The sequence below is a fragment of the Marinobacterium ramblicola genome (assembly GCF_019084545.1).
GTDB lineage: Bacteria > Pseudomonadota > Gammaproteobacteria > Pseudomonadales > Balneatricaceae > Marinobacterium_D > Marinobacterium_D ramblicola.
On sequence record NZ_JAHREP010000004.1, the window covers coordinates 171261 to 228931 of the forward strand.

57 protein-coding genes and 1 tRNA gene (2 of these 58 cut by a window edge) are annotated in these 57671 nt (G+C 61.0%); 41 read left to right on the top strand and 17 right to left on the bottom strand.

What is annotated here, in order from left to right; all coding sequences use genetic code 11:
- From lptB to yjgA, 8 genes are all read left to right on the top strand, one after another.
- Nucleotides 1–630 carry the 3' portion of an LPS export ABC transporter ATP-binding protein gene (gene lptB / locus KQ940_RS04455; RefSeq protein WP_217412121.1) on the top strand. 96 nt of this gene lie to the left of the window's left edge, so 630 of the gene's 726 nt are visible here — the last part of the coding sequence; its start codon lies off the left edge, out of view; its stop codon occupies nt 628–630.
- Nucleotides 631–676: 46 nt separating this feature from the next.
- Nucleotides 677–2194, top strand: coding sequence for an RNA polymerase factor sigma-54 (locus KQ940_RS04460; RefSeq protein ID WP_217412123.1), 1518 nt, complete (start codon nt 677–679; stop codon nt 2192–2194).
- Between the two features lie 51 nt (nt 2195–2245).
- Nucleotides 2246–2536 (top strand): ribosome hibernation promoting factor, encoded by a 291-nt coding sequence (hpf, locus tag KQ940_RS04465; protein ID WP_036189264.1) that lies wholly within the window; start codon nt 2246–2248, stop codon nt 2534–2536.
- 25 nt (nt 2537–2561) lie between these two features.
- Complete coding sequence (locus KQ940_RS04470; RefSeq protein ID WP_217412125.1) at nt 2562–3029, top strand: PTS sugar transporter subunit IIA; 468 nt, start codon at nt 2562–2564, stop codon at nt 3027–3029.
- Nucleotides 3029–3886, top strand: coding sequence for an RNase adapter RapZ (gene rapZ, locus KQ940_RS04475; protein ID WP_217412127.1), 858 nt, complete (start codon nt 3029–3031; stop codon nt 3884–3886). Before KQ940_RS04470 ends, rapZ begins: the two co-directional genes overlap by 1 nt.
- 30 nt (nt 3887–3916) lie before the next feature.
- Nucleotides 3917–4186 (top strand): HPr family phosphocarrier protein, encoded by a 270-nt coding sequence (locus KQ940_RS04480; RefSeq protein WP_217412129.1) that lies wholly within the window; start codon nt 3917–3919, stop codon nt 4184–4186.
- A 69-nt stretch (nt 4187–4255) separates the two neighbouring features.
- Nucleotides 4256–5608: a magnesium transporter gene (mgtE, locus tag KQ940_RS04485; RefSeq protein ID WP_217412131.1), complete on the top strand. Its 1353-nt coding sequence runs from the start codon at nt 4256–4258 to the stop codon at nt 5606–5608.
- A gap of 4 nt (nt 5609–5612) precedes the next feature.
- Nucleotides 5613–6137 carry a ribosome biogenesis factor YjgA gene (yjgA, locus tag KQ940_RS04490; RefSeq protein WP_217412133.1) on the top strand — a complete coding sequence of 175 codons (525 nt, stop codon included), beginning with the start codon at nt 5613–5615 and terminating at the stop codon, nt 6135–6137.
- A 41-nt stretch (nt 6138–6178) separates the two neighbouring features.
- On the opposite strand, the gene KQ940_RS04495 is transcribed toward yjgA, so the two are convergent.
- The 7 genes from KQ940_RS04495 to KQ940_RS04525 form a co-directional block, all read right to left on the bottom strand.
- A complete protein-coding gene (locus KQ940_RS04495) occupies nt 6179–7042 on the bottom strand; it encodes a carbon-nitrogen hydrolase family protein (protein ID WP_217412135.1) in 864 nt (287 codons plus the stop codon).
- Complete coding sequence (locus KQ940_RS04500) at nt 7039–10887, bottom strand: YhdP family protein (RefSeq protein ID WP_217412137.1); 3849 nt, start codon at nt 10885–10887, stop codon at nt 7039–7041. Before KQ940_RS04500 ends, KQ940_RS04495 begins: the two co-directional genes overlap by 4 nt.
- A 14-nt stretch (nt 10888–10901) precedes the next feature.
- Nucleotides 10902–12374 (bottom strand): ribonuclease G, encoded by a 1473-nt coding sequence (gene rng / locus KQ940_RS04505; protein ID WP_217412139.1) that lies wholly within the window; start codon nt 12372–12374, stop codon nt 10902–10904.
- Nucleotides 12375–12389: 15 nt separating this feature from the next.
- Entirely contained in the window at nt 12390–12986 is a 597-nt protein-coding gene (locus tag KQ940_RS04510; protein WP_217412141.1) for a Maf family protein, read from the bottom strand.
- A gap of 14 nt (nt 12987–13000) precedes the next feature.
- Nucleotides 13001–13489 (bottom strand): rod shape-determining protein MreD, encoded by a 489-nt coding sequence (gene mreD / locus KQ940_RS04515; RefSeq protein WP_217412143.1) that lies wholly within the window; start codon nt 13487–13489, stop codon nt 13001–13003.
- Nucleotides 13482–14336, bottom strand: a complete 855-nt coding sequence (gene mreC, locus KQ940_RS04520) for a rod shape-determining protein MreC (RefSeq protein WP_343222614.1) — start codon at nt 14334–14336, stop codon at nt 13482–13484. The genes mreD and mreC overlap by 8 nt, the downstream gene beginning before the upstream one ends.
- Before the next feature lie 66 nt (nt 14337–14402).
- Complete coding sequence (locus KQ940_RS04525) at nt 14403–15440, bottom strand: rod shape-determining protein (protein ID WP_188745692.1); 1038 nt, start codon at nt 15438–15440, stop codon at nt 14403–14405.
- Nucleotides 15441–15626: 186 nt separating this feature from the next.
- On the opposite strand from KQ940_RS04525, the gene gatC reads away from it, so the two are divergent.
- The 7 genes from gatC to nhaR all read left to right on the top strand — a co-directional run bounded on the left by gatC (nt 15627) and on the right by nhaR (nt 21665).
- Nucleotides 15627–15914: an Asp-tRNA(Asn)/Glu-tRNA(Gln) amidotransferase subunit GatC gene (gatC, locus tag KQ940_RS04530; RefSeq protein WP_217412147.1), complete on the top strand. Its 288-nt coding sequence runs from the start codon at nt 15627–15629 to the stop codon at nt 15912–15914.
- A 30-nt stretch (nt 15915–15944) separates the two neighbouring features.
- The gene (gene gatA, locus KQ940_RS04535; protein WP_217412149.1) at nt 15945–17396 is read left to right on the top strand and encodes an Asp-tRNA(Asn)/Glu-tRNA(Gln) amidotransferase subunit GatA; all 1452 of its coding nucleotides are present in this window, start codon (nt 15945–15947) and stop codon (nt 17394–17396) included.
- A gap of 13 nt (nt 17397–17409) precedes the next feature.
- A complete protein-coding gene (gatB, locus tag KQ940_RS04540; RefSeq protein ID WP_217412151.1) occupies nt 17410–18864 on the top strand; it encodes an Asp-tRNA(Asn)/Glu-tRNA(Gln) amidotransferase subunit GatB in 1455 nt (484 codons plus the stop codon).
- A 326-nt stretch (nt 18865–19190) separates the two neighbouring features.
- Complete coding sequence (locus KQ940_RS04545; RefSeq protein ID WP_217412153.1) at nt 19191–19385, top strand: (2Fe-2S)-binding protein; 195 nt, start codon at nt 19191–19193, stop codon at nt 19383–19385.
- 104 nt (nt 19386–19489) lie between these two features.
- Nucleotides 19490–19963, top strand: a complete 474-nt coding sequence (gene bfr, locus KQ940_RS04550) for a bacterioferritin (RefSeq protein WP_217412155.1) — start codon at nt 19490–19492, stop codon at nt 19961–19963.
- Nucleotides 19964–19966: 3 nt separating this feature from the next.
- A complete protein-coding gene (gene bfr / locus KQ940_RS04555) occupies nt 19967–20434 on the top strand; it encodes a bacterioferritin (protein ID WP_217412157.1) in 468 nt (155 codons plus the stop codon).
- A 322-nt stretch (nt 20435–20756) separates the two neighbouring features.
- Complete coding sequence (nhaR, locus tag KQ940_RS04560; RefSeq protein ID WP_246589712.1) at nt 20757–21665, top strand: transcriptional activator NhaR; 909 nt, start codon at nt 20757–20759, stop codon at nt 21663–21665.
- Here nhaR and KQ940_RS04565 read toward each other — a convergent pair.
- Together KQ940_RS04565 and rpe are read right to left on the bottom strand one after the other, a co-directional pair.
- On the bottom strand, nt 21648–22331 hold the full coding sequence (locus KQ940_RS04565; RefSeq protein WP_343222612.1) for a phosphoglycolate phosphatase: 684 nt from the start codon (nt 22329–22331) through the stop codon (nt 21648–21650). The genes nhaR and KQ940_RS04565 overlap by 18 nt on opposite strands.
- Nucleotides 22328–23002, bottom strand: coding sequence for a ribulose-phosphate 3-epimerase (gene rpe / locus KQ940_RS04570; RefSeq protein ID WP_217412159.1), 675 nt, complete (start codon nt 23000–23002; stop codon nt 22328–22330). The genes KQ940_RS04565 and rpe overlap by 4 nt, the downstream gene beginning before the upstream one ends.
- Before the next feature lie 126 nt (nt 23003–23128).
- On the opposite strand from rpe, the gene KQ940_RS04575 reads away from it, so the two are divergent.
- On the top strand, nt 23129–24190 hold the full coding sequence (locus tag KQ940_RS04575; protein ID WP_217412161.1) for a DUF3530 family protein: 1062 nt from the start codon (nt 23129–23131) through the stop codon (nt 24188–24190).
- On the opposite strand, the gene djlA is transcribed toward KQ940_RS04575, so the two are convergent.
- Genes djlA through KQ940_RS04590 form a run of 3 tightly spaced genes read right to left on the bottom strand, consistent with a single transcriptional unit; the run spans nt 24191 to nt 26745 of the window.
- Nucleotides 24191–25018, bottom strand: coding sequence for a co-chaperone DjlA (djlA, locus tag KQ940_RS04580; RefSeq protein WP_217412163.1), 828 nt, complete (start codon nt 25016–25018; stop codon nt 24191–24193).
- A 2-nt stretch (nt 25019–25020) separates the two neighbouring features.
- Nucleotides 25021–25707: an N-acetylmuramate alpha-1-phosphate uridylyltransferase MurU gene (gene murU, locus KQ940_RS04585; RefSeq protein ID WP_217412165.1), complete on the bottom strand. Its 687-nt coding sequence runs from the start codon at nt 25705–25707 to the stop codon at nt 25021–25023.
- A gap of 3 nt (nt 25708–25710) precedes the next feature.
- Nucleotides 25711–26745, bottom strand: a complete 1035-nt coding sequence (locus tag KQ940_RS04590; RefSeq protein ID WP_217412167.1) for an aminoglycoside phosphotransferase family protein — start codon at nt 26743–26745, stop codon at nt 25711–25713.
- Between the two features lie 202 nt (nt 26746–26947).
- Here KQ940_RS04590 and KQ940_RS04595 point away from each other — a divergent pair, with 202 nt between their 5' ends.
- From KQ940_RS04595 to apaG, 5 genes are read left to right on the top strand one after another with little or no spacing between them, the layout of a single operon-like run.
- Nucleotides 26948–29695, top strand: a complete 2748-nt coding sequence (locus KQ940_RS04595; protein WP_217412170.1) for an LPS-assembly protein LptD — start codon at nt 26948–26950, stop codon at nt 29693–29695.
- The gene (locus KQ940_RS04600) at nt 29682–30974 is read left to right on the top strand and encodes a peptidylprolyl isomerase (RefSeq protein WP_217412172.1); all 1293 of its coding nucleotides are present in this window, start codon (nt 29682–29684) and stop codon (nt 30972–30974) included. Before KQ940_RS04595 ends, KQ940_RS04600 begins: the two co-directional genes overlap by 14 nt.
- 2 nt (nt 30975–30976) lie before the next feature.
- Nucleotides 30977–31981: a 4-hydroxythreonine-4-phosphate dehydrogenase PdxA gene (gene pdxA, locus KQ940_RS04605; RefSeq protein ID WP_217412174.1), complete on the top strand. Its 1005-nt coding sequence runs from the start codon at nt 30977–30979 to the stop codon at nt 31979–31981.
- Nucleotides 31981–32796, top strand: coding sequence for a 16S rRNA (adenine(1518)-N(6)/adenine(1519)-N(6))-dimethyltransferase RsmA (rsmA, locus tag KQ940_RS04610; RefSeq protein ID WP_217412176.1), 816 nt, complete (start codon nt 31981–31983; stop codon nt 32794–32796). The genes pdxA and rsmA overlap by 1 nt, the downstream gene beginning before the upstream one ends.
- 6 nt (nt 32797–32802) lie before the next feature.
- Nucleotides 32803–33189, top strand: coding sequence for a Co2+/Mg2+ efflux protein ApaG (apaG, locus tag KQ940_RS04615; RefSeq protein WP_217412178.1), 387 nt, complete (start codon nt 32803–32805; stop codon nt 33187–33189).
- Between the two features lie 35 nt (nt 33190–33224).
- Here the strand turns inward: apaG and KQ940_RS04620 are convergent, their stop codons facing one another.
- The gene (locus tag KQ940_RS04620; RefSeq protein WP_217412180.1) at nt 33225–34094 is read right to left on the bottom strand and encodes a DUF72 domain-containing protein; all 870 of its coding nucleotides are present in this window, start codon (nt 34092–34094) and stop codon (nt 33225–33227) included.
- Between the two features lie 201 nt (nt 34095–34295).
- Here KQ940_RS04620 and KQ940_RS04625 point away from each other — a divergent pair.
- From KQ940_RS04625 to KQ940_RS04635, 3 genes are all read left to right on the top strand, one after another.
- Nucleotides 34296–34372: transfer RNA gene (locus KQ940_RS04625), tRNA-Met, on the top strand.
- A gap of 350 nt (nt 34373–34722) precedes the next feature.
- Nucleotides 34723–35466: an AzlC family ABC transporter permease gene (locus KQ940_RS04630; RefSeq protein ID WP_217412182.1), complete on the top strand. Its 744-nt coding sequence runs from the start codon at nt 34723–34725 to the stop codon at nt 35464–35466.
- Nucleotides 35463–35786, top strand: coding sequence for an AzlD domain-containing protein (locus KQ940_RS04635; RefSeq protein ID WP_217412184.1), 324 nt, complete (start codon nt 35463–35465; stop codon nt 35784–35786). Before KQ940_RS04630 ends, KQ940_RS04635 begins: the two co-directional genes overlap by 4 nt.
- A 119-nt stretch (nt 35787–35905) precedes the next feature.
- Here the strand turns inward: KQ940_RS04635 and paaY are convergent, their stop codons facing one another.
- Nucleotides 35906–36499 (bottom strand): phenylacetic acid degradation protein PaaY, encoded by a 594-nt coding sequence (paaY, locus tag KQ940_RS04640; protein WP_217412186.1) that lies wholly within the window; start codon nt 36497–36499, stop codon nt 35906–35908.
- A gap of 4 nt (nt 36500–36503) precedes the next feature.
- A complete protein-coding gene (paaN, locus tag KQ940_RS04645; RefSeq protein WP_217412188.1) occupies nt 36504–38192 on the bottom strand; it encodes a phenylacetic acid degradation protein PaaN in 1689 nt (562 codons plus the stop codon).
- A gap of 473 nt (nt 38193–38665) precedes the next feature.
- On the opposite strand from paaN, the gene paaF reads away from it, so the two are divergent.
- The 17 genes from paaF (at nt 38666) to KQ940_RS04730 (ending at nt 55937) form a co-directional block, all read left to right on the top strand.
- Nucleotides 38666–39439, top strand: a complete 774-nt coding sequence (gene paaF / locus KQ940_RS04650; protein ID WP_217412190.1) for a 2,3-dehydroadipyl-CoA hydratase PaaF — start codon at nt 38666–38668, stop codon at nt 39437–39439.
- Between the two features lie 60 nt (nt 39440–39499).
- Nucleotides 39500–40291, top strand: a complete 792-nt coding sequence (gene paaG, locus KQ940_RS04655; protein WP_217412192.1) for a 2-(1,2-epoxy-1,2-dihydrophenyl)acetyl-CoA isomerase PaaG — start codon at nt 39500–39502, stop codon at nt 40289–40291.
- Nucleotides 40292–40302: 11 nt separating this feature from the next.
- Entirely contained in the window at nt 40303–41826 is a 1524-nt protein-coding gene (gene paaH, locus KQ940_RS04660) for a 3-hydroxyacyl-CoA dehydrogenase PaaH (RefSeq protein ID WP_217412194.1), read from the top strand.
- Nucleotides 41819–42283: a hydroxyphenylacetyl-CoA thioesterase PaaI gene (paaI, locus tag KQ940_RS04665; RefSeq protein WP_217412196.1), complete on the top strand. Its 465-nt coding sequence runs from the start codon at nt 41819–41821 to the stop codon at nt 42281–42283. The genes paaH and paaI overlap by 8 nt, the downstream gene beginning before the upstream one ends.
- A gap of 15 nt (nt 42284–42298) precedes the next feature.
- Nucleotides 42299–43501 carry a 3-oxoadipyl-CoA thiolase gene (gene pcaF, locus KQ940_RS04670; RefSeq protein WP_217412198.1) on the top strand — a complete coding sequence of 401 codons (1203 nt, stop codon included), beginning with the start codon at nt 42299–42301 and terminating at the stop codon, nt 43499–43501.
- An 83-nt stretch (nt 43502–43584) separates the two neighbouring features.
- Nucleotides 43585–44895, top strand: a complete 1311-nt coding sequence (gene paaK / locus KQ940_RS04675) for a phenylacetate--CoA ligase PaaK (protein WP_217412201.1) — start codon at nt 43585–43587, stop codon at nt 44893–44895.
- 146 nt (nt 44896–45041) lie between these two features.
- Complete coding sequence (gene paaA / locus KQ940_RS04680) at nt 45042–46034, top strand: 1,2-phenylacetyl-CoA epoxidase subunit PaaA (RefSeq protein ID WP_217412203.1); 993 nt, start codon at nt 45042–45044, stop codon at nt 46032–46034.
- A 15-nt stretch (nt 46035–46049) separates the two neighbouring features.
- Nucleotides 46050–46331 (top strand): 1,2-phenylacetyl-CoA epoxidase subunit PaaB, encoded by a 282-nt coding sequence (gene paaB / locus KQ940_RS04685; RefSeq protein ID WP_217412205.1) that lies wholly within the window; start codon nt 46050–46052, stop codon nt 46329–46331.
- Between the two features lie 13 nt (nt 46332–46344).
- Nucleotides 46345–47124, top strand: coding sequence for a 1,2-phenylacetyl-CoA epoxidase subunit PaaC (gene paaC, locus KQ940_RS04690; RefSeq protein WP_217412207.1), 780 nt, complete (start codon nt 46345–46347; stop codon nt 47122–47124).
- A gap of 39 nt (nt 47125–47163) precedes the next feature.
- Nucleotides 47164–47742, top strand: a complete 579-nt coding sequence (gene paaD / locus KQ940_RS04695) for a 1,2-phenylacetyl-CoA epoxidase subunit PaaD (protein WP_217412209.1) — start codon at nt 47164–47166, stop codon at nt 47740–47742.
- A 54-nt stretch (nt 47743–47796) separates the two neighbouring features.
- Nucleotides 47797–48870 (top strand): 1,2-phenylacetyl-CoA epoxidase subunit PaaE, encoded by a 1074-nt coding sequence (paaE, locus tag KQ940_RS04700; protein WP_217412211.1) that lies wholly within the window; start codon nt 47797–47799, stop codon nt 48868–48870.
- Between the two features lie 19 nt (nt 48871–48889).
- On the top strand, nt 48890–50935 hold the full coding sequence (paaZ, locus tag KQ940_RS04705) for a phenylacetic acid degradation bifunctional protein PaaZ (protein WP_217412213.1): 2046 nt from the start codon (nt 48890–48892) through the stop codon (nt 50933–50935).
- A 308-nt stretch (nt 50936–51243) separates the two neighbouring features.
- Nucleotides 51244–52281 carry a TRAP transporter substrate-binding protein gene (locus tag KQ940_RS04710; RefSeq protein WP_217412216.1) on the top strand — a complete coding sequence of 346 codons (1038 nt, stop codon included), beginning with the start codon at nt 51244–51246 and terminating at the stop codon, nt 52279–52281.
- Between the two features lie 11 nt (nt 52282–52292).
- Nucleotides 52293–52814: a TRAP transporter small permease gene (locus KQ940_RS04715; protein WP_217412218.1), complete on the top strand. Its 522-nt coding sequence runs from the start codon at nt 52293–52295 to the stop codon at nt 52812–52814.
- Between the two features lie 63 nt (nt 52815–52877).
- Complete coding sequence (locus KQ940_RS04720) at nt 52878–54206, top strand: TRAP transporter large permease (protein ID WP_217412220.1); 1329 nt, start codon at nt 52878–52880, stop codon at nt 54204–54206.
- Between the two features lie 165 nt (nt 54207–54371).
- Nucleotides 54372–55304, top strand: a complete 933-nt coding sequence (paaX, locus tag KQ940_RS04725) for a phenylacetic acid degradation operon negative regulatory protein PaaX (RefSeq protein WP_217412222.1) — start codon at nt 54372–54374, stop codon at nt 55302–55304.
- A gap of 120 nt (nt 55305–55424) precedes the next feature.
- Nucleotides 55425–55937 carry a Crp/Fnr family transcriptional regulator gene (locus KQ940_RS04730; protein ID WP_217412224.1) on the top strand — a complete coding sequence of 171 codons (513 nt, stop codon included), beginning with the start codon at nt 55425–55427 and terminating at the stop codon, nt 55935–55937.
- Here the strand turns inward: KQ940_RS04730 and KQ940_RS04735 are convergent.
- Together KQ940_RS04735 and KQ940_RS04740 are read right to left on the bottom strand one after the other, a co-directional pair.
- Nucleotides 55934–57103 (bottom strand): M20 aminoacylase family protein, encoded by a 1170-nt coding sequence (locus KQ940_RS04735; protein WP_246589713.1) that lies wholly within the window; start codon nt 57101–57103, stop codon nt 55934–55936. The genes KQ940_RS04730 and KQ940_RS04735 overlap by 4 nt on opposite strands.
- A gap of 93 nt (nt 57104–57196) precedes the next feature.
- The coding region annotated (locus KQ940_RS04740; protein ID WP_217412226.1) for an AMP-binding enzyme crosses the window boundary (this coding region is incomplete at its 5' end): on the bottom strand, nt 57197–57671 show 475 of its 810 nt. Its footprint extends 335 nt past the window's final position.

Below are 57671 nucleotides of genomic sequence, written 5' to 3' on the forward strand. Positions count from 1 at the left end.
GGCCTTCTCGGCCCCAATGGCGCGGGAAAAACCACCTGTTTCTACATGATCGTCGGCCTGATCAAGGCCGATCACGGCCAGATTCGCATAAACGACGACGATATTACCCGCCTGGCCATGCATGGCCGGGCTCGGCGTGGAATAGGGTATCTTCCGCAAGAGGCATCGATCTTTCGCAAGCTCAGCGTGCATGACAACCTGATGGCGATTCTGGAAACCCGCAAGGACCTGACAAAACAGCAGCGGGAACAGCGGGTTCACGAGTTGCTGGAAGAGTTCCACATTACCCACCTGGCCCACAACCTCGGTATGTCACTGTCCGGGGGCGAGCGACGCCGGGTGGAGATCGCCAGAGCTCTGGCGACAGAACCCGCCTTTATCCTGCTTGACGAGCCTTTTGCCGGTGTCGATCCGATCTCGGTAGGCGATATCAAGCAGACGGTGCGTCACCTGCAGAGCAGAGGCATAGGCGTTTTGATCACGGACCATAATGTTCGTGAAACGCTGGATATCTGCCAACGCGCCTATATTGTTAGTGATGGAGGCATACTGGCTCAGGGAGAGCCCGAAGAGATACTGGCCAACCAGCAGGTGCGGCGGGCTTATCTCGGCGAACAGTTCAAACTTTGAACTTGATCGCCACAACATCCGATCCACGTAATGGCATATCGCGTATATGAAGCAATCCTTACAGCTAAAAATCGGTCAGCAACTCACCATGACGCCCCAGCTGCAGCAGGCGATCCGTCTGTTACAGCTATCGACACTGGATCTGCAGCAGGAGATCCAGCAGGCACTGGAGAGTAACCCGCTGCTCGAAGTCAGCGAAGAGGATACAGATCTTCCCGGCGATGACGGCGATCAAAACGCCGCTCAGGAGCCACCGCGCAGCAACGATGAGACCACTGAAAGCGCCGAAAGCGCTGCAGAGGAGGCATCGTACGAGGACAGCGCAGAGGACAGCTGGAGCGACGATATTCCCTCTGAACTGACCACCGACAGCTCCTGGGACGACACCTTTCAGAGCGCAGCGAGTAGCGGTTCCACGTCCCGGGATGACGATTGGGAGCCGGGCGACAACGACACCCGCGATGAGACACTGCAGGACCACCTGCTCTGGCAACTCAACCTGACACCGATGAGTGACAGCGACCGACTGGTCGCCGAATCCATTATCGACGGAATCGAGCCCGACGGTTACCTGACGATCAGCACCGAGGAGCTGCTTGAGCAGTTCTGCCAGCAATACCCCGAGGAGTTCGCCGACAGCGAACTGGACGAGATCGAGGCGGTGTTGCACCGGGTGCAGCAGTTCGACCCGCCAGGGGTTGCCGCGCGCGATCTGAGCGAGTGCCTGGCGATCCAGCTACGCCAGCTGCCGACCGACACACCCTGGATCAGTGAAGCACTCAAGCTGGTCGAGGATCACCTGCAGCTGCTCGGCAACCATGACTACAAGACCCTGCTGCGTCGCATGCGCGTCAAAGAGGAAGCGCTGCAGGAGATCATCCGTCTGATCCAGACACTGAACCCCAAACCGGGCGCCATGATCACCTCCAGCCAGTCTGAGTATGTGATACCGGATGTGGTAGTCACCAAACTCAAGGATGAGTGGGTGGTCAACCTGAACCCCGACGCAGCACCACGCCTGCGGATCAATACCCAGTATGCCGATCTGATCCGCCGCGCCGACAACAGCGCCGACAACAGCTTCCTGAAGAACCATCTGCAGGAGGCACGCTGGTTCCTGAAAAGCCTGCTCAGTCGCAACGAAACACTGCTCAAGGTGGCCACCGAGATCGTCGGTCGCCAATCGGAATTTCTTGAACAGGGCGAAGAGGCGATGAAACCGATGGTGCTGCATGACATCGCCGAAGCCGTCGGGATGCATGAGTCGACCATCTCGCGCGTCACCACACAGAAGTACATGCACACGCCGCGTGGCATCTTCGAGCTGAAGTACTTCTTCTCGAGCCATGTCAGCACTTCGGATGGCGGCGCCGCGTCTTCAACCGCCATTCGTGCCCTGATCAAAAAGCTGGTTTCGGCCGAGAATCCGGCCAAACCGTTAAGCGACAACAAGATCGCTCAGCTTCTGGATGAACAAGGAATCAACGTCGCCCGGCGCACCATCGCCAAATATCGTGAAGCGTTGGCGATTCCGCCTTCTAATGAGCGCAAGCGTCTGGTTTAATTGAAGTGGAGAAGCACGATTCAAAAGCGTGCAACGACGAGGAGAAAACGTATGCAGATCAACATTACTGGCCATCATGTCGAACTGACTGAAGCGCTTAACGACTATGTCCGCTCCAAGTTTGACAAGCTTGAGCGCCATTTTGACAACATCACCAATGCCCAGGTGACCCTCAGCGTTGAGAAGCAGCGTCAACAAGCTGAAGCCGACGTACACATCGCCGGTGGACAGATCTTTGCCACCCATGAGCACGATGACATGTATGCCGCGATCGATGGACTGATCGACAAGCTTGATCGCCAGATCATCAAACACAAGGAAAAGATGAAAGCACACAAATAAAACCTGGAAGCTCCTGTCAAACACAATGAACTTGACCGAACTGCTGAACGAATCGTGCACCCTCTGTCACGCCGATATCGTCAGTAAGAAACGAGCTCTGGAACTGGCCAGCGACACCCTCGCTGGCCAGTCCGGCACTCCCGCCGCCGAACAGATCTTCAGCGGCCTGCTCAACCGCGAACGCCTTGGCAGCACCGGTATCGGTGATGGCGTTGCAATCCCCCACTGTCGTCTACCGGACTGCCAGCAGGCTATGGCACTGCTGATGACACTGGCCACCCCAATCGACTTCGACGCGATCGATAACCGTCCCGTCGACCTGCTCTGCGTACTGCTGGTACCGGAGGATGGTGCCGAAGAACATCTGCAGACCCTGGCCGGCCTGGCTGAACTGTTCAGCCAGAGCGAGGTTCGGGAGCAGCTGCGCGCCTGCGAACAGTCACCGCAACTGTTCCAGACCATTCAGCAACTGGCTGGCGCACAGAGGGCCTGATGAAACTGGTCGTGATCAGCGGCCGCTCCGGCTCAGGCAAGAGTACCGCACTGCAGGCACTGGAGGATGTCGGCTTCTACTGCATCGACAACCTCCCTGCGCGCCTGCTGCCCGAGCTGATCGAACAGATGCTTGGCGACCCCGAACACCCCGAACAGTTAGCGGTAAGCATCGACGCGCGCAATCTGGTCAGCAACCTGCACGCCTTTCCCGACATCATCGCCGCCCTGTCGGCACGCGTCGATCTCAGCTGCGAAATCCTCTATCTGGATGCCGCCGAACCGACGCTGATCAAGCGCTACAGCGCCACCCGACGCAAGCACCCGCTGTCGGATAGCCAAGCCGGCCTGCAGGAAGCGATCGCCTACGAACGCATTCTGCTTGAAGGGATCGCGAGCCTCGCCGATATCCGCGTCGACACCACCCGACTGAGCCTCTACGAACTGCGCGATACGATCAAACTGCGTATCGCCCAGCGCAGCGAGCAGACCCTGTCGCTGCAGTTCGAATCCTTTGGTTTCAAGCACGGCGTACCGCTGGATGTGGACTTCACCTTCGATGTCAGGATGCTGCCCAACCCCTATTGGGTACCGGAGCTGCGCCAGTTTACCGGCCGCGAAGCCGAGGTGATCGAGTTTCTGCGGCGATCCCCGGAGGTCGACGAGATGATCGCCGATATTCGCGACTTTCTGGAGCGCTGGATCCCGCACTTCCAGCGCAATAATCGGAGCTACGTCACCATCGGTATCGGCTGTACCGGCGGGCAGCACCGCTCGGTCTATATCGCCGAGCAATTGGCTGGTCATTTCAGCCAACTTATGGATAATGTCCATGTTCGCCACCGTGAACTGACCTGATCCCCTCCTCGCTCGCCCCCAAGGAAGCCGATGATCGAGAAGCAGCTGACAATAATCAATAAACTCGGCCTGCATGCACGGGCCGCGGCAAAGTTGATCAACACCACCGGCCACTACTCCAGCGAGATCAAAATCGACAAGCAGGGGCGAGTCGTCGATGGCAAGAGCATCATGGCGGTGATGATGCTGGCTGCCTCCAAAGGCACGGATCTGATCTTCCGTATCAGCGGAGACGACGAAGAGGAAGCGATGGCCGCCATCGAAACCCTGATCAACAACCGCTTCGACGAGCCGGAATAAGACGGGCATCTCGATCTCGCCGCTATACTTTTCATCATACCCGGCCACCTCCTACTCGAGTGATCGCGCATGAGTTCTCAGCAGGATAAACAAAGCCGACTCGACATGCTTGGCAGTGCGCTCGACAAGCGCGAGCTGCGCCAGCTCAGGTATATGTTGAACAAGGGCCTGAGACCCGTTGAAGCGGCCAAGCTGCTGGAGAAATCCCCCCCCAAAGAGCGCGAGCTGCTGTGGAACCTGCTCAACCAGGAGAACGAGGGCAAGATCCTTCAACATCTCGGCGATGATGTCCAGACCGCCATTCTCAGCCGCATGGATGCCAACGAGCTGCTGGTGGTGACCGAGGGCCTGGATTCGGACGACATGGCCGACATCCTGCAGCAGCTGCCCGAGACGGTGATGAAAGAGCTGCTGCGGATCATGGACAAGCAGAACCGCAAGCGGGTCGAAAAGCTGCTCTCCTACCCGGAAGACACGGCCGGCGGCCTGATGAACACCGATGCCGTTACGGTGCGACCGGACATCAACGTCGAAACCGTGTTGCGCTATCTGCGCCGGCATACCGAGCTACCCCAATCCACCGACAGCCTGTTCGTGGTCAGCCGCAAAGACTCCTTTATCGGCATTTTGCCGCTGAGCCGACTGCTGACCTCAGACCCCCTGGTGATGGTGCGCGAGATCATGCAGACCGACCTGGCGCCAATACCGGCGGACCAGCCGGCCCAGGAGGTCGCGCGCCTGTTCGAAGATCAGGACCTGGTCTCGGCGCCTGTGGTGGATGAGCATGGCAAGCTGCTCGGCCGTGTCACCATCGATGATGTGGTGGACGTGATCCGCGAGGACGCCGACCACTCGCTGATGAGCATGGCCGGTCTCGATGAGGACGAGGACACCTTCGCCCCGGCGATACGTACCACCCGCCGACGGGCGGTCTGGCTGGGGATCAACCTGATCACCGCCTTTATCGCCTCGGCGGTGATCGGCCTGTTTGAAGATACGCTGGAGCAGGTGGTCGCGCTGGCGGTGCTGATGCCGATCGTCGCCTCGATGGGCGGGATCGCCGGCAGCCAGACGCTGACCCTGGTGATCCGCGGTCAGGCGCTTGGGCAGATAGAACGCAGCAATATCGGCTGGCTGTTCAATCGTGAGCTGATCTCGGGCGCCCTGAACGGTACACTATGGGCGCTGATCGTGGCCGCCGTTGCCGTGGTCTGGTTCAACGACCTGACGGTTGGCATCGTAATCGCGCTGGCGATCGTCATCAATCTGCTGGCCGGTGCCATGGCCGGCACTCTGCTGCCGATGATCCTGAAAAGCGCCGGCATCGATCCGGCACTGGCGGGCAGCGTACTGCTGACGACCATTACCGACGTGGTCGGCTTTTTTGCATTCCTGGGTCTGGCGACCCTGTTTTACGGTTAATACGATGAGTGAATTTGAGCACGACACGGGACTGGATCCCGACGAGGAGCTGGGCCCCAGCCGCAGCCAGATCAAGCGGGATATGGAAGCGCTGCAGGAGCTGGGCAAGCGCATCACTGAGCTGAACCCGGATCAGCAGGCACAGGTGCCGATGGATGAGCGCCTGGCCAACGCCGTCGCCGAGATGCGCCGCCTCAGCTCGCATGGCGCTCGCAAACGTCATCTTCAGTTCATCGGCAAGCTGATGCGCACCGCCGATGCCGAGGCGATTCGCGCCGTTATCGAGCGCTTCGATTCGGCGTCAGCCGCGCACAACCAGCACTTTCATGCGCTGGAGCGCTGGCGCGAGCGCTTGATCGACGGGGGTAATGAAGAGCTGCAGAGTTATATCGACGAGCATCCGAGCGCCGATATACAACACCTGCGCCAACTGGTGCGTAACGCCCAGAAGGAGCGCAAGGACGGCAAGTCCCCGGCACATGCCCGTAAGCTGTTCCGTTACCTGCGCGAGGTCAGTGAGCAGGCTTAACGCCTGCTCATGTTCAGGGTGATCGGCTGCAATCCAGAGGTTTACAGCCAGCGATCGCGCCGATGCTGCCACACCGGCATCTCGGCACGCAGACGCTTGATCTTGCCCAGATCCACTTCAGCGACCACCACACCCTCTCCCTGATCCTTGCAGCCAAGCACCTCGCCCCAGGGATCCACGATCATCGAGTGCCCCCAGGTCTGCCGTTTGGGACTGTGCACGCCGCCCTGGCCCGCACCAAGACAGTAACACTGCGTCTCGATCGCCCGCGCCCGTAGCAGCACCTCCCAATGCGCTTCTCCGGTAACCCTGGTGAAGGCCGCCGGCACCAGCAGGATATCAGCGCCGAGGTCGCGCAGGCGTTGATAGTGTCCGGGAAAACGCAGGTCGTAACAGATACTCAGTCCGAGACACCCGACCGGTGAGTCAACCACCACCACCTCGTCGCCACCCGGCTCAAACCGCTCGGATTCGCGGTAACTCGACAGCGCATCGCCAACGTCGACATCGAACAGGTGACGTTTGTCATAGCTGGCGACGATCTTACCCTCCTGGTCGACCACCAGCAGCCGGCTGCGCACCCTGCCATCATCGATTCTGGAACCATCGGGCCTCAGCAGCGCCGGCGAGCTACCGGCTACCAGCCAGATGCCGTGCTCACGGGCCTGGGCAGCCAACCAAGCGGACAGACGCCGATCCCGCAGCTCCTCTTCGGCCAGCTCCCGAATCTGACCACTCTCGATCAAGGCAAAGTTTTCCGGCAGCACCGCCACTCTGGCACCCTGTGCCGCCGCGCTGGCGATAAGCCGCGCCGCCTGATCCAGATTGCCGGCCACATCCTTGCTTGAAACCATCTGTATCGCGGCGATCTTGCCGCCTTGCTCTGCAACACTCGAACCGGTCATTGTGACTCCTGCTTGCTCTGTGCATTGGAGGTCTGCAGCTCCACCTGAGGTTCGCTCCAGTCTCCGGAGATGCGGTATTTCAACGTAGTGACCCGCTCCAGCTTGTCCCCAATCAGCTTGTCGATCAGGAATACGGCACCCGCGACCTGAGGGGCACCCAGCAACACCGCGGCAAACGGGACGTTACTGGCCAACGGCAGCACCACCTCCATCTCCTTGTCCACAGTCTCGTCGATCAGGTTCAGAGAGCCCGTCGCTTTCAGGTTGGCCGATGGCCCCTCCATCAACAGCGGCTCCAGCGTGGACGCGACCCCGTTGGCGATTCGGTAGTGTCCCTCGAGACGATCGAATGCAACCCCCTTCTGAAACAGATCGGAGAAGTCGAGTTTCAACCGGCGCCCAAGGGTGTTGAAATTGAGGATGCCGAATACCCGGAGCAGGTTGGCGCTATTACCCGATTCGATCAGCCGACCATTCTTGAACCTGAACTGCAACGCGCCATTCAGATTGGCGGCTTTAATCGACCAGGGCGCGCCCGACCACTCAAGCTGCAGGTTCGAACTCAACTCCTCGCTTTCGATCGCCTTCTCCATCTGCCACTGTTCGAGCTGACGTCCGATATCCTTGCCCTGGATCTTCAGCGTCAACCCGGTATGGGGGTGTGAGCCGCCCAACCAGTTGAGTTCACCCTTGATATTGAGCTGTGCGAGCTGGGCCTCGATATTCTGCACCCGCAGGCGCTCTCCATCCGGACGCACATTGGCCTTCCAACGCCCCCAGTCCCGCCCACGGAAGATAAGCTTGGCGATCTCGATATCGGCGGCCTGCAGCGACTCTGGGCTTAACAACGGACTTTCCGCGCTCGCCTCGATGCTACCCTTCTCGGCGCTGTCCCCGGACCCTGACTTAGCGTCTACGGGTTGCCCTACCGACAGCCGCGACAGCTTGACCCCGATCGGCAGATCGGCATCGGGAATCCGCAGATTCCCCGCAATCTCCTCGCCCTCCAGATGTACCCCCCAACCGTCGGTCTCAGGCGTCACGATCGCGTGCAGATCGTTGAGCGTGTTGCCGCCGACCAGCACCCGGTCTATCCACAGATCGACCTCCTGCAGTGGCTGGGTTGATGCCGCCACTCCCGGCACGTCTTCCTGAGTAGAGGCCGACACCAGCCGATCCAGCAGCGTCATCAGCTCACCGACCTCCAGTTGCGCTACCGAGCCATCGACATACAGCCCCCCATTCGGTCTCAACGCGGGAGCACCTTCGCCCAAGTGCAGGGTGCCGCGCAGGCTCGGATGGGCAAGATCGAAACGGCCCCCGAGTGCCTGGCGATAGTTGAAATCGAGCTGCTGGGCATCCAGCGCCAGCGTCAGTTTCAGCTCGCCTGGCTGGTCAGCGGAAAGACGCAGCGGCGAGGGCAGATCCACCGCCACCCCTTGCAGATCGGAATACAACTCCAGCCCGCTGGCGCAGTCAGCCTGACCAGTGCAGAGCGTAAGCGCTGCCGAATAGCCCAGGATTCCGTTCATCAGACTCAGCTGATCGATCCCGCTCCAGCGTTGCGCCGCCTCGATCGGCAGTTGCCCCTGCATATCGACCCGCGTAACCCCCTTGGCGGTGGCGATCTGTCCCGTGATCGGCTGATCGAAAATCCTGCCCCCCAGCTTGCCGCTGGAGAGGCCGCCGGCGGTTGTATAGCCCAGGCTGCCGCTGAGTTGAGACAGGCTCAAGCGCGCCGCCTGCGATTCGAGCTTGCCATCGCTCAGCCGCCCTTTGGCGACAACATTCAGTTTGGCGCCGGCATCACTCTGTACCGGAATATCCAGGCGCAGCTCGGTTTGCATGGTGCCCCCGAAATGCCAGTCGCCCAGCGCATCGCCGACCGATTGCAAGGGTTTCGAGCGCAGCACCTGCTCGATGTCATCTGCCGGCCCGTCGAGTTGTGCCATCACCGACAGCCTGGGCTCGTGCAACGGCTTGTACGCCCAGCCCGAGGTGATCGTTGAATCCAACAGCTGCGCATGACGGATATCGACCCGCAGATCGCCGTTGTGGATATAGAGGAAAAAGTCCGCGTCATCGATACTGGGCCAGTCAGGGTCATATTTCAGCTGAGCCTGATCGATATCGAAGAACAGCTGCACCACCGGAGGGTGCCTCGGCTCGATACTGCGGGTGCCGCCATGCAGCACCAGCCCAGCCTGGCGAATATGCCCGGCCTGAATCGCATCGCCCAGCCAGCGATACAACCCCTCGCCCACCTCGTGCCCGGGCGTGAAGCTTTGTGCGCGGGTCGCATCCGCATCGGTGATTCCGATCTGCAATGTGAGCTCCGTCTGCAGCTCTCTATCATAGGGAATTTCGATGCTGAAGCGCCCCGCCGCGCTGACGCTCGAATCCTTGAGGTGCAGCAGTTCGCTGTGGATAAGTGCAGCGTCGGGGCTTAGTTCCCAGCGCACGATACCGTCCGCCCTGTTGAACGCCCACTCCTCCGGGTAGAGTTTGGGGAAGTGCAGATCGAAGCGGTCGGAAACCAGATGGACCGCACCGCCGTTGATATCCGCCTGCAAGAGACCGGATACGCCAGTGGCCGCGGGAGCACCATAATAGTCCTGTACGGCAAGCTCATCGGCATCCGCACGCAGCTGAAAATCCCGCCACTCGCCATTTTCAGGCCACTCGACCACCAGGTTTTTCAACCGCCCACTCGGCTGCAGATCGGTCGCGAGTTCGATCGCATTTTCCGGAAGTATGGGCTGATGTATCAGCCAGTCGGTCAGGGCCGCGAGCTCCACCTCAGGCATCGCCAGCCGTTGCAGCATGAAGGGCTGTTGCCAGCCTGCGCCCTCCAGCAGCACCTGAGGCAGCACCAGTTCGGCGCCTTCGGTATTGAGGTGGATATCGTTCAGCTGCAGTTGATAGCCGCCCGCCCTGGGCAACAACGCGAAATCGAGATAGCTGTTGCTCAGCACCACCCGCTTCGGTGCCACACCATAGTCCAGTTCACCGACGGCCAACGCCCCCCTCAGCGACTGCAGCGCCCCCTCATGCCAGCGGCCCCAGAACTCGGTACCGGCACGCAAACGGATCAGCGGCAGTTCGATATTGACCAGGTTGAACAGTTCCGGTCCCAGCGAGTCGAGCTTGAGGTAGAAGGGGTAATCGCCGCGTAACGGGTCTTCGGGCGTGCCCTCGAACTGGATCGCGAACTCCAGTCGGGTATCCTCGCCGAGCCCCGCCAGGCTCAACTGGCCGCTCAGCTGGTGTTGCGTGTCGACGTTTTCCAGCAGTGCATCGATCGACTCCAACTGGCGGGCGCTGCCGACATCGGGAATCATCATCAAACGGGAGTCACGAATCCCCACTTTTGGCTGACTGAGGATGAGACCCAATAGACGCCGCCAGCCCTGCTCCGACATACCGCTGCTGTTGGCACCCACACCAGGTCGATGCAGCCAACGGCCGTCGCGCTGCTGCCAGAATCCGTTAACGGCGCTCAACTCCAGCTTTTCGAAGATCGGTTGCCAACGCAGCAGGGAGCGCCAGGGATCGATCTGGACTTCGATACTTTCGATACTCAGGCGTACCTCTGGCCCCTGCTCACCGGTGCTGAATACCCTGAGCCCACCCAGGCTGAGCGCGGGATAGTATCCCTCCCAGCGTGCGTCGAGTGTGCTGATATCGAGATTGACGCCAAGAGACTCGCCAAGATAATCGGCAATTTCACTGCGATAATCGGCCACTCTCGGCAGCCCCAGACGCAGAGCCAGAATGGCGATACCGATCAGCATCGCCAGCATCAAGCTCCACCAGCTAAGGTGCTTAACCGATGCCTTGAGCATAAGTGGCGCGATCCTTAGCGCAGGACGACATCGAAATGTTCGGGGTTATACATGGGTTCCACCTGGAAGCGGATCGTCTTGCCGATGAACACCTCAAGCTCGGCCACGTGGTCGGAGGCGTCATCGAGCAGGTAGTCGACCACCCGCTGGTTGGCCAACACCAGGTAGGAGTCGGTATCGTAGGCGCGGTGCTGACGCAGGATCTCGCGGAAGATCTCATAGCACACCGTTTCCGGAGTACGGATGGAGCCACGCCCCTCGCACTGCTGACAGGGCTCGCAGAGCACCTGCTCAAGGCTTTCACGGGTACGCTTGCGGGTCATCTCGACCAGGCCGAGTTCGGAGACGCCGGTAACCTTGCACTTGGCATAATCCTTCTCCAGTACCCGTTCCAGCGTACGCAGCACCTGCCGCTGGTGGTCCACATCCTCCATATCGATGAAATCAATGATAATGATGCCGCCCAGGTTACGCAGACGCAGTTGACGGCCGATTGCGGTGGCGGCCTCGAGGTTGGTCTTGAAGATCGTCTCTTCGAGATTGCGATGGCCGACAAACGCGCCGGTATTCACATCCACCGTGGTCATCGCCTCGGTCTGGTCGAATATCAGGTAGCCGCCGGATTTCAGCTCCACCTTGCGGCCCAGCGCTTTCTGGATCTCCTCCTCCACATTGAACAGGTCGAAGATGGGACGTTCGCCCGGGTAGTACTCCAGCTTTGCCTCGATCTCCGGTACCAGTGAGCGCGAGAAGTCGATCGCCTTCTGAAAGGTCTCGCGTGAATCGATCCGGATCCGCTCAACTCCAGCGTGGGCCATATCGCGCAGTGCGCGCATGTTCAGCGGCAGATCCTCGTAGACGGCTGCCGGCGCCGTCACCTTGGCGATACGCCCCTGGATTGAATCCCAAAGGCGAATCAAAAACTGGATATCCGCCCCCAGCTCGGACTCGCTGACCTGCTCCGCCACGGTGCGCAGGATAAAGCCATGTGCGGGCGCTTCCTGGTCCTCTCCGGTGGTGAGCTTCTGGATCAGCGTACGCAGACGTTCACGCTCCTCCGGGTCCTCTATCCGCTGAGAAACGCCGATATGGGAACTCCCCGGCATCAATACCAGGTACCGCGAGGGGATCGACAGGTGTGTCGTCAATCGGGCGCCCTTGGTCCCGATTGGATCCTTGGTGACCTGCACCAGCAGCGACTGCCCCTCTCTCAGCACCTGAGCGATCGACAGATTGGCACGCGTTTCGGGGGGCTGGTTATGATCGACGACCTCGTCGACATGGATAAAAGCGGCCCGCTCCAGGCCTATATCGACAAACGCCGCCTGCATCCCGGGCAGTACACGCACCACCTTGCCCTTATAGATATTGCCAACAATACCCCGACGCTTGTCGCGTTCGACGTAGATCTCCTGCGGCATGCCGTTTTCGATCACCGCGACCCGCGTTTCCATCGGTGTAAAGTTGATCAGAATCTCTTCCGCCATGCCGATTTCCTTACATCAGGCACTGAGGTCCGGCAGCCGTTGCCAAACCTCGATATTAAACTCTCTCAACAGGGCTGCCGTCTGCGCCAGAGGCAGGCCAACTACGGCAGAGTAGCTGCCGTTGATCGACTCCACGAATACCCCGCCAAGCCCCTGAATACCGTACGCACCGGCCTTGTCCGCCGGCTCACCGCTGGCCCAGTAGGCGCGGGCACGGGACTCGTCGAATAACACGAAGCTGACTTCAGTTATGACGGTTTCGCAGAGACAACGTTCCCCATCCGCGACAGCAACTGCAGTCATCACCAGGTGACATCGCCCGGACAGTCGCATCAACATATTCACGGCATCAGCCTCATCCCGCGGCTTGCCGAGGATATCGCCATCGAGGATTACCGCCGTATCGGAACCCAGTGCCGGAGCCTCGGCGCCAGCGGCACGGTAGCCCGCCTGCGCTTTCTCTCGCGCCAGACGTTCGACATAGACCTTGGGTAACTCGCCAGGATGCGGATCCTCGCACAGATCCACCGGTACTACGCGATGCGGCACCCCTATCTGTTCTAACAGTTCACGACGACGAGGGGAAGCGGAGGCAAGAACCAGAGCAGGCATCGACCAACCTTGTATCAGCGGATCCGGAACAAACGTCGGATACTTCTTAACAACAGGAACAACCAGGGCCAGACCAGGGCGCTGACCGCGGCCGGCAACAGAAACAGTAGCGAGTCACTGGTGGTACCGGTGATCCCCTGCATCCAGTGAAACAACAGCTGATTGATGCCAACCAGAACCAGTATCAGGCTCGACTGCTGCCAGAGCGGAAACATGCGCATGCGTTTGTAGAGTATCAGCACAAAAAACGCAATGATCGTCATCGACAGCGCATTCAAGCCCAGTACGCTACCACGCACCAGGTCCATCGCCAGCCCAAGCAGGAAAGCGGTGCCGATGCCTATGCGATAGGGCAGCGCCATGACCCAGTAGATCAACACCAGTACCACCCACTCGGGACGAGCCCAGGTCATGAAGTCCGGCATCGGTATCTGGCTGAGCACCAGACCGACGATGAAGGTACCCAGAATGATCAGCCCGCCACCGGCGCGCTCCTCACTCATCAACCGCCTCCGCAGGCAGCTGGACGGGGGAGCGGTAGTGATCGACCAGCAGCAGGTGACGGCTCTTATCCAGACGTGCAGAGGGGCGTGCCTTTACCTGAACGAACTGACGTCCGGGATCGCGTATCACCTCGGTAACCTCTGCCACCGGGTAACCGCGCGGAAAACGGCCGGCGAGGCCGGAGGTCACCAGCAGATCGCCGACACGTACGTCGGCCGTATCGGCCACATGTTCGAGTTCAAGCTCCTGCAGATCCCCCTTACCCAGGACGATGGCGCGAAAACCGTTGCGATTGATCTCCACCGGCAGCGCCGCACGGGCATCGGTCACCAGCATCACCCTGGCGGTGTAATGAGAGAGCGTCACCACCTGGCCCATGATGCCACCGGCATCCAGCGCCGGCTGACCTTCGTACACGCCATCCTCGGAGCCGCGGTTGATGATCACCTCGTGCTGAAACGGATCCGGGTTCACACCGATCAACTCGGCCAGTTTCACCGGTTCCTCTACCCGTTTCGCTGCTCCCAGCAACTCGCGCAAGCGGATATTTTCGGCGATCAGTGCAGCGTTCTGCTGTACCTTGCGCTCAAGTATCAGCGCTTCCGATCTCAGCCGCTCGTTGTCACTGAGCAAGGTGGCGCGACTGACCACCACGCCGGAGAGATTATCCGCGGCGCGTGCAGGCAGGTCGACCAACCACTGCAGCGGCGTGGTCACCAGAGACAGATAGGCACGCCCCTCCTTCATCTTCGTCCAGTTCAGATCGGAGATGATCAGCAGCAGCGCCATCAATATCAGAACGACGAAGAGCGCACCTGGCGCCCCCCCTCGGAATATCGTTTTAATAACAGATCTCCAGTTTCTCCGTCACCGGTGCCCCTGGGACACCGGAGATCCGAAACAGGCCATTATCTATTCGTAGGTCAGCAGTTCAAACGCATGCTTGTCGAGCATCTCCAGCGCCTTGCCGCCGCCACGGGCCACACAGGTCAGCGGATCTTCGGCCACGATTACCGGCAGACCGGTTTCTTCGCTGATCAGCCGATCGATATTGCGCAGCAGCGCGCCACCGCCAGTCAGCACGATGCCGTGCTCGGCGATATCGGCCGCCAACTCCGGCGGACACTGCTCCAGCGCGCTCTTGACCGCCTGCACGATCGACGACAGCGGCTCCTGCAGCGCTTCGAGAATCTCGTTACTGTTCAGGGTAAAGCTGCGCGGAATCCCCTCGGCCAGGTTGCGGCCACGTACGTCGATCTCGAACACCTCATTGCCGGGATAGGCGGTGCCGATCTCCTGCTTGATCCGCTCGGCCGTGGCCTCACCGATCAGGCTACCGTAGTTGCGGCGCACATAGGTCACGATCGCTTCATCGAAACGGTCACCGCCGACACGTACAGACTCCGCGTAGACGATACCGTTCAACGAGATTACCGCGATCTCGGTGGTGCCACCGCCGATATCCACGACCATCGACCCGCTCGCTTCGTCCACCGGCATGCCGGCACCGATCGCGGCAGCCATCGGCTCCTCGATCAGATACACCTCACGGGCACCGGCACCGATCGCCGACTCCTTGATCGCGCGCCGCTCAACCTGAGTCGACTTGCAGGGCACACAGACCAGCACACGCGGACTCGGTTTCAGGAAGGAGTTGTCGTGCACCTTGCTGATAAAGTACTGCAGCATCTTTTCGGTGACGTGGAAGTCAGCGATAACGCCATCCTTCATCGGCCGGATTGCGGTGATGTTGCCCGGCGTCCGGCCCAGCATCCGTTTTGCATCGGTACCCACAGCCGCCACCGACTTCTGGTTACCGTTGACGCGAATCGCCACCACCGAGGGCTCGTTAAGCACGATATCCCGGTCACGTACGTATATAAGGGTATTAGCAGTACCCAGGTCGATCGACAGGTCGCTGGAGAAAATGCCGCGGATTTTCTTGAACATGAGAAGTGGATACCCTGAGGTTATCTGCGGGCCGGTGCGCCGTCCACAGACGGGCGACTTATCTGACCACAAGTCCTGAAAGGCGATAACTCTAACAACGGCGGGGATTTTGGGCAAGGAACAAATATGGTAAGTTAGCCCGCCTCAAACTCTTTCCCGAATGAGCAAATAGCGAGAAGCGGACTTATGTCTCTGGACCGATCCGACGTGGAACGTATCGCCCATCTGGCGCGCCTGCAGATAGACGAAAGCGACATCCCGTCCTACACCGAAAATCTTTCCAGCATCCTCAATCTGATCGACCAGATGCAGCAAACCGATACTGCCGGCGTAGAGCCTCTGGCCAACCCGCTCGATGCCGTGTTGCGTCTGCGCGATGATGTGGTCAGCGAAAGCAATCAGCGCGAGCAGCTGCAGGCGGTCGCCCCCGCTGTTGAGAAGGGGCTGTTCCTGGTCCCGAAAGTGATCGAGTAACCCTCGCCCCAATTCAAGGAATGCTTACCCATGTTTGACAAGACACTGGCCGAACTGGCTGAAGGTCTGCGCAAGGGCGACTTCAGCAGCGTCGAACTGACCAGCGCCTATCTCGCGCGCATCAAGGCCGAAGACGGCCGTTTCAACAGCTTCATCACCGTCACCGAAGCGCAGGCACTGGCACAGGCCAAGGCGGCCGACGCTGCCATCGCCGCCGGTAACGCCGGCGCCTTTACCGGCCTGCCGATCGCACACAAGGACCTGTTCTGCACCCAGGACGTACGTACCAGCTGCGGCTCGAAGATGCTGGACAACTTCGCCTCTCCCTACGACGCCACCGTGGTCGCCCGCTTCAAGCAGGCCGGCGCGGTGATGCTGGGCAAAACCAACATGGACGAGTTCGCCATGGGCTCCTCCAACGAATCGAGCTTCTACGGCCCGGCGCGTAACCCCTGGAACACCGACTGCGTGCCCGGAGGCTCCTCCGGTGGTTCCGGCGCAGCCGTTGCCGCGCGCCTGACCCCGGCTGCCACCGGCTCCGATACCGGCGGTTCGATCCGCCAACCGGCGGCGCTGTGCGGCATTACCGGCATCAAGCCCACTTACGGCCGCGTGTCCCGCTACGGCATGATCGCCTACGCCTCTTCGCTGGATCAGGGCGGCCCGATGGCGCGCACGGCGGAAGACTGCGCCATGATGCTCAACGTCATGGCCGGCTTCGACCCGATGGACTCCACCTGCCTTGACCGTGAAGTGCCGGACTACACCGCCACGCTGAATGAGCCGCTGGCCGGATTGAAGATCGGCCTGCCGACGGAGTACTTCAGCGACGCACTGGATCCGCAGATCGCCGAGCGCGTGCAAGCCGCGGTTGCCGAGTTCGAAAAATTGGGCGCCACCGTGAAAGAGGTGAGCCTGCCGCGTACCGAACTGTCGATCCCGGCCTACTACATCATCGCCCCGGCCGAAGCCTCCTCCAACCTGTCGCGCTTCGACGGCGTACGTTACGGCTACCGCTGCGAGAACCCCAAGGATCTCGAGGATATGTACAAGCGCAGCCGCGGCGAAGGGTTCGGCGCAGAGGTCAAGCGCCGCATCATGGTCGGCACCTATGCGCTCTGCGCCGGTTACTACGATGCCTACTACAATAAGGCACAGCAGATCCGCCGCCTGATCCAGCAGGACTTTGTCCGTGTACTGGAGGATGTTGACGTGATCATGGGCCCGACCACGCCGCACCCGGCCTTCCGCATCGGCGAGAAGAACAACGACCCGGTCAGCATGTACATGGAGGATATCTTCACCCTGTCGCTGAACCTGGCGGGCCTGCCCGGCATGTCCGTGCCCTGCGGCCAGGTCGACGGATTACCGGTCGGTCTGCAGATCATCGGCGACTACTTCGCCGAAGCCAAGCTGCTGAATATCGCACATCAGTTCCAGCAGGTAACTGACCACCACCAACAGGCACCGGCTGGCATCTGAGAGGTTTACTACGATGGAATGGGAAGTTGTCATCGGGCTGGAGATCCACGTCCAGCTCTCCACCACCACCAAGATTTTCTCCGGCGCCAGCACCGCCTTCGGTGCCGAGCCCAACACCCAGGCCTGCGCGGTTGATCTCGCGCTGCCCGGTACCCTGCCGGTATTCAACGAGAATGCACTGCGCATGGCGGTAATGTTCGGTCTGGCAGTGGATGCCGAGATCGGCAAGCGTTCGGTATTCGAGCGCAAGAACTACTTCTACCCCGATCTGCCCAAGGGCTACCAGACCACCCAGCTGGCCGAGCCGATCGTCGGCCCTGGCCATGTGGATATCGAGACCGACGAGGGCGTTAAACGCCGCGTGCGGATCCACCACGCCCACCTGGAGGAGGATGCCGGCAAGTCGCTGCATGAGGACTTCCACGGTATGTCCGGCATCGACCTGAACCGCGCCGGCACCCCGCTGGTGGAGATCGTCTCCGAGCCGGATATGCGCTCCTCCAAGGAAGCCGCCGCCTACGCCCGCAAGATCCACGCCATCGTCACCACGCTGGGGATCTGCGACGGCAACATGGCGGAAGGCTCCATGCGTTGCGACTGCAACGTCTCCGTGCGTCCCAAGGGTCAGGAGGCGTTCGGTACCCGTACCGAGTTGAAGAACATCAACTCCTTCCGCTTCATCGAGCGCGCCATCGACACCGAAGTGGCCCGCCAGATCGACCTGATCGAAGATGGCGGCAAAGTGGTACAGGAGACCCGGCTGTACGATCCGGACAGGAACGAAACCCGCAGCATGCGCTCGAAAGAGGATGCCAACGACTACCGTTACTTCCCCTGCCCCGACCTGCTGCCGGTGGTGATCGACGACAGCTACATCGAGGCGATCCGCGCCACCCTGCCGGAGCTGCCGGATGCCCGCCGCGCCCGCTTTATCGACGAGTACGGCCTGTCCGAATACGACGCCGGCGTGCTCTCCGCTTATCGCGCCCAGGCCGATTACTACGAGCAGGTGGTCAACGCCTGCGGTGATGCCAAGCTGGCCGCTAACTGGGTGATGGGCGAACTGGCCAAATTCCTCAACCAGAGCGATACCGACATCAAGGACAGCCCGGTCTCCGCCGAACAGCTCGGCGGTCTACTCGTTCGCATCAAGGACAACACCATCTCCGGCAATATCGCCAAGAAGGTGTTCGAGCTGATGTGGAGCAGGGGCGGCAGTGCCGACGAGATCATCGAAGCCGAAGGGCTTAAGCAGGTCACCGACACCGGCGCGATCGAGCAGATCGTCGACGAGGTGATCGCCAACGCCGACAAGCAGGTCGAGCAGTACAAGGCCGCCGAGCCGGAGAAGCGCGGCAAGATGCTCGGTTTCTTCATGGGTCAGGTAATGAAAGCCACCGGCGGCAAGGCCAACCCGGGTGCCGTCACCGGCATTCTGAAACAGAAACTGGACGCACTCTGCGACTAAGCACCCTCTGCGACAGGCCCTCTCACGGGCCTGTCCGCTTTCTTGCCACCCCAGCTGCCAAATAGTCGATCAGGTAGCCAAATCCGGCGGCCATACCCAGTACCGCCCCCCCAGAGCGATCACCGGCAGCAGGGCTACCACGCCTGCAATCTGGACAATCTTCATCATCAACTCCTCAACGGTTTGATCTATCACCCCCCCATCATCCACCGGTGTGAATTAAACCAAGCTGAAAGCGAGAGCCGCGACCAAAGACTTGCAAAACCTTAATGTTAACCATTATCATTACCAACAGTATTAAACTCCCTAGCCAAAAGGAGGACGTCATGTACGTATGCATCTGTAACAACATCACCGAACGTGACGTTAAGCAGGCGATCGACGAGGGCGCCCGTAGCGTGCGGGATCTGAATCGTGAACTGGGTGTGGGCAGCGAATGCGGTAAGTGTACCTGCACCGCACGCGAGATGATCAAGCGAGAGCAGATCGCAAGGATAGACCAGCTGGCGATACCCGCTTAGATCCGCGCCTTCACCGCCTACCCCCCCTTCATTTAGGCTATACTCCTCCATTAGGGCCGCGTTCCGCCCAGACCCACCTATCTCGACGCTAAAAGGAGCTTTCCATGCAAGGTGACAAGTCGCTTGTCCGTCGACTGAACAAGGTGCTCACCTTCGAGCTGACCTCCATCAACCAGTACTTCCTCCATGCCCGCATGTACAAGAACTGGGGACTGGAAAAGCTGAATCAGAAGGCCTACAAGAAATCGATCCTCGATATGAAGCAGGCGGACGAGCTGATCGAGCGCATCCTGTTTCTGGAGGGTTTGCCCAACCTGCAGCAGCTCGAGCGCCTGCGTATCGGCGAGAATACCGTGGAGATGCTGCAGTGCGACCTGGAGATGGAGCTGGAGCAGATCGCGCTGCTGCGCGAGGTGATCGCCGAGTGCGAAACCGCCGGCGATTATGTCAGCCGCCATATACTGACCGAGATCCTCGAACATGAGGAGGAACATGTAGACTGGATCGAGGCGCAGCAGTATCTGATCGCCGAGAGCGGTATCGAAAACTATCTGCAGTCTGCTATTGAGAAGGAGTAAACGATGAAGGGTAACAAGAAAGTCATCGACGCACTGAACAAGCTGCTGGCCGGGGAGCTGGCAGCGATGGACCAGTACTTCATCCACTCCGAGATGTATGACGACTGGGGCCTGACCAAGCTATACGAACGCATCGCCCACGAGTTTGACGACGAGAAGGGTCACGCCAAGGCGATCATCTCCCGTATCCTGTTCCTCGAAGGTACGCCGGATATGGTAACCCGAGAGCCGATCCATATCGGCAAGGATGTACCGGAGATGCTGCAAAACGATCTCAATACCGAGTACAGCGTGGCCAAAAACCTGAAGGCGGTGATCAAGCTCTGCGAAGATGAGCAGGACTACCAGACCCGCGAGATGCTGCGCCGGCAGCTCGAAGACACCGAGGAGGATCACGCCTACTGGCTGGAGAAACAGCTGGGCCTGATCGACAAGGTTGGTCTGAAAAACTATCTGCAATCGCAGATCTAAGCCCGCACCGGCAAGTTCACATCGAAAAGGCAGCTCTCGAGGGCTGCCTTTTTCAGTTCCTGGCTGCAGGTCCGCGGGGTACCGTACATCTACCTGCCCCGCTCCTGCGCATCCCTGCGCCCGCGGGGTACCGTACATCCTGTACATAAAAAAACCCCGCCGAGGCGGGGTAAAACTGTGTGTGATAAAGCCGATGTCCGTCCACATACCAGGAACAGAACAATCCAGTCTCGGGGAGAGACTGCATGAGCAAGATCCAGTATAGTGATTCAAATCCTATATAAAATTCGAATTTAATTTGATGGATGATCGATAATTTCGAATGAAAATACACAACCTGAACTTCCGCCACCTGCGCTACTTCATGGTCGTAGCTCAGGAGGGCAGCATCGCCCGCGCCAGCGAGCGGCTGAACCTGACACCGCAAACCATCTCCGGACAGCTCAAGACACTGGAAGATATGCTGGATATCAGTCTGTTTGAGCGCAGCGGCCGACGGCTGGAGCTCACCGATGCCGGACGCCAGGCACTGGAGTACGCGGAGGAGATCTTCAGCCTCGGCGAGGCGATGCAGCTACAGCTGCACCATGCCGATACAATCCAGCGCTCCTGCGCCGTCGGTATTGCCGATGTGGTGCCCAAAAGCATCGCCTACCGCCTGCTGGCGCCGGCACTGGAGCTGGACGAACCGCTGCGACTTGAGTGTCGCGAGGGTTCGATGGAGTCCCTGCTCGGCGAGCTGATCGCCAACCGCGTCGATCTGATCCTGGCCGACCGGCCGATAGACGCGGGCACCCATGTGCGCGCCTATAACCACCTGCTGGGTGAAACCGGGATCAGCATGTTCGCCAGCCCTGCCCTGGCCTGCCGTTACCTTGACCGATTCCCCGAGGGACTGGACGGCGCACCACTGCTCCTCCCCACCGACGATACAGTAGCAGGCGCCAACATCATGAAATGGTTCCGCGCGCGCCAGATAACGCCGCAGGTTCAGGTCGAGTGCGTCGACAGCGCCCTGATCGACACCTTCGGCCAGGCGGGAATCGGACTGTTCTGCGGCCCATCGGTACTGGAGGCTGAAATTCAGCGCCAACACGGGGTGGAACTGATCGGGCGGCTGGAGGGGATACGCGAACGCTACTACGCCATCTCACTGGAGCGGCAGATCCGCCACCCCGGCGTGCAGGCGATCACCCATCGGGCGCGGGAGCTGCTAAGCGTTGACAGCTAGCAGCTCAGCCAACGAATCGACCACCCTGTCAGCACCCGCCGCATGGATAGTCTCACCCTGGTTGTATCCGTAACTCACGCAGATTACCGGACAGCCGGCAGCACGCGCCGCTTCCACATCCACACGGGAGTCACCGATCATCAGGGCTCGACCAGGCACTGTACCGACTCGGTCACAGGCGTGCAGCAGCGGTGCCGGAGAGGGCTTTTTCTGTGCCAGAGTATCACCGGCGACCACAACCGGGAAATACTGCGACAGCTGCAGCTGATCGAGCAGACTGTGGGTAAAACTGCCAGGCTTATTGGTTACCAGCGCCATCGGCACCCCTTCAGCGCGGTAGTACTCAAGCAGAGTGTCCACACCGGGATAGAGGCGACTGGTTCGCCCATTGGACTGGGCGTAGGCGGCCATGAACAGCTCCTGCGCAACCGGGAAGATCTCCTCGTGCTCGGCATCGGCCTGCGCCTCAACCGCATCCGCCAGCGCCCTGCGCACCAGCATCGCCGCACCGTTGCCGACCCAGTGACGAACCTTCTCCTCACCTGCAGCAACACGCCCCAACGCACCCAGCATCTGATCCACCGCACGCGCAAGATCCGGCACACTATCGACCAGCGTGCCATCCAGATCGAACATAACGAGCGCGGGGTGCTCCAACCGGCTCACTGGCCAACCTGCGCCAGCTCAGCCCGCATCTGCTGAATCGTGGCACGGTAATCGTCGGTATTGAAGATCGCCGATCCGGCAACGAAGGTATCCGCCCCCGCTTGTGCAATCTCGCGAATATTGCCTATACCTACACCACCATCGACCTCAAGACGCACCGCATACCCGCTTTCGTCGATCAGCTTACGCACCTGCTTCAGCTTGCCCAGGGTCGACGGAATGAACTTCTGCCCGCCAAAGCCCGGGTTTACCGACATCAGCAGAATCATATCCAGCTTGTCCATGACGTGATCCAGGTAGTGCAGAGGTGTAGCCGGGTTGAGCACCAGTCCCGCCCTGCAGCCGCCCTCGCGAATCATCTGCAACGAGCGATCGATGTGATCGGAGGCCTCCGGATGGAAGGTGATATAGGTCGCCCCCGCCTCGATAAAATCGCCAATCATTCGATCCACGGGCTTGACCATCAGATGCACATCAATCGGAGCCTGGATACCGTAATTACGCAGCGCCTTGCACACCATCGGTCCGATGGTCAGGTTGGGAACATAGTGGTTATCCATCACGTCGAAATGGACAATATCGGCACCGGCTTCGAGCACCGCATCGACCTCCTCACCCAGGCGGGCAAAGTCGGCTGAGAGAATGGAGGGGGCAATCTTGTAGTCGGTCATCGCGCAATACACCGCATGGCTTTGAGTTCAGGAGCGCCATTGTACAAAAGCCGGCCAAGGTTATCAGCCATTGCGTCGATTAACGTCCCCCTTGCGGCAGACCGTTACGCCATCGATAATCCCGCCATGACCTATCCCATTTCGTTAAACACCCTGCTGCTGGTGGCGCTCATAAGTCTGCCTGCTCTCGCCATGGCGCAAGAGCAGCCGACAGCAACCGACGCTCCAGCCCCCGCAACCGATATGGGCGCACTTTACGATCTGCAGCGCGGTGAAGCGGGGAATCCGCCACTCGACGAAAAACTTGGCCGGCAGTTACCGGCCGATACCAGTGTTCTGACCATGGAGACCGGCGGCCAGCGCTTTCACGCTCTGCGCCAGGAGGCCGAGCGCGCCGAACCCTGGGGATGGATACTGCTGCTACCGGATCCAGGAATGGGCGAAGCGTGGACACAACAGGTTGAGGCGCTGCGCTTCGATCTGGCCAGACACGGTTGGTTGACACTGGCCCTGGAGCCCCCGCAGCCCGACCTGCCGACGCTGCCGGAGCGCTCACTACCGGTAATGAAAAGTTTTTCCCAGGCGTCCGAGCCTACCGCCAATACCCCGCCCTCGCCAGCGAGCAGCGGCGCCGTCCCGGCCTCGGCGGATGACGACACCAATCCTCCCGCCCCCTTCGCCGAACGCTTCAACGAGCGCATAGCGCTCGCACTGGAACAACTGCCTCAGCAGGAAAACCAGTCCCATATACTGCTCGCATTCGGCCGCGCCGCCAGCTGGAGTGCCGCGTACATTACCGCGCACCCGGAGCTGGATGCCAGTCTGATTCTGCTCGACCCGCTGGCCGACACACAACCGAACGCCCCGATGCTGTCGGAGCTCTGGGAACCGCTGGGCTCGACCCGTGTACTGGATCTCTACCATGCGCCTCTACCCGGGTATCCGGCGGCAGCATCGGCTGCACGAATACGCAAGGCGCAAGCGCAACGCGCCAAAATGGAGCGTTACCGACAGGCCAAAATCGCACCACCGTTTACCGGCTGGCAACCACAGATGCCCTGGCTGACGCAGACCGTCAGAGGGGTGATCAAGAGTCAGATCGTCGAGCCGCTTGAACAGGCCAGAGCGCTGGAGAAATACGCACTGCCCACGGAGCCAAACCAAACCAAACCCGGCACCGTCCGGTAATCAGCGCATGCCGCGAGACTTTCGAATCAGATCGTAGGCGGCCTGAATCTCCTGGGTCTGCTCCTTGGCCAACTGAATCATCTCCTCCGGCAACCCCTTGGCCACCAGCTTGTCGGGATGATGCTGACTCATCAGCCGCCGCCAGGCCTTTTTCACCTCGGCATCCGAGGCGCTGGATTCAACACCCAGCACGCCATAAGCCTGCTCCAGAGAGGCGCCCGAGAACTGCTGCGGATCCTGGTGTGCGCGGTAAGACTGCTCGCGGAACGCCTGCTCCGCACGAATACGATTGAGCAGCGCCTGCGCCTCCTGCGGCGTAAACTGCAGCAACCGGCAGATCTCGGACAGTAGCGTCTGCTCCGCCGGGCTGACCTCGCCGTCGGCCATCGCCGCCTGCAGCTGAATCTCGACGAACATCAGCTTCACTGCACTTCGGTGACGCAACAACGCCCCCAACGGCAGCAGCACGCTGGCGACATCGAATTCGGCCTGCTTACCCTCGGAGAAGCACTCGATCGCCTCGCGCCGCTTCTCCTCGCTCAGATTCATCCGCGCCATCACCTCGCGGGCGAAACTGATCTCGGTCTCCGACACCCGGCCATCGGCCTTGGCCAGCTTACCCATCACGGTGAAGGTGGCACGGAAAAACAGCTGTTGCGGGTTGTACTTGGATACACCGGTACGCAGCGCACGGTCGATCCAAAAACCCAATGCACTGCCCAATAGCAGACCGACGATACCGCCCGTGAAAAGGCCGATCAGGGCCCCTATGCCCAGTCCGGCCCGATGGCGATACAGTGCTTGCCCGAAGGATTCGGCTCCTGCCATGACTAACACTCTCCTCTTAAACGTTGATCGAGCGCAGAGAGACGCTCGGGGGTACCGATATCGTCCCAAAAGGCCTCGATTTTACTGCCACCAACCGCATTCACTGCCATCGCCTCGCGCAGCATAGGCGCCAAGGCAGCAGGCTGCCCCGGTGTCAAATCCGTGAACATCGAGGCTCGCAACAGGCTGATGCCGGCAAAGGTCAAGCGTGGAGCCCCCTCAGCAGAGACCTTTTCGCCCTGCAGATGGAAATCCCCGTTCGGGTGCCAGGGCGGGTTATCGACCAGCAGCAGGTGCGCCTGCCGTTTCGGGGACAACGACAGCGCCGAAAGCGTATCGTCGCTCAGCTCCGTATAGACGTCGCCGTTGATGACCAGAAAACTCTCATCCTCATCATCCGCCAGCATCGGCAGCGCCCGGCGAATGCCACCGGCGGTCTCCAGCGGCTCCGTTTCCGCCGAATAGAACAGCGGCACGCCGAAACGCTCTCCATCGCCGAGCTCGGCCTCAATCTGCTCCCCGAGCCAGGCATGGTTGATCACGATGCGCTCAACCCCGATACGGGCCAAACGTTCGATATGGTATTCGATCAGCGCCTTGCCCCCGGCCTTGAGCAGAGGTTTGGGGCGGCTCAGGGTTAACGGGCGCATTCGTGTACCCAAACCCGCCGCCAGAATCATCGCACGCATGGGTCAGATCAACTCCTGCGCCAGATCCATCTGTTGAAACAGCGGGTGAGCCGTCATCGCTGGCACCACGCGTTCGGCTAGCAACCGCTGCAGCCCGGTCGTCGATGAGTATCGCCCTGCCGCCCGATACAGGTAACCCAGGGTGCGCGGCATATCCTGGAGATAGCCGGCCTTGCCATCGCGCAGATAAAGTCGGGAGAAGATGCCGAGCACTTTAAGTTGACGCTGCATTCCCATCAGGTCGAACTGTTTCAGAAACGCTTCAGACGTCGGCGCTTGGTCATTCGCCGCCAGGCGAAGGCGGTACTCCTCGACCCACCGGGCAACCTGGGGATCCGGCCAACGCACATAGCTGTCCCTGAGCAGGGATACCAGGTCGTAGGTGATGGGGCCCGCTACCGCATCCTGAAAGTCGATCACACCCAACTCGTCGCCCTCGAGCAGCATCAAGTTACGCGAGTGATAATCGCGATGCACACTGACCTGCGCCTGCTCCAGCGCATTCGCCACCAGCACCTGCCTGGCCTGTTCGAGAATCTGTTGCTCGGCTGTTGATAATTCGAGCTGCAGCATCCGCCCGACAAACCACTCATCAAACAGCGCCATCTCACGGCGCAGCAGCACCTCGTCGTAGGCAGGCAAAGGATCATGGGGGATCGACTGGATCGCTTCGAGTGCCGTGAAAGCCTGCCCATACAAGCGGCCGACGCTCTGTGCATCCAGTGCCGGCAACATCAGTCGATCGCCGAAGTCCTCCAGCAACATGAACCCCTGATCAAGATCCAGGGCAAGCAACCTGGGGACGCGAACGCCCGCCTCATGCCAGTGCGTCGCAATTGCAACGAACGGCCGGCTGTCCTCCTTCTCCGGTGGCGCATCCACCGCGATCCAGCTCTGCTGCTCGCCATCGGCGCGAAAGTAGCGCCTGAAACTGGCATCGCCGGAGACCGGCCGCAAGGTTTCGCTGGCAAGATCCAGCCCGTTTCGCTCCGCCTGTTCCGCAACCCAGCCCTGCAGCTGTCGAAGACGTTCACCCATCGATCTTTGTATCCCCCTCTACCTCGCGAACCGCCTCGCGAGTTTTACGTTGTGATCCAGGTTGCGGGCACCTCGTTCCAAGCCTGATGAGGTCTGGCATTAGCGCCCGTAACAGCTGTATCATGCACAGCTCGATATGGTACTCGACTTCGAGGGTGGCGAGAAACAGGCCGCCTTACTCGCGCAAACGGAAAGCGACTTGATGCCCTTTAACAGAGCCCACTCTTTTAAGCTGGTGCTTGCCATCGCCGCAGCCATCAGTGCCACACAGGTTATGGCTGAAGATGACCAGCGCCTGTGGAATTGCAACCTGAACAGCGCCGGTGAATGGGACTGTGAAGTCAATGAACAGCTGATGCGTGAAACGCAGCAGCCGAGCAGATCCACACAGCCACAGACAAACCCTGTTTCCGAGACGGCGCCCAGCCGCGATGCAGAACAGCCAACGCCTGCCGAAACCGCCGAGGTTCAACCGGCACCGGAGGCGATCGCCGTTTCCGCAACGCCCATCGTCCAAGCCCGCACTGAGGAGCAATCCGGGCAGGCCGTCGACAAGGCGGAGCAGGTCGTACAGAGCGACAACCTGGCGGCCAACAATCAGTTCGAGTGCAGCGCCCTGAACGGGCAGTGGCAGTGCCAGCAAAACAGCCGCTACCAAGCCGCCACTGCCGCCGGCATGGGAACCCCGGCCGTGGTGCGCAGTGTGCCGCAGCTGTATACCGACCTCGACTGGTACACCTATTCACCGGGTGAAGCGGCCTATGGCGGCGCCTGTCCTGGCGAGTATCGCGAGCCGGACATGGACCTGAACCGTGCCATGTCCCAGTCAGAGCAGCAGACGATCTTCCTTGAGGCCCTGCGCTCCTCCACCGTACTCGGCGGGGTCACCCAGCTCGAAGGCGGCATCAACATGCGCCAGGGCGGTCGCCTGCTCAGCAGCGATCAGGCCGAGTATGACCCGGAAGCCCGCCGCGCGACACTCAACGGCAACGTACGCTACCGCGAACAGGGCCTGCTGCTGATCGCGGACAGTGCCGAAGCGGATCTGACTGAGGGCAATGCCGGCTTCCACAACGCCGAATACGTCATGCACCAAGAGCATATGCGTGGCGAAGCACAGCGGATCGAACGCTTTGGCGATGCCCGGGTGGAGATGACCGAAGGCCGGATCACCTTCTGCGAACCGGGTAACAACACCTGGGCGATCGCTGCCGACTCCCTGGAGATCCACACCGACGAAGGCTATGGCGAAGCCTATAACGCCACCTTTGAGGTGGCCGATGTACCGGTGCTCTACCTGCCCTACTTCTACTTCCCGATCAACGACAATCGGCGCTCGGGTTTTCTATATCCGAAACTGGGCTATTCGGACAGCGATGGGCTGGATATTGCCACCCCCTACTACTTCAATCTGGCGCCGAACTACGATGACACCTTTACACCGCGCATCGTAAGCGAACGAGGCCTGGTGCTCGAAAACGAGTTCCGTTATATGAACCGTTGGTCGATGAACACCCTGAGTACCGCCTACATCGCCGACGATGACAAGTATGGCGACAGTCGCTGGGCACTGGGTGCAACCCACATGGGCAACCCGGCCGAGCGCTGGTTCAGCAAGATCGACTACCGCCGCATCAGCGACGACGACTACCTCGACGACCTGGACACCACCAATCTCGAAATCGCCAACCAGGACGATCTCGACCAGATCGGCGAACTGCGCTACCAGGCCGATACTTGGCAGTTTGTCGGTCGCGTACACCAGTATCAGACCACCGATGAGGATCTCGAACCCTACGAACGGGTACCGCAGTTGCAATTCAGCGGTCGGGAGCTGGCACTGGAGCAGCACCTCGCCTTGGATTACCTGGCCGACGTCACCGCATTTGACCGCAACAATGGTGAGCTGACCGGCCGTGAGCGTATTACCGGCACCCGAGCCCACCTGCGGCCGTCATTGAGTTATCGCTGGGAACGCCCCTGGGCCTACCTGGAACCCAGAGCCACTTACTGGTACTCCCGGTATGATCTGAACGACCAGCCCAGTGGCTGGAACGCCAACCCGAGCCTGAGCACCCCGATACTCAGCCTCGACAGCGGCCTCAAATTTGAGCGCGAGTACTCCAATGCTCTGACTCAGACGCTGGAGCCGCGTATCAAACTGATCAGTGCCGGCAAAGAGGATCAGGCCGAACTGCCCGACTTCGACTCCTCCCGGCTGGAGTTCAGTTACTACAACCTGTTCCACGAAACCGGATACAGCGGCAACGACAATGTCGCCGGAACCGATCAGGTCACGCTGGGTCTGAGCAGTGGTTTCTACTCCGCACTGGGTATCGAGCAGGCCCGCCTGGCGATCGCCCAGGCGTACTACTTCGACGATCGCGATCCGGCCAGCGGCCTGCGCCCCGGCGACGTGGACGGTACCGAGGATCGCTCCAACCTTGCGCTGCTGGCCAACTGGAACATCACACCCAGCCTGCAGTTCCGCCACGACAGCGAGCTCGACGAGCAGGATTTCGAATTGGTGCGGCAGAACTACCGGCTCACCTATCAACCTGACGATATCCGCCTGGTGTACCTGAGCTACCGTGACAACTCCGGCAGCCGGTTCGACGATCCGACCGAGGAGATTCGTCAGACCGACTTTGCGGTCCGCTGGCCCCTGGCACCGACCTGGAACATCATCGGTCGCTGGCAGGAGGACCTGTTGCGCAGTGAAAACCTCGAAACCCTGCTCGGCGTCGAGTATGTCAGCTGCTGCTGGAAAGTACGGCTGACCGGGCGCAAGTGGGTAACCGATAACGACAACTCAAACAATGGCGATACCGACAAGGGTATCTTCCTGCAGTTCGTTCTGCGCGGCCTGGGCTCCTTCGGCCAGGACGGCGGGCGCGGATTCCTCGAAGATATCACTGGCGAGAAAGAGGATGCGCATGAGACTTTTTAAGCGTGTAATTGGACGCACACTACCGCTGCTGGCCACCCTGCTCTGTTTTCAGCAGGCACAGGCAGCCGAGCTGATCGACCGGGTCGTCGCCGTCGTCAATGACGATATTGTGTTGCAGAGCGAGCTGGACAACCGCACCGAACTGGTACTGGAGCAGATCCGTGCCCAGGGTAGCCAGGCACCTCAGGAGAGTGTGCTGAGGAAACAGGTCCTCGAGCGGCTGATCATGGATCACATTCAGTTCCAGATTGCCAAGCGCCAAGGGATTCGCGTCAGCGATCAGGAGCTCAACGCAGCGCTGCAAAACATCGCCGACAAGAACAACCTTACCCTGGCCCAGTTCCGCGAAGCGCTGATCGCCGAGGGCCGTGACTATGCCCAGGTACGCGAGCAAATACGCGAGGAGATGCTGCTGGCCCGCGTCCAGCAGGCCAACGTCAACCGCCGCATCAACGTCTCGCAGCAGGAGATCGACCACTACCTGACCAGCGACCAGGCCTCCAGCAACGTGGAGTACCTGCTCAGCAACATCCTGATCTCCGTGCCCCAGAGTGCCTCTCCGGAGATTATCCAGCGCGCACAGGATGAAGCCGATGCGCTCTATCAGCAGCTTAGCGAGGGTGCCCAGTTCAGTGAGCTGGCGGTAGCCAACTCCGATGCCTCCAACGCCCTCAACGGGGGCGAGCTGGGCTGGCGTGCCGAGAACGAGCTGCCCGCAGAACTTGCAGGCGCAATCCGCTCCCTGCAAGCAGGTCAGTTCAGCAAACCTATCCGCACGCCTGCCGGTTTCCATATCCTGCAGGTCAGGGATAAGCGCGGCGACCAGCAAACCCTGATCGAGCAAACCAAGGTCAGCCATATCCTGATCTCACCGAACGAGATCCGCAACTCCAGCCAGGCGCGCCAACTGGCGGCAGACCTCTACCGTCGACTGCAGGATGGCCAACCCTTCGCCGAACTCGCACGCCAGTACAGCGACGATCCGGCCAGCGGCTCCCAGGGTGGCGAACTGGGCTGGACCCAGGCCGGGCAGATGGTGCCGGAGTTCGAGCAGGTGATGAACTCCACCGCCAAGGGACAGATCAGCGCTCCGTTCGAATCCCGTTTCGGTTGGCACATTCTCAAGGTCGAGGACCGCCGCACCCAGGACTTCTCCGACGAGATGCGCGAAACCACAGCACGCAATGCGATCCGCAAGCGCAAGTACAGCGAGGAGTTCGACAACTGGATGCGGGAGATCCGCTCCGAAGCCTACATCGATCGCAAGGAACCTAACTAAGCGTGGGCAGCACTCTTCGACTTGCTATTACCCCCGGCGAGCCGGCCGGTATCGGTCCTGACCTCTGCATCCAGATCGCCCAACAGGGCCATCCTCAGCAGCTGGTGGTGATCGCCGATCCCGAGCTGATGCGTACCCGGGCCAGACAGCTGGGCCTGCCACTGGTGCTGCGTCAGTTTGACGACAGCACACCGGCACAGCCCACTGCCCCCGGTGAACTCTACATCGAGCCGGTCCATCTGTCCGCCGATGCAGAGCCCGGCGTACTGAATCCAGCCAACGCCCGCTATGTACTGCAAACCCTGGAACTGGCTGCCAAGGGGTGCCTGAACGGACGCTTCGATGCCCTGGTCACAGCCCCGGTGCACAAGGGCGTGATCAACCAGGCCGGCATCGCGTTCAGCGGCCATACCGAGTTCCTCGAGCAGCTCACCGGCAGCGAAAAGGTAGTGATGATGCTGGCCACGGAGGGGCTGCGCGTGGCACTGGCGACCACCCACCTGCCCCTGGCCAAGGTACCGGACGCGATTACTAAACCCCTGTTGAGACAGGTGTTACAGGTCCTGATCGACGATCTGAGAACCTACTTCAATGCGCCCAAGCCGCGCATTCTGGTGTGCGGCCTCAATCCTCACGCCGGCGAGGGCGGCTACCTTGGACGGGAAGAGATCGACACCATTACGCCCATACTGGACGAGATGCGTAACGCGGGGGTCGACCTGGTCGGCCCCCTGCCCGCCGACACCCTGTTCACCGAACATAACCTGGCCGGTGCCGATGCAGTGCTGGCGATGTACCATGATCAGGGCCTGCCGGTGCTGAAATACAAGGGCTTCGGCCGCGCCGTCAATATCACCCTGGGGATGCCGATCATCCGCACCTCCGTCGACCACGGCACGGCATTGGACCTGGCCGCCACCGGCAGGGCCGATTCCGGCTCCCTGCACACCGCTATCGACTATGCTAGCAGCATGGTACTGAGCAAACTGAGCAGCAGCGCGATCTAATGAGCAAAAAACCGATTATGCACAAGGCGCGCAAGCGTTTTGGTCAGAACTTCCTGCACGACGCCGGCATCATCCGCCGTATCCTGCGTGAAATAAATCCCAAGCCCGGTCAGCACCTGGTTGAGATCGGCCCCGGTCTCGGCGCGCTGACCGAAGAGCTACTCACGGAAGCGGGTGCACTGGAGGCGGTGGAGCTGGACCGCGACCTGATCCCGGTGCTGCGCACCAAGTTTTTCCGCTACGAGGATAACTTTCGCATCCACGAAGCGGACGCGCTGAAGTTCGACTTCAGCAGCCTGCGCCAGGATGAACGCCCGCTGCGTATCGTCGGCAACCTGCCCTACAACATCTCCACACCGCTGATCTTCCACCTGCTCAGCTTCTCCGGCCTGATCAGCGATATGCATTTCATGTTGCAGAACGAGGTGGTCGACCGGCTGGCAGCCCAGCCAGGAGAGAATCATTACGGCCGTCTGGGGATCATGGCGCAGTATTACTGCCAAGTGGAGAAACTGTTCCTGGTGCCGCCCGGCGCTTTCCAGCCGGCACCGAAGGTCGATTCTGCCATTGTGCGGCTGACGCCCTACCAGCAGTTGCCGATGGTAGCCAAAGACGTGAATATGCTGCAGGAGGTGGTCCGTACCGCTTTCAGCCAGCGCAGAAAAACCCTGCGCAACAACTTGAAACCGCTGATCGATGCCGCCACATTGGAAGCACTGGGCATCGACCCACAGTTAAGACCCGAGCGCCTGTCGCTGGCTGAGTTCATCAGCATCAGCGACGCTATCACTGCCGGACAGCAAGAGGAAAACTGAACCACGATGGACCCCTTTGAGTACGGCCGCAACATACAGATCGATGTGCAAACCTCCTATCTGCCCGAGCAATCGGATCCGGAGGCGCACCGTTTCGTATTCTCATACCAGATCACGGTAACCAACCATAACCCCGAACCGGTCAAGCTGATCAGCCGCCGCTGGGTCATCACCGACGGTAACGAACAGGTACAGGAGGTTAAAGGCGAGGGCGTGGTCGGCGAACAGCCTGTCATCGAGCCGGACCAGAGCTTCAGCTACACCAGCGGAACAGTACTGGCCACTGAGGTCGGCAGTATGCAGGGCCATTACGAGATGGAAACGGAGGATGAAGACCGCTTCATCGCCCCCATCCCCGCCTTTACCCTGGCCCAGCCCAACGCACTGCACTAGTGGCTTAGCGCTTCACACCGGCCCGGCGATCATCGTTAAAACAGTCCGGTCTGTACCAGCTTGGGTTCAGGCCAGTCTACCAGCCCCCGATACCCCTCCCCCAACAACTCGACAAAGCGCTTGGCCAACAGCGGTGCCTCAGCGTTATCCGGGGTGTGGAAAAACAGCCAGGGCTTGCGGCCCTGTCCGATCCACTTCGTCACACACTGCACCCAGAATCCAAGCTCCTGCTCAGCCAAGGATCGATCCAGCGGCGAGATAAACCTGAGCATCGGCGCCCCGGCTGTGGCCACCGGCCGCAGGGGCAACCGCGGCTTGGCCTTGAACGCCTCCTGAGTCACCGGATCCGAACTGGGGTGGCTGAACAGGGACCGCGTATCGAAACTGACCCGGTTCACCCCGTTGGCAGCGAGCAGTTCGGTCAACTGCCGATCGGCCGGACCGCTGCCGAAAAACTCCGGGTGGCGCACCTCCACGGCATAGCTGAAACCGGCCGGTAGCAGCGCGAGAAAGTGCGCCAAAGCAGGCAGGTGTTGCGGCGAAAAGGCGGCCGGCAATTGCAACCACAGCATGCCGAGCTTGTGCTCCAGCGGCGCCAAACGTTTCAGAAAGTCCAGCAACAACTCATCGACACCGGACAGCGCCCGCTTGTGGCTGATCTCGCCCGGAAACTTGAAGCTGAACCTGAACTGGTTACCACTCTCCGCCCGCCAGCGCTCAACCGCCTCGGGTGACGGCAAACCGTAGAAGGTGGTGTTGCCCTCCACCGTATTGAAGCAGTTCGAATACCCCTTCAGCTCAGATAGCCCCTGCTGGCCGGCAAAGAGCGTGTCATGCCAGGCGGGATGACTCCACTGTGGCAGGCCGATGTAATAGTCGGGTGGCGTCACGACGGTTGATGTCACAGAAGTTCGCTTTGACCGGTGATTAGGTGATCGCCAAGCCTATCAACCGGGGTACGAAAAATCACCCATTCGCCCGCTCCAGCTCAACCCCAGACATCGAGGCAGATGAATCATCGCCACGCGCAGTGAGTGGATGGAACATTTGCCAAATTATTAATTTGACAGCGGAAAAACAGCTATGTATAGTACGCCCCACGTTGATGCGGGGTGGAGCAGCTTGGTAGCTCGTCGGGCTCATAACCCGAAGGTCGTTGGTTCAAATCCAGCCCCCGCTACCAAATTTTGAAAAGCAGATTAGCGGAAACGCGGTCTGCTTTTTTTATTTAGGCCAGGTGGAGCAGCCTGGTAGCTCGCCTGGCTCGTACTGAATAAACCGCAGCGAAGATCGTTGTCCCAGCCCCCCCAAAAAATTTAAAAAGTCAGATTGCCTTTTTACCGAAAGAACATGGTTGAACGCCGGCCCCTCTGCCCGCCCCCGGTAAAGATCATCGATCGCCCCCTCGCGACCAAACGTTGAGGCGCCACTGCCAGCGACAGACCATCTCTCGCTGTTCAACCCCGGGCGACACACTTACTATCGGAATTTCCGTTTCACAATATTTTGCGGGCACAAGCGATAGAGAGCAGCATGAAAAAACCTGAAGAAAAGCAAGCCTTTATATCCGGCGTGCAGGCACTACTGCCGCTGATCCCCGGCGTGATCCCGTTTGGTCTGGTAACCGGTATCACGGCAACCGAGCAAGGCCTGTCCCCGCTAACCACAATGGGGATGACGCTGCTGTTCTATGCCGGCTCGGCCCAGTTGGTAGCGCTGCAACTGCTTCGAGAAGATGTGTTGCCGCTGGTCATTCTGTTCACGGTACTGGTGGTCAACCTGCGCTTCATGATGTACAGCGCATCGATCGCACCCCATGTGCACTCACTGCCCAGACGCTGGAAGTGGCCACTTTCCTACATGCTCTCGGACCAGGCCTATGCACTGAGCATCCTCAAGTTCACCGCCGCCGATGCGAGCAAGAACGTACATTACTTCTTCGCAGGCACGGCAATCGCCATGTGGTTGTCCTGGATTATCTCGGTAATGCTGGGCATCGTCCTCGGCACAGGTATCCCCGCCAGCTGGTCACTGGACTTCGCGATACCGCTGGCCTTTCTGGCGATCCTGGTTCCCGCCATCAAAAACTCGCCACACCTCGCCGCCGCCAGTGTCGGAGGCTTGGTTGCGGTGCTGGCTATTGATGCGCCCTACAACCTGGGGCTTCTGCTGGCCGCCATCTGCGGCATCCTCGCAGGAGTCACCCTTGAACAGTTGCAGCTCAAAGCCGACTCGAGTGCAGATAACTCAAGTGCAGATAACAAGGAGTCATCATGAGCGATCTCGCTCTCTGGGGGCTGTTCGTTGCAGTAAGCCTAGGAACCTTTGCCCTGAGGTTCTCCTTTATCGGGTTGCATGGGAGGCTGCATATCCCTCCCATATTCAAGCGGGCTCTGGCCTATGTGCCCGCCAGCGTGCTGGCGGCGCTGGTCCTGCCGGCGGTCACCCTGACCGGCACCGAACACAGTTTTACGATCGATAACCTCAGGATACCTGCAGCCGCAGTGGCCGCCCTTGTCGCCTGGAAAAGTCATAACACACTGTTAACCCTCGCCGCCGGCATGGGCACGCTATGGCTGCTACATATGTTTCTATAAAAAATAGAGGGGCCAGCCTCACTACCCCGTTTCGGTGTGAGGCTGTATTCGAAGCCCTGCGTTGCAAGGATCAGCAAATTGCTGGCAGGGTAGCGATATCGTGCCAAAAGCAGTTAAGGCTAGGACTGATACTTCGGCTTCACCTCACTGGCCATCACCCTTGGCCGGTCAGGCTCTACCTCCGTTAAAGGCTCACAGGGCTCGAGTGAAGCCAGGCAGCGTCTGGTCAGCAGCTGGTACTCCGCGGTGCCCTGGGATTTCCACTGCACCTCATCCTCACGCAGTTCACGCATCACCTTGGCCGGCGAGCCCACCACCAGCGAGCGCGGCGGGCACTCGAACCCGGCCTTGACGAAGGCGTTGGCGGCAACGATCGCCTCGGCGCCGACTACCGCACCATCCATCACCACGGCGTTCATTCCCACCAGCGCATTGCGCCCGACACGGCAGCCGTGCAGTATCGCGCCGTGCCCCACATGGCCATCCTCTTCGACCACAGTATCGGTATCGGGGAAACCGTGCATGACGCAGTTATCCTGCACATTGGAACCGCGCTCCAGGATCAGGCGACCGAAGTCGCCACGCAGGCTGGCATTGGGTCCGACATAACAGCCGGGACCGACGATGACGTCACCGATCAATACCGCCGTCGGGTGCACATAGGCACTGGGGTCGATGACCGGGATAACACCTTCGATTCGATATACGGGCATGGCTTTACTCCTGTACCGGCGCGGGAACGTCATGGCGGTTCTGCACCACCACAAAACGGCGGCTGACGAACGCCAGATCGGTCAGGCAGGCATTTGCTGCCGGGTTGCCACCGGTGGCATGGAAATCACTGAATGCAGCCGACTGGTTGACGAACACGCCGCCGCTCAGATTACAGGACAGCGCCACTTTCACCTCCAGCGCCAGCTCTGCCGCCTGCTCCAATACCGCCTCGGATGTAGAATAAACGCCGAGCGTAATCGCGCCCTTTTCCGCGATCACTTCACGCGCGATCTGAAAACTCTGTTCGGTGCTGTCGGTGGCGATCAGGAAAGAGATCGGCCCGAAGCGTTCCTGTGCATAGGCCGCGCGATCGGCCGCATCAACAGCCAACATCAGCGGGGTCTGCATGCGCGACCCGGCAAACTCCGGATGCTCAACCGGCTGGCTATCCAGCACCACGCGTCCCAGTGCCCTGTTCTCCTCGATGCGCTGCAGGGTAGCGGGATTTTGCAGCGCGCCGAGCACGTTAACCTGCACATCGGAGTTGGACAGGAAGCGACTCACCGCGTCAGCCAAGGCCGAGGCGATGGCGTCGAAACTCATGTATCCCTGGTCGGTGTCGATGCCGTCACGCGGAATGAAGATATTCTGCGGTGTGGTGCACATCTGGCCGGAGTACAGACTCAACGAGAACGCCAGATTGCGCGCGACCGCTTTCAGGTTATCCACACTGTCGATGATCAGCGTGTTGACGCCGGCTTTCTCAGTGAACACCTGCGCCTGGGGGCAGTTACGCTCCAGCCAGTTACCGAACTCGGAGGAACCGGTGAAGTCGATCAGCTTGACCGCCGGGTGCTGGGCCAGGGTTTTGGTGATCGGCGCTGCAGCGCTGTCCGGCACCATCGACACCAGGCAGGGATCGAATCCCGCCTCAGCCAACACCTGTTGCGCGATCTGCACGCTGATCGCCACCGGCAGTACCGATCCGGGGTGCGGTTTTACGACGACCGGGTTACCGGTGACCAGGCTGGCAAACAGGCCGGGGTAGGTGTTCCAGGTCGGGAAGGTCGCACAGGCCACGACCAGTGAGATCCCCTGCGGCACGATGGTATAAGACTTCTCCATGGCCAGGGCGGGATGTTTACCCTGCGGCTTGATCCAGCGGGTACGCTCCGGCACCTGCTTCATCGCCGACCAGGCCATCGCCACCGCTTCCAGCCCGCGGTCCTGCGCATGGGGGCCACCGGCCTGGAATGCCATCGGGAAGCCCTGCCCGGTGGTATGCATCACCGCATAGGCCATCTCGAAGCTGCGCTTGTTCAGTCGATGCAGTATCTCCAGGCAGACACCGGCACGGGCATCCGCGCCGGCATCGCGCCAGGTCTTCATACCGACCCGCATACGGGCGATCAGCCCCTCAATGTCCGGAACTTCATAGGTTATCCCCAGCTCGAGGCCATAGGGGGATACCTCTTCACCGACTCGGCCTGCGATACCGGTTAGCGCCAGTTCGTACCGTTGTCCAAGAGCGGCTTCAAACGCGGCCCGGCCTTCGGCATTCGCCGTCTCACCGTAGATTCGCCCGCTCGGCACCTCCGGGTAGGGCGACCAGAAATCGCGTGTGCGACCGGCATCCACCGCACGCTCCAGTGTTGCCAGGTGTGCTTCGAAAAATGCCTGGGCCTTAGCCATAGAACCGATCTCCAGTGAGGTCGGATCGTCTCTATCGGGAGACGCCAGCGTCTACCGCTGGGCACCGATGAGCGATCGCTGTTGTATTTGTAGTCGCCCACGATGCTAGTAACACGCTTTTTTAATGTCAAATTATTAATAAGTAACACAATAAACCAAATCCGCCACACGCGCGATCCAGGCCAAGCCCCGGGGCCCAAGCGCGGCAGAATTAACCTTTATACATCAGCAATATATGCGTTTCATAAAACATTCATAGCTTCTTAAACATACAGACCAATGATCTGACAAGACTTCAAACACTTACTACAAAAGCCAAAAAACACAACATAAAGACACGTTAATTTTAATTTTATTACTTTTCATGTATCACTTTTTTGAGCTAAGCTAATCGACAACAATGAGGTAGGTCCACGCGAGATCGACCCGACACAAGACAGATGACATCCATAACTACAAAAACAGTGAAGACTATGCTGAATTTTCTACTGACCGGAACGTCATCCAACGGCGTACTGACTATTCAACTACACCGCCCGGAAGCGCTGAACGCCCTCAATACAGCGCTGCTCCGTGAGCTGGCCGATACCCTTGACAACGCCGCCACCGACAGCGCGGTGCGAGCGGTCGTCATTACCGGCGACAGCCGAGCCTTTGCTGCCGGCGCCGATATCCGCGAAATGGCCGACCTGGACCTGGTCGGCGTCATGAACGACCCACGCCCACAATACTGGGCACGGATCGCGGCTTTCGCCAAACCGATCATCGCCGCCGTCAACGGCTTTGCCCTCGGCGGCGGCTGCGAACTGGTGATGCACGCCGATATCGTCATCGCCAGCCGCGATGCCCGCTTCGGCCAGCCCGAGATCAAGCTCGGCATCATCCCCGGCGCCGGCGGCACCCAGCGTCTGATCCGCGCCGTCGGCAAATCCCTCGCCTCACAGATGGTGCTAACCGGCGAGCCGATCAGCGCCCAACGCGCTTACGACGCTGGGCTGGTCAGCGAGCTCACCGAACCCGAACTGACTCTGGAGCGCGCCCAACAGATCGCGGCCAGCATCGCCGCCCAGGCACCACTGGCCGTGCGTCAGGCCAAGGACGTGCTGCTGCGCTCCCAGGAGACGCATCTGGCGGCTGGCCTGGCCTATGAACGCAAGGCGTTCACGCTGCTGGCCGCCACCGAGGATCGCAACGAAGGGATCCAGGCATTTATCGAAAAACGGCGTCCGGAGTACAAGGGGCGCTGAGCCCCTCTCCCGGACAGGACCCGACCACCCCATACGTCTACTCTGAAGGAGCCGCCAGCCATGGCTTTCGAGCATATTGAATATCGCGTCGACCAGGGCGTTGCTGTACTGACCCTGAACCGTCCCGCCAACCTCAACAGCTTCAATGCCGAGATGCACGCCGAGATGCGCGAAGCACTGAAGCAGGTGCGCAAGGATGAGTCTGTACGCTGCCTGCTGATCACCGGTAACGGCCGCGGTTTCTGCGCCGGCCAGGATCTGTCCGACCGCAACGTGGCGGCCGATGCGGAGATGCCCGACCTCGGCCTCTCCATCGAGAAGTTCTACAACCCGATGATCCGCACCCTGCGCGAGCTGCCGCTCCCTGTGATCTGTGCCGTCAACGGCGTTGCCGCCGGCGCCGGTGCCAACATCGCGCTGGCCTGCGACATCGTATTCGCCGCCCGCTCCGCCAGCTTCATCCAGGCGTTCTGCAAAATCGGCCTGGTACCGGACTCCGGCGGCACCTGGACCCTGCCGCGCCTGGTCGGCCCGGCCCGCGCCATGGCGCTGTCGATGTTGGGTGACAAGATCTCCGCCGAGCAGGCCGCCGACTGGGGCATGATCTGGTCCTGCGTCGACGACGACGCGCTGATGGACAGCGCCCTCGGCTGTGCCCGTCACCTGGCCACACAACCGACCCAGGGTCTGGCGCTGATCAAGCGCGCGCTGAACGCCAGCAGCACCAACACCCTGGACCAGCAGCTCGATCTTGAGCGCGATCTGCAGCGCATGGCCGGCCGCACCGCCGATTACCGCGAGGGGGTCGCCGCGTTCATGGAGAAGCGCAAGCCCGAGTTCAAAGGCTGCTGAAGGGAGAACCGATGAAACAGATTACTGAACGTTCCGTTATCGGCGTGATCGGTGCCGGTGCCATGGGTGCCGGTATCGCCCAGGTCGCGGCGGCAGCCGGCCACCCGGTGCTGCTGTTCGATAACGCCCCCGGTGCCGCCCGGAAAGGGATCGACAACACCGGCAAGGGGCTGGACAAGCTGGTTGCCCGCGGCAAGCTCGACGCCACCGAGCGCGATGCGCTACTGGCCCGCCTGCAGCCGATCGATTCGCTGGACGCCCTGTCCGATGCCGATCTGGTGATCGAGGCGATCGTGGAGAACCTGGAGATCAAGCGTGGCCTGTTCGCCCAGCTGGAAACGATCTGCGCGCCCGGCACCCTGTTCGCCTCCAACACCTCGTCGATCTCCATCACCTCGATCGGCGCGGGCTTGAACCAGCCCCAGTACCTGGCCGGCATGCACTTCTTCAACCCGGCACCGGTGATGAAGCTGGTCGAGATCGTCTCCGGCCTGGATACCGATCCCGCCGTTGCTCAGACCCTGCATCGACTGGCCAACGAATGGGGCAAGAAAGCGGTCTATGCCAAATCCACCCCTGGCTTTATCGTCAACCGCCTGGCACGCCCCTTCTATGCCGAAGGGCTGCGCCTGCTCGAAGAGGGCGCCGCGGACTGCGCCACCCTGGATGCGCTGATGCGCGAGGCCGGTGGTTTCCGCATGGGGCCGTTCGAGCTGATGGACCTGATCGGCCACGACGTCAACTACGCGGTGACCTGCTCGGTGTTCAACGCCTACTACGGCGACACCCGCTTCCAGCCCTCGCTGACCCAGCAGGCACTGGTCGACGCCGGTCGCCTGGGGCGCAAATCCGGCCAGGGTTTCTACACTTACCGTGACGACGCCGAAAAGCCGCAGCCAAGCACTATCACCGTCAACGCAGAGCACCTTCCCGAGACCATCGTGATCGAGGGCGAACTGGGCTGCGCGGCAGCGCTGATCGAGCGCTGGTGCGAAGCCGACGTGAATGTCGTGCTGCGTGAAGGCCGCGGTCTGATCCGCGTCGGCGACTGCACCCTGGCACTCAGCGATGGTCGCATGGCCGATGAGCGCGCGGTACAGGATGGCATCGGCGCCCTGGTGCTGTTCGATCTGGCACTCGATTACAGCCGCTGCAGCCGTCTGGCTGTCAGCCGCAATCGCCGCGTATCGGAGCAGGATATGGACGCCGTCGCCGCGCTGTTCAGCCATATCGGTATCGCCCTGACCCCGCTCGATGACGTACCGGGCCTGGCAGTGCTGCGCACCCTCGCCATGCTCGCCAACGAGGCCTCGGACGCGGTGATGCAGGGCGTCTGCAACGCCGCCGATGCCGACAACGCCATGCGCTACGGCGTCAACTATCCACAGGGACCGCTGGCCTGGGCTGAACAGGTGGGCCTGGCCCATATCCACCAGACCCTGAGCAACCTGCAGAGCAGCTACGGCGAGGAGCGCTACCGCCCCTCCCGCCTGCTGCGCCAGAAACTCTACTCCGGAGCGCGCTACCATGACTGACCGCACCACCTCCATGACACCCCAGCAGCTGGCCGAAGCCAGTGCCGATGCGATGTACAGCCTCGACACCGCTGTCCGCGCGCTGAACATCGCCATTGAACACATCGCGCCGGGAGAAGCGACACTGGCTATGGACGTCACCGAAAAGATGATCCAGGGCCACGACAGCTGCCATGGCGGTTACATCTTCACTCTGGGTGACTCGGCATTCGCCTATGCCTGCAACACCTACAACGCGGTGACCGTTGCCCAGGGCTGCACCATCGACTACATCGCCCCCGGCAAGCTCGGCGACCGTCTTACGGCCTATGCAAAAGAACAGTCCCGCGGCAAGCGTACCGGCGTCTATGACGTGCGCATCGAGAATCAGCGGGGTGAACTGGTCGCGCTGTTCCGCGGCAAATCCTATCAGGTGCGCGGCACCTTGATCGAAGACCCAAGCAACCCGCCTGCGTAACCGGAGAACCTGCTTATGAAAGACGCACTGATTATCGATGCCATCCGCACACCGTTCGGCCGTTACGCGGGCACCCTGGCGAGCGTACGTGCCGACGATCTCGGCGCCGTGCCGATCAAGGCGCTGATGGAGCGCAACCCCGGTATCGACTGGAACGAAGTGGATGACATCGTCTACGGCTGCGCCAACCAGGCCGGCGAAGACAACCGCAACGTGGCGCGCATGTCGGCGCTACTGGCAGGGCTGCCGGTCAGCGTGCCGGGCACCACGCTGAACCGCCTGTGCGGCTCCGGCATGGATGCGATCGGCACCGCCGCCCGCGCACTCAAGGCGGGCGAGACCGCGCTGATGATCGCCGGTGGCGTCGAGTCGATGTCCCGCGCCCCGTTCGTCATGGGCAAGGCGGAAACCGCGTTCAGCCGCAGCGCCGAGATCTTCGATACCACCATCGGCTGGCGTTTCGTCAATAAGCAGATGAAGGCACAGTACGGTGTCGACTCGATGCCGGAAACCGCGGAGAACGTGGCCGAACAGTTCAACATCAGCCGCGAAGACCAGGACCTGTTCGCCCTGCGCAGCCAGCAGCGCACCGCAGCCGCCATCGAAGCGGGTCGCTTCCAGCGCGAGATCGTGCCGGTGAGCATTCCGCGCCGCAAGGCGGATCCGCTGATCTTCGATACCGACGAACATCCCCGCACCACCACGCTGGAAGCGCTGACCAAGCTGCCGACACCCTTCCGCGACGGCGGCAGCGTCACCGCCGGCAACGCCTCCGGTGTCAACGACGGCGCCTGCGCCCTGCTGCTGAGCAATGCCGAAACCGCCGAGCGCTTGGGGCTGAAGGCCCGCGCCCGCGTGGTCGGTATGGCTACAGCGGGACTGGAACCCCGCATCATGGGCTTCGGCCCGGCACCGGCGGTACGCAAGGTACTGAAGCAGACCGGTCTCGAGCTTGCGCAGATGGACGTGATCGAGCTCAATGAGGCGTTTGCCGCCCAGGCGCTGGCCGTATTGCGCGACCTGGGACTACCGGACGATGCCACGCACGTGAACCCGAACGGCGGCGCCATCGCGCTGGGGCATCCCCTCGGTGCCAGCGGTGCGCGCCTGGTGACCACGGCGCTGAATGAACTGGAGATCCGCCAGGGCCGTTACGCCCTGTGCACCATGTGTATCGGCGTCGGTCAGGGTATCGCCATGGTAATCGAGCGACTCTAACGAACGCCCCAAGCGACCGCCCGCGAGCGCCCAACAGCTCCGGGCGGAATCGGCTATAAAAATAATTGATCAGGACACGAAATATGACCAGCACTGCACACAAGAACACCAGCATTCTGGACCCGATCGAAACCGCCAGCATCGACGAGCTGCGCCACACCCAGCTGCAGCGCATGCGCTGGAGTCTGATGCACGCCTACACCAACGTGCCGTTTTACCGCAAGGCGTTCGACGAGGCCGGCGTACATCCGAAAGAGCTGGAGACCCTGGAGGATCTGGCGCGCTTCCCGTTCACGCTGAAGAACGACCTGCGCGACAACTACCCGTTCAACATGTTCGCCGTGCCGATGCGTGACATCGTGCGTATTCACGCTTCCAGCGGCACCACAGGCAAACCCACCGTGGTCGGTTACACACAGCAGGATATCGACACCTGGGCCGATGTCGTCGCCCGCTCCCTGCGCGCCGCCGGTGCCCATGCCGGTGACCTGGTCCACGTCGCCTACGGTTACGGCCTGTTCACCGGCGGCCTCGGCGCCCACTACGGTGCCGAGCGTCTGGGTTGCACGGTGATCCCGATGTCCGGCGGCCAGACCGAGAAGCAGGTGCAGCTGATTCGCGACTTCAACCCTGACGTGATCATGGTCACCCCCTCCTACATGCTCAACATCGCCGACGAGATGGAGCGTCAGGGGCTGGATCCGCACGAACTCAAGCTGCGCCTGGGCATCTTCGGCGCCGAGCCCTGGACCGGCACCATGCGCACCGAGCTTGAGCAGCGTCTTGGCATCGACGCCATGGATATCTACGGGCTGTCGGAAGTGATGGGCCCTGGCGTGGGTATGGAGTGCATCGATTCCAAGGATGGCCCGACCATCTGGGAAGACCACTTCTACCCGGAGATCATCGATCCCAATACCGGTGAGGTTCTGCCGGATGGCGAGTATGGCGAGCTGGTGTTCACCTCACTGAGCAAAGAGGCGCTGCCGATTATCCGTTACCGCACCCGCGACTTGACCCGCCTGCTGCCGGGCACGGCACGGCCGATGCGCCGCATCGACAAGATCACCGGGCGCAGCGACGATATGCTGATCATCCGCGGCGTCAACGTGTTCCCGACCCAGATCGAGGAGCAGATCCTGCGCATACCGGAGCTGGCACCGCACTACGAGATCATCGTCAGCCGCAACGGCAACCTGGACCAGATGGAGGTCAAGGTCGAGCTCAAACCCAATGCCGTCGGCATCGATGCCGAGCCGCGCGTGATCAAGGAGCTGACCCACCACATCAAGTCCTATATCGGTATCAGCACCCGCATCAGTGTTGGCGCTCCCGGCTCACTGCCGCGCTCGGAGGGCAAGGCAAAGCACGTCACCGACCTGCGTAAACAGTAAGTCGATCGGGGCAGTTTCGCCTGCCCCATTTTTTCGACCAATTATGATACGGTTTTATTTCTTTACATTATTTGTTCGTATCATATAATCAGTACAAACATTGATCTGCAGCAATGACAGATCGCGAAAAATAACAGGAGACAGCCATGTACGCCCAACTCGTCGATACAGGCGCAAAACGGCTTAAGACCCTGGAGGAGATGTCGCCGGAAGAGCGCGCATTCCAGGAGAAGATCGATGCCGAGATCAAGATCGAACCGAAGAACTGGATGCCGGAGGGCTACCGCCGCACCTTGATCCGCCAGATCTCCCAACACGCCCACTCCGAGATCGTCGGCATGCTGCCGGAGAAGAACTGGCTGACCCGCGCGCCCAACTTCAAGCGCAAGCTGCAGCTCCTGGCCAAGATCCAGGATGAGGGCGGCCACGGCCTCTACCTGTACAGCGCCATGGAGACCCTGGGTGCCGATCGCGATGAAGAGGTCGCCAAGCTGCACAGCGGCGAGGTGAAGTACTCCAGCATCTTCAACTACCCGGCGCTGAGCTGGGCCGACATGGGCACCATCGGCTGGCTGGTCGATGGCGCCGCCATCGTCAACCAGGTTGTATTACAGAGAACCTCATATGGCCCATATTCCCGTGCCATGATCCGCATCTGCAAGGAGGAGAGCTTCCACCAGCGCCAGGGTTACCAGATCCTGCTGCACATGATGCAGAACGGTACCGACGAGCAGAAAGCGATGGTGCAGGACTCGATCAACCGTTTCTGGTGGCCGGCGATGATGATGTTCGGCCCGCACGACTCCGACTCCCCCAACTCCGCCCAGTCGATGGCGTGGAAGATCAAGCGCATGTCCAACGACGACCTGCGCCAGCGCTTTATCGATCAGACCGTGCCGCAGCTCGAGTTCCTCGGCTGCACCGCCCCGGACCCGGAGCTGAAGTGGAACGAAACCCGCGGCCACTACGATTTCGGCGAGATCGACTGGACCGAGTTCTACGACGTGGTCAAGGGCAACGGCCCCTGCAACCGCGACCGCCTGCGCACCCGTCGCAAAGCCATTGAAGAGGGTACCTGGGTCCGCGAAGCGGCCAGTGCCTATGCAGCCAAACAGAAGCAGAAAAACGCAGCTGCCTGAAGCGAGGATTAGAACATGTCTGACTGGACTCTTTTTGAAGTATTCGTGCGCAGCAAGCACGGTCTGAACCACAAGCATGTCGGCAGCGTGCACGCCGCCGATGCCGCGATGGCACTGGAGAACGCCCGCGAGCTGTACACCCGTCGCAGCGAAGGGGTCAGCATCTGGGTTGTACCCTCCGCCGCCATTACCGCCTCGTCACCGGACGAGAAGGAACCGCTGTTCGACCCGTCCGACGACAAGGTGTACCGCCACGCCACCTTCTACGATCTGCCCAAAGAAGTGGGCCACATGTAAGGAGGGGCTGACGATGAACCAGAACCAAGCTCTGTTTGAATACCTGCTGCGCCTCGGTGACAGCGACATGATCCTCGGTCAGCGCCTGTGCGAGTGGGTCGGCAATGCACCCGCCCTGGAAGAGGAGATGGCGATCGGCAACGTGGCGCTGGACCTGATCGGCCAGGCCCGCTCCTGGTTGACCCTTGCGGCAGAGGTAGCAAGCGCTGCCGAATTGGAAGCTGCCGGCCGCAGTGCCGACGATCTGGCCTTTACCCGCGACGAGCGCGCCTACCGCAACCTGCTGATCGTCGAGCAGGCCAACGGCAACTTCGCCGATACCATGGCCCGCCAGTACCTGTTCGACGTTTGGCACTACCACCTGCTGAGTGCCCTGAGCGGTTCCGCCGATGAGCGCGTCGCCGCCATCGCCGCCAAGGGCCTGAAGGAGGTGACCTATCACCTGCGCCGCTCCAGCGCCTGGATCAAGCGCCTCGGTGACGGTACCGAGGAGAGCCACGCCAGGATGCAGGACGCGATCGACGAGATCTGGACCTACTCCGGCGAGATGTTCATCGCCGACGAGGTGGACAACCTGCTCGCCGTGGCCGGTATCGGCGCCGACCTGAACCGGCTGCGCAGCCTGTGGCAGGCTGATGTCCAGGCCCTGCTCGCGGAAGCGACACTGAACTGCCCGTCGATGGACGAGTACATGCAGCGCGGCAGCAAGCAGGGACTGCACACCGAGCAGCTCGGCTTCCTGCTGGCCGAGATGCAGTTCCTGCCGCGCGCCTATCCGGGCGCCAGCTGGTAACCCTTGATCGGCTGCCTTTAATAAAAGGAGATACGCACGATGATCCGGGAATTCGACAACACACAGGCCGATCACAGGAACCAGCCGCTGATCGCCACCGATCGTGCCGGTCAGCAGCTCGAACAGCCCTCGATCGAGGCGATCTGGACCCTGCTCGACGCGGTACCCGATCCCGAGGTGCCGGTGGTCAGTGTGGTCGATCTCGGCATCGTGCGCGATCTGCAGTGGGATCTTCAAAGTGGGATGCGTCAGCTGGTGGTAACGCTGACCCCCACCTATTCCGGCTGCCCCGCCACCGAATTTATCGAAGAGGCGATCGCCGAGGCGCTGCATGCGGCCGGCATCGCCAACGTGCGCCTGCATCAACAACTGGCCCCGGCTTGGACCACCGACTGGATCACCGAGTCCGGCCGCGAAAAGCTGCGCCAGTACGGTATCGCACCGCCGGTCGGCTCTGCCTCCAAGCGCACCCTGCTGGGTGAGGAACCGGAGGTCGCCTGCCCGCAGTGCGGCTCCCACGACACCGTGCAGGTCAGCGAGTTCGGCTCCACCGCCTGCAAGGCGCTGTACCGGTGCAACAGCTGTCTCGAGCCGTTCGACTACTTCAAGTGCATCTGAGCTCAAGCTATCGAGCCAGTCGCATCCGAGCCCAACAATAACAGAGAGAATACTATGAGCCGTTTTCACACCCTGGAAGTTGCGGACGTCCGCCAGGAAACCCGCGACGCTATCTCCATCGCCTTCGCGGTGCCCGACGAACTGAAAGACACCTACCGCTACCGCGAGGGCCAGCACCTGGTGCTGCGCACCCAGATCGACGGTGAAGAGGTACGCCGCTCCTACTCCATCTGCACCTCTCCGGCGGACGAAGAGCTGCGCATCGCGGTCAAGCGTATCTCCGGCGGTCTGTTCTCCAACTTCCTCAACGATCAGGCGCGCAAAGGGCTGCAGATCGAGGCGATGCCGCCGGCAGGTCATTTCCATATCGACCTGGATCCGGCCCGCGCCGGCCACTACCTGGGCGTTGCTGCCGGTAGCGGTATCACGCCGATCTACTCGATCATCAAGACCACGCTGGAGAGCGAGCCGAACAGTGAGTTCACCCTGTTCTACGGTAACCGCGCCACCACCAGTACCATCCTGCGCGAACAGCTGGAGGACCTGAAAAACCGCTTCATGTCGCGACTGAACCTGGTCTACGTGATGACCCGCGAGCAGCAGGATATCGACCTGTACAACGGCCGCATCGACGCCGACAAGTGCAAGGCGCTGTTCGACCACTGGCTGGACGTGCCCAACCTGACCGCGGCCTTCCTCTGCGGTCCGCAGACGATGATCGAAACCGTGCGCGAGCAGCTGGAAGCGCATCAGCTTGACCGTTCACGCATCCACTACGAGCTGTTTGCCACTACCGGCGGCAACCAGGCACGCAAACATCGCGTGCAGGAGAGCTCCGGCAAGGTCGAGATGTGCGACGTCACCGTCATCGCCGACGGCCGCAGCATCAGCTTCGAGCTGCCGCGCAACAGCGACAACATCCTCGATGCCGGCAACAGCCACGGTGCCGACCTGCCCTACTCCTGCAAGGCCGGCGTCTGCTCCACCTGCCGCGCGCGGGTGGTCGAGGGCGAGGTGGAGATGGACGCCAACTTCGCACTCGAGGATTACGAGGTGAAAGCGGGCTACGTGCTCTCCTGCCAGTGCTACCCGGTCACCGACAAGGTGGTCCTGGACTTCGACCACTGATCATCGCGAGGTTAACGAGATGAAACTGAACAGCTATATCAACGGCCAGTGGATAGAAGGCAGCGACAACGGCACCGAGGTGTTCAACGCCGTCAACGGCGATCGGGTGTGCAGCGTCAGCAGCAGCGGCATCGACTTCAACGACGCGGTGCACTTCGCCCGTGAGCAGGGCGGCCCTGCGTTGCGCATGTTCACCTTCCATGAGCGCGCCAACGCACTGAAGGCGCTGGCTCAGCGGCTGATGGCGAAGAAGGAGGCGTTCTACCGCATCTCCGCCTGGACCGGCGCCACCCGCACCGACAGCTGGATCGATATCGAGGGCGGCATCGGCACCCTGTTCACCTACGCCAGCCTGGTCCGCCGCGAGCTGCCCAACGAAACCTTCCTGGTCGAGGATGACGCCCAGCGCCTGTCCGCCGAAGGCAGCTTTATCGGCCGCCATATTTTGGTGCCGAAACCGGGCGTCGCCGTGCATATCAACGCCTTCAACTTCCCCTGCTGGGGAATGCTGGAGAAGATTGCGCCGAGCCTGGCCGCCGGTATGCCGGTGATCGTCAAGCCGGCCACCGCCTCGGCCTACCTGACCGAAGCGATGGTACGCGAGATCGTCGACTCCGGACTGCTGCCGGCAGGCGCCATCCAGCTGGTCTCCGGCAGCGTCGGCAACCTGCTCGACCTGCTTGACGAGCAGGATGTGGTCACCTTCACCGGCTCCGCGTCCACCGGACAGAAGCTGCGCAGCCACCCCAATATCGTCGCCCACTCCATCCCGTTCACCATGGAAGCGGACTCGCTGAACTGCAGCATCCTCGGCGCCACCGTGGAACCGGGCTCGGCCGAGTTCGACCTCTACGTGAAAGAGGTGGCACGCGAGATGACGGTCAAGGCGGGACAGAAGTGCACCGCGATCCGTCGCGCCATCGTGCCGCGCAACCGGGTCGAGGCGGTGGCGGACGCGCTTAAAGCACGCCTGAGCAAAACCACCATCGGTGATCCGGCCGTCGACGGCGTGCGCATGGGCCCGCTGGTCGGCCGTAGCCAGGTGGACGATGTCTGGAGCAAGGTGGAGCAACTGCGCCAGGAGTGCGAGCTGATCCACGGCGGCAACCGCGATTTCGCCATCACCGGCGGCGACGCCGACAAGGGTGCGTTCTTCCCCACCACCCTGCTCTACGCCGACCAGCCGCTGAGCAGCGAGCTGCCGCACAGCGTGGAGGCGTTCGGCCCGGTGTCGACCCTGATGGCCTATGACGACCTGGATCAGGCGATCGCCATCGCCAAGCGCGGCAAGGGCAGCCTGGTCGGCTCCATCGTCACCGCCGACAACTTGGAAGCCCGCGAGCTGGTACTCGGCTGCGCCGCGTACCACGGCCGTCTACTGGTACTGAATGCGGACTGTGCCAAGGAGTCCACCGGACACGGTTCGCCCCTGCCGACGCTGGTCCACGGCGGCCCCGGCCGCGCCGGTGGCGGCGAGGAGCTGGGCGGCCTGCGCGCAGTGAAGCACTACATGCAGCGCACGGCGATCCAGGGTCACCCGACCACGCTGACCGCGATCACCAAGGAGTTCAACCCGGGCTCCGAGCAGATCAAGGATCCGGTGCACCCGTTCCGCAAGTACTTCGAAGAGCTGCAGATCGGCGAGACGTTGATCACCCACCGCCGCACCGTGACCGAAGCGGACATCGTCAACTTCGGCTGCCTGTCCGGCGATCACTTCTACGCCCACTTCGACGAGATCGCGGCGAAGGACTCCCTGTTCGGCAAGCGTGTGGCACATGGCTACTTCGTCATCTCGGCAGCGGCCGGCATGTTCGTCGAGCCATCGCCGGGCCCGGTGCTGGCCAACTACGGCATGGAGAACCTGCGCTTCGTCGAGCCGGTGGGTATCGGCGACACCATCCAAGTGCGCCTGACCTGCAAGCAGAAGATCAAGAAGGATCGCCGCTCCGAGGAGGAGCAGCCCAACGGCGTTGTGGTCTGGGATGTGGAGGTCCGCAACCAGCACGACAAACCGGTGGCGCTGTACAACATCCTGACGCTGGTGGCGCGCAAGGAGGATTGAGCGGACCCGGCCTGGTACCGCAGCTTACAGAGCGCGACGCCAGGCCAAGCCCTTCAGCATCTCATCAACGCATTGATAAAGCACAATTCAAAAACACAAACGATTTTGTTTGTATCTAAAACAATCAAGATAAATAGCTAATTTTATTAAGCTATCAATAATAATGCGCTATAGATATACGACCTAATGACACGATAATGATATTAGACATTTCTATTTCGTGTCATATAATCACCTATTAAACCCAGGCTGCCAAAAACGCTGCTTGTCGTTTAACGAAGACCGAAAACTATAAGAAGGACACTTCAATGAACTTGAAAAAACTGCTCGTCACCTCCTCACTTATGCTGTCGCTCGGCTCACTGCCGGCCGTTGCTGCCACCGAAATGCGTGTCGCCACCTGGCTGCCACCGACCCACCCGCAAAACATCGACGTACTGCCCACCTGGGGCAAGTGGATCGAAGAGGCCACTGAAGGCCGCGTTACCCTGAAGCTCGAGCACAACATGGGCCACCCCAAGGACATGTTCTCACTGGTTGAGGATGGCGTTGTCGATGCCAGCTGGACCTTCCACGGCTATGTGCCGGGCCGCTTCCGCCTGACTCAGATCGTCGAACAGCCGGGACTGGGCGCCGATGCCGAAGCCGCCTCCGTTGCCTACTGGCGTGTCTACGAAAAGTACTTTTCCGACGCCAACGAGCATGAAGGTCTCGAGCTGATGGGCCTGTTCACCCATGCTCCCGGCCAGATCCAGACCGCCAAGCCGATCTCCAGCCTGGCTGATCTTAAGGGCATGAAGATCCGCCTCGGCGGCGGTATCCAGAGCGAATTGGGTGCGCGGATGGAGGTCACTCCGGTCAACGCTCCGGCATCCAAGGTCTATGAGATGATGCAGCAGGGTGTTATCGACGGTACCTTCCTGCCGGTCTGCGAGCAGAAGACTCTGCGTCTGAGCGAAGTGGCTCCGAACCTGACCCTGCTGCCGGGCGGCATGTACCTGGGCAGCTTCGCCATCTTCGCCAACCCGGACTTCCTCGACAGCCTGGACCCGAAAGACAAGGAAGCGATCCTGAAGGTATCCGGTGAAAAACTGTCGCAGATGGCCGGACGCGTCTGGGATCAGTGCGGCACCGATGCACTGGCCGCAAGCCGCGAAGCGGGCGTCAACGTGGTTGAAGTGGGCCAGAATGACCCGATGGCCAAGCAGTTCGACACCCTGACCAAAGGTTTGGACGAGGTCTGGGTTCAGTCCGTCGCCGACCGCAGCAAAGATGCAGCGGCTGCGCTGAAAGAGCTGCGCGAAACCGCCCGTAGCTACAATCCCGACAGCGTCGCGGCAAACTGAGGTAAGGGCTAATGCACTTCTCGCAATGGCTGCATCAGCACTACCACGAGAAGGGCCCGATGGTCTGGCTGGCGTTTCTGCTTGAAGCGCTGGCCGGCGCCATCCTGCTGGCTCTGGTGCTGCTCACCTGTGTCGACGTGTTCGGGCGCTACTTCTTCGGCAACGCCGTGGATGGCGCCACCGAGATGACCGAGATCGCGCTGGCGATCATCGTCTTCGCCGAGATACCGGTGATCACCTGGCGTGGTACCCATGTCGTGATCGACGTGCTCGACAACCTGTTCGGACGCTGGGTCAAGGGGCTGGAAACCCTGTCCGCGGTGCTGATCGCGGCGATGCTCTACCTGCTCGGCGATACCGTCATGACCCAGGCGGCGCGCTCGCTGCGTCGTAACGTGACGACTGAATACCTGCATCTGCCGGTCGGCGACATCATCCAATATATCGGCGTCATGTGCTGGCTCACCGCCGCCTGCACGCTGAGCTGGGGCATCTACCGCATCTTCATGCACCGTAGCGAACAGCACAGCTAACCCAACACGGCTAACCCAACAGCCCTCATAACGATAACAACGCTTGCACGAGGTCCCGCAGCCATGACTATCGCGCTGATCAGTTTTGCCATCCTGTTGCTATTGATCGTCGTTCTTCGCATTCCCCTGGCCTTCGCCATGGCGCTGGTCGGCGTGGTCGGCTTCGCCTGGCTGTCGGGACTGACCTTCGACAACCTGACCACCTTCCGCTGGCACGGTGCGCTGGCGATGGCCTCCTCCCGGGTCATCTCCACCGCGCAGGAGTACAGCCTGTCGGTGATTCCGTTGTTTATCCTGATGGGTAACCTGGTCACCCGCTCCGGCCTGTCCCACGAGCTCTACCGCGCCTCGCACGCCTTTCTCGGCCACTTCCGCGGCGGCCTTTCGATGGCCACGGTGGTCGCCTGCGGCGGCTTCTCCGCCATCTGCGGCTCCAGTCTCGCCACCGCCGCGACCATGGCCAAGGTGGCGATGCCGCCGATGCGCAAATACGGCTACGACGACAGCCTGGCCAGCGCCTCCATCGCCGCCGGCGGTACCCTCGGCATCCTGATCCCGCCCAGTGTGATCCTGGTGATCTATGGTCTGCTGACCGAGTCGAGCATCCGCGAACTGTTCGCCGCCGGTTTCATCCCCGGCATGCTCGGCATCCTGCTCTACCTGGCCGCGGTGCGCTACATCGTCTGGCGTAACCCGGAGAAAGGTCCGGCCGGTGAGCGCACCTCCTGGCCCGAGCGGCTGCAGGCACTGAAACAGGTGCGCGGCATCCTCGGCCTGTTCATTCTGGTCATGGGCGGCATCTACCTGGGCGTATTCACGCCGACCGAAGCGGCCGGCATCGGCGCCGGCGGTGCCTTTGTCATCGCCCTGATGCGCCGCACGCTGAACCCCCGCGTGCTGTTCGAACTGGTCAGCGATACCGGGCGCACCACCGCGATGCTGTTCAGCGTGGTGATCGGCGCGCTGATCTTCTCCAACTTCATCACCCGCGCCGGTCTGCCGGAGGACCTGCTGGCCCTGGTCACCGGCCTCGGCGTATCGCCGATGGCGGTGATCCTGGTGATCCTGCTGATCTACGTGCTGCTCGGCATGGTGTTCGAGAGCCTGTCGATGCTGCTGCTGACCGTGCCGGTATTCTTCCCGCTGGTGCAGAGCCTGGGCTTCGACCCGGTCTGGTTCGGTATCGTCGTGGTCGTAGTTACCGAGATCAGCCTGATTACGCCGCCGGTGGGGATGAACGTGTTCGTACTCAGCGCCGTGCTGCCGGATGTCAAAACCGGCACCATCTTCCGTGGCATCACCCCGTTCTGGTGTGCCGATATCCTGCGCCTGGCGCTGATCACCTCGATCAGCTGGATCTCGCTGGTGCTGCCCCAAATGCTGTACGGTTGACGGTTTCTAGATGCACTTGTTTTAGATAGCACTGGCCGTCCTTGGGTGACCTCCTGTCACCCCTTTTCCTTTTTATTGGCTGTCAGCGCCGCCTGCCGGGTTTTCAGCGACAGGGCCCGCTTGTAAACTAGAGCGCTTCTCTACACGGAGGTTTTCCGCCAGTTCATGAGCAGTTCAACCCACCTCAACGCCCTGATCAACCAGTTCCGCAGTCAGCGGCCGATCCGCGCCGGTTCACTGATCATCTCCGTATTCGGTGACGCCATTGTGCCGCGCGGCGGCAAGGTTTGGCTGGGCAGTCTGATCAATGTACTGGAACCGCTGGGACTGAATCAGCGCCTGGTGCGTACCTCGGTGTTCCGCCTGAGCAAGGAGGAGAACTGGCTCGCCGCCGAACAGCTGGGCCGACGCGCCTACTACAGCCTGACCAACCAGGGCCGGCGCCGTTTCGACCAGGCGTTCAAGCGTATCTACGTGCCCGCGGTGCAGGAGTGGGACGGCAGCTGGAGCCTGGCGGTACTGTCCCAGGTACCGGCGGAGATCCGCCAGCAGGTACGCGATGAGCTGCAGTGGATGGGCTTCGGTGCCTTCGGCCCGACCCTGATGGCCGCGCCGCACTGCGATATGCTGGAGGTGCGCAATACGCTGCAGGAGATGGACGCACTGGACAGCACCATCCTGTTCGAGACCCGCGAGGGTACCCAGTACTCCTCCAAGGCGCTGCGCGCGCAGTCGCGCGAGTGCTGGAACCTGGACCAGATCAACGACAGCTACCGCAGCTTCCTCGACCGCTTCCGCCCGGTGTGGCAGGAGATGAGCAACCAGAAACAGCTCGACCCGCAGGAGTGCTTCATCGCCCGCACCCTGCTGATCCACGAATACCGCAAGGTGCTGCTGCGCGATCCGCAACTGCCGGCGGAACTTCTGCCCTCTGATTGGGGCGGCACCGCTGCGCGTCAGCTGTGCCATAACCTGTACAACCTGGTGTGCAAGGCCTCGGAGCAGTATATCGGCCGCACCATGGAAACTGCCGACGGCCCCCTGCCGCCGCCCTCGCCTTCGTTCTACAAACGCTTTGGCGGTCTGAGCGACACCTAAAAGAATTCCGCACGCTCTCCCGATGTGGCCTGTGTTGATCAGGCCGTTCGGTTGCCCTGCCAACCTTAGCCGAAGCTATACTGAAAAGGTCGCCGGACCGGTATAGAGAGGCACTCCCAAATGAAGGTACTTGACGCACAAGCACTATGGGACGATCTGGGCGCTCTCTATTTTCGCGAGTTATCGACCTTCGGTGCCCTGCCGGACAGCGTGGTACTGCACGTACTGAGAGGAGGTCGGGTACTGCAGCTGGATCAGGGGGATACGCTGTACCGGGAGAACGAACGCACCGACTCCTTCTTCGTGGTGCTGCGCGGCGTCGTTAACCTGTACTCACTGCAGGAGGGCGGCAACCGGATACTGGTGCGTCAAAATCCGGCCGGCACCAACATCGGCTTTGCCGCAATGATCAGCCTGACCCCTCATGTCGTTAGCGCCGTCGCGGCCGAGAGCGCAACAGTGGTCGAGATCGATTCTCGGCAGTTTTCCCTGCTTCATGAGGAGGAGCCCGAGGCCTTCGGTATCCTGCTGTTGAACCTGACACGCGATATCGCCCGCACGCTGATGAAGCTGGGTGTCAGGATTATCGAGCTGGAGAGTAGAAACCCTCCGTCCAAAGAGACTAATCCCTAATCCCCGTCACCTAGATGACGTTCGACGAGGGCGACGTGCAGTCTGATCCCGGTCGCCAATACTTCGTCGTTGAAGTCGTAATGGGGATGATGAAGGGGCACCTCCTCACCACCGCGCCCCTGTCCCAGCCAGATGTAGGCGCCCTCGACCGCCTGCAGCATGAATCCGAAATCCTCCGACGTAAAAGCTGGCTGAGGTGCCAGTTCCGCACGGGCGAAGCCGGCCGCAGCTGCCAACGCTTCCTCGGCGGCATCCGCGTTGTTGATCGTCGCTGGATAGTAGCGAGTGTAATTCACCGTTACGCGGGTACCACTGGCGAGGGCCACGCCGTCGGCGACCTGACGCAAGGATTCCTCGATCCTGTCCTGCACCGCTGGGTCGAAAGTGCGCACCGTGCCGACAACGCGAACGGCAGCAGGGAGGACGTTGTGCGAACTCCCCCCCTCGATCTGCGTTACCGAAAGCACGGCTGTGGACATCGGCGGAATGCGACGGGATACCAGGCTATTGAGTTGTGTCACAAGATCGCTGGCCGCCAGGATCGCATCCGGCGTCTTGTGTGGCATCGCGGCATGGGCGCCGCAGCCCTCAACCAGAATCTCGAACTTGTCCGCTGCCGCCATGATCGGCCCCGGCCGTGTCGCCACGGTACCGGCTGGAAGATCCGGCCAGTTGTGAAAGGCAAACACTCGGTCGCAGGGAAAGCGCTTGAACAGCCCATCCTCAACCATGGCTCGGGCACCGGCCTCCCCCTCTTCGGCGGGCTGGAAAATGAAGTGGACCGTGCCGTCGAAGCGACGGGTATGAGCGAGATACCGGGCGGCGCCCAGCAACATCGCCACATGCCCGTCGTGACCGCAGCCGTGGAAAACACCCGGATTGCAGCTGGCATAGGGGAGTCCGGTCTCCTCTTGGATAGGCAGTGCATCCATGTCGGCGCGCAGGCCGATACTGCGATGGGAGCTGCCCACTTTCAGCGATGCGACGACGCCGGTGCCGCCGATGCCAGTATGTACCTCCAGTCTCAGCTCACGCAATGCTTCCACAATCTTCGTCGCCGTGCGGTGCTCTTGGTACGCAAGTTCGGGGTTGGCGTGAAGGTCGCGCCGGAACGAAACCAAAGGCACCACCAAGTCGTCGATTTCCACTCTGTCACTGCTGTTCATAACACGCCTCGGGTTGGATAGATGAATAGGGAAAACATAGGCAGTCGATGATTGATGAAAAGCGCTACATCCAGGGCTGTATCGCCTGACGTGTCACTTGCGATTCAACCGCTTTTCGATCAGATCATCGACTACGCTCGGATCCGCCAGGGTGGAGGTGTCGCCCAGCGCGCCGAAATCGTCCTCGGCGATCTTGCGCAGGATGCGGCGCATGATCTTGCCGGAGCGGGTCTTCGGCATGCCCGGTGCGAACTGGATCAGGTCCGGCGAGGCGATCGGACCGATCTCGGAGCGCACCCAGTTACGCAGCTCCTTCATCAGCTCATCGCTCTGTTCGAAGCCCGACTGCAGCGTAACGTAGACGTAGATACCCTGACCCTTGAGGTCGTGCGGATAACCCACTACAGCGGCTTCAGCGACTGCCGGATGCGCGACCAGGGCGGACTCGACCTCGGCGGTACCCATGCGGTGACCGGAGACGTTGATCACGTCGTCGACGCGACCGGTGATCCAGTAGTAACCGTCGGCATCGCGGCGGGCACCGTCGCCGGTGGTATAGACGCCCTTG

Coding starts and splice junctions, on each gene's coding strand:
- KQ940_RS04460 (WP_217412123.1), top strand. CDS start 677: ATGAAGCAATCCTTACAGCTAAAAATCGGTCAGCAACTCACCATGACG.
- hpf (WP_036189264.1), top strand. CDS start 2,246: ATGCAGATCAACATTACTGGCCATCATGTCGAACTGACTGAAGCGCTT.
- KQ940_RS04470 (WP_217412125.1), top strand. CDS start 2,562: ATGAACTTGACCGAACTGCTGAACGAATCGTGCACCCTCTGTCACGCC.
- rapZ (WP_217412127.1), top strand. CDS start 3,029: ATGAAACTGGTCGTGATCAGCGGCCGCTCCGGCTCAGGCAAGAGTACC.
- KQ940_RS04480 (WP_217412129.1), top strand. CDS start 3,917: ATGATCGAGAAGCAGCTGACAATAATCAATAAACTCGGCCTGCATGCA.
- mgtE (WP_217412131.1), top strand. CDS start 4,256: ATGAGTTCTCAGCAGGATAAACAAAGCCGACTCGACATGCTTGGCAGT.
- yjgA (WP_217412133.1), top strand. CDS start 5,613: ATGAGTGAATTTGAGCACGACACGGGACTGGATCCCGACGAGGAGCTG.
- KQ940_RS04495 (WP_217412135.1), bottom strand. CDS start 7,042: ATGACCGGTTCGAGTGTTGCAGAGCAAGGCGGCAAGATCGCCGCGATA.
- KQ940_RS04500 (WP_217412137.1), bottom strand. CDS start 10,887: ATGCTCAAGGCATCGGTTAAGCACCTTAGCTGGTGGAGCTTGATGCTG.
- rng (WP_217412139.1), bottom strand. CDS start 12,374: ATGGCGGAAGAGATTCTGATCAACTTTACACCGATGGAAACGCGGGTC.
- KQ940_RS04510 (WP_217412141.1), bottom strand. CDS start 12,986: ATGCCTGCTCTGGTTCTTGCCTCCGCTTCCCCTCGTCGTCGTGAACTG.
- mreD (WP_217412143.1), bottom strand. CDS start 13,489: ATGAGTGAGGAGCGCGCCGGTGGCGGGCTGATCATTCTGGGTACCTTC.
- KQ940_RS04525 (WP_188745692.1), bottom strand. CDS start 15,440: ATGTTCAAGAAAATCCGCGGCATTTTCTCCAGCGACCTGTCGATCGAC.
- gatC (WP_217412147.1), top strand. CDS start 15,627: ATGTCTCTGGACCGATCCGACGTGGAACGTATCGCCCATCTGGCGCGC.
- gatA (WP_217412149.1), top strand. CDS start 15,945: ATGTTTGACAAGACACTGGCCGAACTGGCTGAAGGTCTGCGCAAGGGC.
- gatB (WP_217412151.1), top strand. CDS start 17,410: ATGGAATGGGAAGTTGTCATCGGGCTGGAGATCCACGTCCAGCTCTCC.
- KQ940_RS04545 (WP_217412153.1), top strand. CDS start 19,191: ATGTACGTATGCATCTGTAACAACATCACCGAACGTGACGTTAAGCAG.
- bfr (WP_217412155.1), top strand. CDS start 19,490: ATGCAAGGTGACAAGTCGCTTGTCCGTCGACTGAACAAGGTGCTCACC.
- bfr (WP_217412157.1), top strand. CDS start 19,967: ATGAAGGGTAACAAGAAAGTCATCGACGCACTGAACAAGCTGCTGGCC.
- nhaR (WP_246589712.1), top strand. CDS start 20,757: ATGAAAATACACAACCTGAACTTCCGCCACCTGCGCTACTTCATGGTC.
- rpe (WP_217412159.1), bottom strand. CDS start 23,002: ATGACCGACTACAAGATTGCCCCCTCCATTCTCTCAGCCGACTTTGCC.
- KQ940_RS04575 (WP_217412161.1), top strand. CDS start 23,129: ATGACCTATCCCATTTCGTTAAACACCCTGCTGCTGGTGGCGCTCATA.
- djlA (WP_217412163.1), bottom strand. CDS start 25,018: ATGGCAGGAGCCGAATCCTTCGGGCAAGCACTGTATCGCCATCGGGCC.
- murU (WP_217412165.1), bottom strand. CDS start 25,707: ATGCGTGCGATGATTCTGGCGGCGGGTTTGGGTACACGAATGCGCCCG.
- KQ940_RS04590 (WP_217412167.1), bottom strand. CDS start 26,745: ATGGGTGAACGTCTTCGACAGCTGCAGGGCTGGGTTGCGGAACAGGCG.
- KQ940_RS04595 (WP_217412170.1), top strand. CDS start 26,948: ATGCCCTTTAACAGAGCCCACTCTTTTAAGCTGGTGCTTGCCATCGCC.
- KQ940_RS04600 (WP_217412172.1), top strand. CDS start 29,682: ATGAGACTTTTTAAGCGTGTAATTGGACGCACACTACCGCTGCTGGCC.
- rsmA (WP_217412176.1), top strand. CDS start 31,981: ATGAGCAAAAAACCGATTATGCACAAGGCGCGCAAGCGTTTTGGTCAG.
- apaG (WP_217412178.1), top strand. CDS start 32,803: ATGGACCCCTTTGAGTACGGCCGCAACATACAGATCGATGTGCAAACC.
- KQ940_RS04630 (WP_217412182.1), top strand. CDS start 34,723: ATGAAAAAACCTGAAGAAAAGCAAGCCTTTATATCCGGCGTGCAGGCA.
- KQ940_RS04635 (WP_217412184.1), top strand. CDS start 35,463: ATGAGCGATCTCGCTCTCTGGGGGCTGTTCGTTGCAGTAAGCCTAGGA.
- paaY (WP_217412186.1), bottom strand. CDS start 36,499: ATGCCCGTATATCGAATCGAAGGTGTTATCCCGGTCATCGACCCCAGT.
- paaN (WP_217412188.1), bottom strand. CDS start 38,192: ATGGCTAAGGCCCAGGCATTTTTCGAAGCACACCTGGCAACACTGGAG.
- paaF (WP_217412190.1), top strand. CDS start 38,666: ATGCTGAATTTTCTACTGACCGGAACGTCATCCAACGGCGTACTGACT.
- paaG (WP_217412192.1), top strand. CDS start 39,500: ATGGCTTTCGAGCATATTGAATATCGCGTCGACCAGGGCGTTGCTGTA.
- paaH (WP_217412194.1), top strand. CDS start 40,303: ATGAAACAGATTACTGAACGTTCCGTTATCGGCGTGATCGGTGCCGGT.
- paaI (WP_217412196.1), top strand. CDS start 41,819: ATGACTGACCGCACCACCTCCATGACACCCCAGCAGCTGGCCGAAGCC.
- pcaF (WP_217412198.1), top strand. CDS start 42,299: ATGAAAGACGCACTGATTATCGATGCCATCCGCACACCGTTCGGCCGT.
- paaK (WP_217412201.1), top strand. CDS start 43,585: ATGACCAGCACTGCACACAAGAACACCAGCATTCTGGACCCGATCGAA.
- paaA (WP_217412203.1), top strand. CDS start 45,042: ATGTACGCCCAACTCGTCGATACAGGCGCAAAACGGCTTAAGACCCTG.
- paaB (WP_217412205.1), top strand. CDS start 46,050: ATGTCTGACTGGACTCTTTTTGAAGTATTCGTGCGCAGCAAGCACGGT.
- paaC (WP_217412207.1), top strand. CDS start 46,345: ATGAACCAGAACCAAGCTCTGTTTGAATACCTGCTGCGCCTCGGTGAC.
- paaD (WP_217412209.1), top strand. CDS start 47,164: ATGATCCGGGAATTCGACAACACACAGGCCGATCACAGGAACCAGCCG.
- paaE (WP_217412211.1), top strand. CDS start 47,797: ATGAGCCGTTTTCACACCCTGGAAGTTGCGGACGTCCGCCAGGAAACC.
- paaZ (WP_217412213.1), top strand. CDS start 48,890: ATGAAACTGAACAGCTATATCAACGGCCAGTGGATAGAAGGCAGCGAC.
- KQ940_RS04710 (WP_217412216.1), top strand. CDS start 51,244: ATGAACTTGAAAAAACTGCTCGTCACCTCCTCACTTATGCTGTCGCTC.
- KQ940_RS04715 (WP_217412218.1), top strand. CDS start 52,293: ATGCACTTCTCGCAATGGCTGCATCAGCACTACCACGAGAAGGGCCCG.
- KQ940_RS04720 (WP_217412220.1), top strand. CDS start 52,878: ATGACTATCGCGCTGATCAGTTTTGCCATCCTGTTGCTATTGATCGTC.
- paaX (WP_217412222.1), top strand. CDS start 54,372: ATGAGCAGTTCAACCCACCTCAACGCCCTGATCAACCAGTTCCGCAGT.
- KQ940_RS04730 (WP_217412224.1), top strand. CDS start 55,425: ATGAAGGTACTTGACGCACAAGCACTATGGGACGATCTGGGCGCTCTC.
- KQ940_RS04735 (WP_246589713.1), bottom strand. CDS start 57,103: ATGAACAGCAGTGACAGAGTGGAAATCGACGACTTGGTGGTGCCTTTG.